Origin of the sequence: Photorhabdus sp. RW14-46, assembly GCF_963887965.1 — a bacterium.
Lineage (GTDB): Bacteria > Pseudomonadota > Gammaproteobacteria > Enterobacterales > Enterobacteriaceae > Photorhabdus > Photorhabdus laumondii.
The window spans coordinates 57,672-115,342 of record NZ_CAWPHH010000012.1 but is presented as its reverse complement, the minus strand read 5'-3'; the positions used below and the strand labels follow the sequence as shown (position 1 = coordinate 115,342).

The window sequence follows — 57,671 nt, the reverse complement described above, 5'->3', positions numbered from 1 at the left end:
TGCTTGCGGTTCATGAACGCTGTAACCGAATACCACTTGGGCATATTGTCGGTACTGTGGATTTTGATGGATTGCCTCTGACAGTGGGGACCGGGGTATTTATTCCGCGCCTTCATAGTCAAGTTATTCATAAATGGCTGGAGAATGAATATCAAGCGCCTCATGGGGCTGTGGTGCTGGACTTATGCTCCGGTAGTGGTGCCATCGGTTTAGCTATTGCTAAACGTCGCCCGGATTTAAAGGTCACTTGTGTCGAATATGATGATGTGGCTTTTCAATACCTGACGCGCAATATCTATCGGTTGGCGAATTGGGCAATTAAAGCCGATGCATTAAAAGCAGATTTACGGGATTGGCAAGCATTTTCTCAATTTAACGGATCGGTAGCGTTGATTGTAGCTAATCCACCTTATGTGCCAGAACAGCAGGAAATATTACCGGAATGGGAGGAACATCATCCTTATGCATCGGTGTATTCGGGGGATGATGGGCTTGACTTAGCACGGTTGATTATCAAACAAGCTAAACAGCTACTGCAATCAGAAGGTTGGTTAGTTATTGAACATGGTGAAAGTCAGGGAGAGAGTGTCAGAGCATTATTTTCAGATGCTGGCTTCTCCTCGGTACGAACTATTATCGATGAAGATATTTCTGACACAACGGGCAGTTCGGTAATCACTGTTGGTTGTAAGCGCATTTGAACTTAGACAGTTGGAGTCTAGATAATGGATGTAAAACATAAGCAGGACTGGATGACAATTCGTCGGTCACGGACAACCGGTGCCTTAGCGCAAGCTATCGACGAAGGTTTGACCAGTTTCACGGTGGTTGAACGTCAAGGTAAGCAAATGACTACGGAGGAAGGCAAAGTCTTTACTGAATTTGTTTCCTGCTCTTATTTGGGATTAGAACATCATCCTGCGTTAATTGAAGCGGCAAATCAGGCAATGGCTAAAACAGGGATACATTTGTCATCATCCCGTGGAGCGATGCGCCCGCAATATTTGGGGCAATTGGAGAAACTGCTGGAAGAGATTTATCAAGGTGGTGCCGTTGCGGTGTTTACTTCCACCAGTAATGTTCATCTTGGTGTATTGCCGTTATTGGGGAGTGGCTCTCTACCTAACTATCCTCTTTCTCGGCCTGTACATTGGTTGATGGATAAAACTGCTCATGCCTCTATGCAGGTTTTACGCGGTATTCTCGAACAGTTCGGACCGGTATCACGGGTTGATAGTGCTGATGCGCAGTCAGTACAGCAAGCTTTGCAGAACTGTAAGGAGAATCAGCGGACACCTATCCTGCTGATTGATGGTATTGGTTCAATGAATGGTTTAATTCCGGTTGCAGAATTAACGCGACAGTTGGCTGCTGCTGGAGGCTATGTCTATGTAGATGATGCTCATGGTATTTCCATTATGGGGCGTCATGGTGCGGGTTATGCTTTTGCTGCACTTGACCATATTTTGCCATCCAACCTCATACTTGCAGGTTCATTATCCAAAGCATTTGGTGGTGCCGGGGGTTTTGTGGTGGTTGCAGGTGCCGATGATGTCGAAGTGATCAGTACCTTAGCGAATCCTCTGGTTTTTGGTCATTCGATCATGGTGCCGATGTTGGCCGCTAACGTTGCCTCAGCAAGACTTCATCTCAGCCTTGAGATAGACATCCGGCAAGAGCAGTTATGGAACAACATCAATCTGTTTGATTCTCTGATGGAGAACAGTTTGATGAATGCGGGTGTACAATCTCCCGTTCGCGGCGCTTTATTCGAAAATGAAGCGGAAGGGCTTGAAGCTGCTCGTTTGCTGCGTGATAACGGCATCTTATTATTCCCGGTATTTTATCCACTGGTCCCGGATGGCAATGCAATGTTACGCTTTGCTTTCTCTAGTGAGCATCAGGCAGGTGAAATCAAGCAGCTAGCAAATACCTTATTTGAAATAAGGGAAAAAGGGCTGAATTGGGTTGAGCCACAGGCTGTGGTTCCACAGGTGTAAATGACACCCGCTTATCGATAAAGAAGATAATTGAAATGAATCAGTGATTAAGATCAAACATATGACTCAAGCAATAATAAATAAACAGGAAATATTACAACCTTACAGGGAATCTTTGGATGTTATTAATATGCAGATTTTGGCACTGCTTTCTGAACGTATGAAAGTTTGTATGAAAATCGCTGAGGTAAAAGCGGGGCAGGATATTCCGATAATGCAGCCACAACGTATTACCTCGTTATTGAATATGTTGCGGGATAAATCAACCGATTTTGGGTTACGGCCTGAATATACTGAATCAATATTTCAACTGGTTATTGAAGAGACTTGCCGTCGAGAAGAAGAGCTGATTGACCAGTTGTTACACGAGAAAGTAAAGAATAATGAAAATACTGCTCATTGATAATTATGATTCCTTTACGCAAAACATTGCTCAATATCTGTATGAAGTGACGGGCAGTGTGCCGTCCGTAGTCACCAATTCTTTGACTTATGAAGAGTTAACGATAGACGAATATGATGCGGTAGTCCTTTCTCCGGGGCCAGGACATCCGGCTGAAAGCAGTGATTTTGGGGTCTGTGCTGAAGTTATTGCACATGCCAAAGTGCCACTGTTGGGTATTTGTCTCGGTCATCAGGGGATTAACCTGGCATTTGGCGGCGTTGTAGAACATGCCCCCAATCCGGTACATGGCTATCGTAGTCGCATCAGCAACACCGGAGAAGGATTGTTCCTCGGTTTGCCTGAACAGTTTGAAGTGGTCAGATATCACTCGTTGGTATGTACCCGGTTGCCCGACAATCTGAAATGTACTGCCTGGACTGATGATGGCTTAATCATGGCAATTGAGCACACCGAAAGGCCGATCTGGGGGGTTCAATTTCATCCTGAATCGATTGATTCTGAATATGGGCGTGAGCTACTCAGTAATTTCGTGCGGATAGCGGAGACGTATAAAGAGAATAATGAACAGGAAGTTACCGCTCAGAATATATGTACTGATATCAATGAGGCTTATCTTGCAGTAGGTGGAAGACAAGATCTCAACCTGAATTATCGTGAATGTAAGGAGATAGTCGATCCTGAATCCTTGTTTATTCAACGTTATGGCAATGATACGCATGCTTTCTGGCTTGATAGTGAAAATTCTGATAGACCCAATGCCCGCTTCTCAATGATGGGCAGCGGTAATGAACAAGGTGCTGTCAGACTTGAATACAGTGTACAGACTGAGAATTTGCGTTTGATCGGTCCTGATGGCGAGAGGATTGTTCAGGGAGATTTTTTCTCGTTGATGTCTCAGTTGCTTGATGTGGTGGCAATTTCGACACCAAAATCGATGCCATTGGTATTTAAAGGCGGGTTTGTTGGTTATTTAGGATATGAATTAAAGGCGCTGACAATTGGCAGCAACAAATATCGTTCAGAACATCCTGATGCCAGCTTAATATTTACTCCGCATTTTTTTGTCTTCGATCATCAGCAGAGTAAACTTTATGAATGTTTTATCACACCAATAGGGCAGCCACATCATTGGTCACCGGAACTTTTCGTTACCAATACAAAAAATACCGGTGAAGTGATACCTGACTTTATTCCTGGCGCTGTTGATCAAAATAAGATTTGTCTGGAATATGGCGCTGAGAAATATATGGATGGAATCCATAAATCACTCCAATACATCACAGATGGTGAGTCCTATGAAATCTGTCTGACGAATAGGGCCAAGATGACTTATTCAGGACATCCATTGGACGCTTATCGGCGTATGCGTCATGCCAGTCCTGTACCTTATGGCGCTTATCTGGCCTGTGGGGATTTTTCTGTACTCAGTGCATCACCAGAAACGTTTTTACGTATTGATGACGCCAGAAATATTGAATCCAGACCGATTAAGGGGACCCGGCCACGCGGAAAAACGGCAGCCGATGATCAGCATTTGCAGATGGAATTGAGTCAGTCTACTAAGGATAGGGCAGAAAATCTGATGATAGTGGACTTAGTGCGCCATGATCTTAATCAGGTATGTCGTCCAGGTAGTGTGCATGTACCTGAATTATTTAAAGTTGAGAGCTTCTCTTCTGTACATCAATTGGTTTCGACCATACGCGGTCAATTATGTGAAGAAACGTCATCCATAGAGGCTATCCGGGCATGTTTTCCAGGAGGATCAATGACCGGCGCACCGAAGAAGCGCACGATGGAGATTATTGATGCTTTAGAGTCATCGGCTCGTGGTGTTTACTCCGGTGCGCTTGGATGGTTATCTTTCAGTGGTGAAGTGGAATTGAGCATTGTGATACGCACCGCGGTGTTACATCAAGAGTGTGCTGAATTCGGCATTGGGGGGGCAATTGTTGCTCATTCTGATCCTTATGGCGAATTTGAAGAGACATTGGTCAAAGCGAGTGTGCCATATTTCAGTTTTAGTCATATGGCGGAGGAAGTGTGTGAGTAACCATAAAGTGGTCATTCTTGGTGGGCAAGGCGCTATTGGTTCTTTATTAGAGCGCCTTTTTACTCAATGTGGTCATATTGTATACAGTGTTGACAAACGAACGCAGGGAGTGCGTTCTCATTACTATCATTCTCATTACTGTCAGATTGATATCTTAAACCCGGCTGCTGATGCTGGAGCGGTTTTGAGTGGGGCAAAGGCGGTCGTCTTTGCCTTACCGGAAGCCGTCGCCATACAAGCGTTGCCTTGGGTGTTATCTGCTATTGGTGATGATGTACAGATCGTGTCAACCTGTTCAGTTCAGGCCCCTTTTTATTCTGCATTAAGAGCTGCCGCCCCCGGGCAGCCTTTCATTGGTGTTAACCCGATGTTCTCGCCATCTTTGCCGGAGCAAAAAAGGCCAGTTGCAGTCATTCTCGATAACTGTCATGTTAGTGAACATTGGATTGAGCGGGTATTGATGCAGGCTGATATGCGTATCAGTAGGATGACGCCGGAGGAACACGATCAGGTTATGGCGCTTTGTCAGGCTTTGCCCCATGCCGCGATACTGATTTTTGGCTTGGTGTTGGCGAAAAGTCCGTTAGATATTCGTACCTTGGCAACTATTGCGCCACCGCCCATGCGTACCATGCTGGCGTTATTATCAAGGATCTTACGCAATCCAATAGAAGTGTACTGGGACGTTCAATATGAAAATCCGATGGCTGCCGAACCGCGTCAGGCGTTGCTGCATGCCATACAACAGTTAGATTCGATAGTACAGGCTGGCGATCAAACTGAATTTGGCAATAACCTCAGAGATATTGCGCAACAACTGGGGGAACAGCTTGATATCAGTGCTGCTGATTGCCAGCATATTTTTTCAACGCTTGAATGAGATAGGATAGGAGTTGAGGGGATGTCGTTAAATAGAGTTGCTGAGGCTAACGGGCGGGCAGGACTCAGAAATTGGCTAGGATTACTGATATTGATGTTACCAGTATTGCTAGTGACTGTGGACAATACGATCTTAAGTTTTGCTTTACCAAAAATAGCTGAAGCTCTGGGACCCAGTGCAAGCCAGCAATTATGGATAATTGATGCTTATTCATTGGCATTGGCTGGTTTGCTGGTATCAATGGGAAGTATTGGCGATCGTGTGGGTCATCGTTCATTACTGTTATTTGGATCTTTGGGGTTCACGGTTATTTCGGTGTTCACAGCACTGTCAACTTCACCTGAACAATTGATTTTAGGGCGAGCCGTACTTGGATTTTTTGGTGCGATGCTGATGCCTTCAACTTTGGCTTTGATCAGCGTTCTTTTTGAGGATCGTGAACAGCGTCGATTGGCTGTTGCTATCTGGGCGACAACATTAACTATCGGTTCGGCCGTAGGTCCTGTAGTGGGTGGTGTTCTATTACAATTCTTCGATTGGAGTTCAATTTTTCTATTGGCAGTACCGGTATTAGTGCCATTGTTGATCTTCGGACCGATGTTATTGCCAGAGTCCGATAAAAAACAGACGGGCATTATCGATGTGTATAGTGTTCTGTTATCGATCGTTGCTATGGTTGGTATTGTTTACGCGATTAAACACCTTGCTAGTGATGGGTTTGAAATAAGTGTAATACTCGAACTGTCGGTTGGTCTTATTGCTGGTGTGCTATTTGTTCGCCGACAACAGCGTCTGCCTGTGCCGTTGATGGATCTTTCTCTGTTCCGCAATGGTATGTTCACGGGTTCGATTATTGTTAACTTACTGAGTTTGGCATTGCTGGTTGGTTTTGTCTTTTTTGCCACACAGGTCTTGCAAATTGTGCTCGGTATGAAGCCGATTTTGGCTAGCCTGGCATTGGTTCCTGGACAAATAATGGCAATTGTTATGGGTATGGCGATAGTGCCTATTGCTCAACGGGTTCCGGCTCATTATCTGGTGCCAATTTTGCTGAGTATTGCAGGTATTGCATTTCTTCTGGTCGCGAGTATCGGCAGTGATTTAGTCACTCTGATTGTTGCTTTCGCATTATTAGATATTAGTGTGGGGGCAATTGCTTCGGTGTCTAACGATTTGGTGCTTTCGTCAGTACCCTCCTCTAAAGCAGGGGCGGCATCATCAATAAGCGAAACTGCTTATGAAGTGGGTGTTGTACTTGGTACGACTATTCTGGGGGGATTGGTTACTGCTTTCTATCGTATGACATTGCAATTACCAAATGAGATCTCTCAGGAACAGACGGGATTAGCTTTAGAGACTTTAGCGGGGGCTTACGTTGTCGCGAATTCATTAGCTGAATCAGAGGGGCAGAAGCTGATGACAGCAGCGGCGGAATCATTCACCAGCGCTATTCATATGATGAGCTGGATGACAGTGGTATTGACCGCAGGAGTGGTATTGCTCGCTTGGCGTTTGCTGAAAGCTCCGCAGAAAGAACAAGTGCTTGAGTATTGATAGTTTGACGTGCAGCCATTGTAAATGGCTGCACTGCATTATGATAATTATTGATTTGGTTCTATACCTTATGGATTTCAAGATGCATCGCGACGGCAAGGGAGCGAATCCCCGGGAGCATAGAGAACTATGTGACCGGGGTGAGTGAGTGCAGCCAACAAAGAGGCAACTTGAAAGACGACGGGTATATTGTTTGATTCAGTTATTTTGATGTATTGCCTATTACTAAGGTTATTTTATTTACTTTTTTATCGGTCATTTAAGCGTTTATTTTCTTATTTTCTTATTTTCTTATTTTCATTTAAATTACATTCATAATTTTATTATTTAATAATATCTATAGTTTTCTATTTTTCTGGGGTTTTTTAAAAATATAATTATATTTATTGTTTTTATTTGTGTTTTCTAATAATACTCAATAAGATAAATATATACCCTATGGATTTCGAGGTGCATCGCGACGGCAAGGGAGCGAATCCCCGGGCGCATAGATAACTATGTGACTGGGGTGAGTGAGTGCAGCCAACAAAGAGGCAACTTGAAAGATAACGGGTATAGAATTGAAATTTTTAATTGGCTACTATTGAAAGATAGTGATGTATCACAGAAATATTTCCCATAATTAATGGAAAAAGTGGGAATTTATATTAATATTTTAAATTGCATATACCCTATGGATTTCAAGATGCATCGCGGCGGCAAGGGAGCGAATCCCCGGGAGCATAGATAACTATGTGACCGGGGTGAGTGAGTGCAGCCAACAAAGAAGCAACTTGAAAGATAACGGGTATAATTTCAATATTGCGTCTAATTGCTCACTGTAAAGTGAATAAATACTTACCTAATTAATTCTCATCGTAATTATTTTTCTGGCCTACCTGTTGTTGAAGTAGCTGTATATTTTGCTAGAAAAATCGGTGTCTTCGTTATGGCTAATTTGGTGATTAGCCAGAGGCAAAACTTTGACTATCAGCAAGTTAGTGACATAACCGGTAGTGATAATAGTAGAAACTTTGGAACTTGGTTAGATAGATAATTAATATATGAAGTTATTCTAAATGTATAAATTTAAACTCAGGAGAATTCACATGGATAAAATAAGAACGGTTGCTGAGACTTTGGCAATATTATATCAGTATCATTATCCGTTTGGTCTGGAACGACAGCCGAAGCAACTAAAGACCTCGGATTTTGACGGTAAGGTAATATTCTCCAACGATCCAGAAACAGCGACTGTGCCACCGGCATTTTTTACGGTACAAACCATACAAGAGTTGAAAGCGCTTGGCGGTGTACCTGACAGTGAGTATGGTCCTGGAAAAATGGAACCCCATCATCCGTTACCGGAGCCGTTTTCTGCTGAACGACTGGCAAATGTCACTGGTAATCATATTGATCTGTGCAAAGCTTTTAGGGCCTATATCTATAGTGATTCTGCTTTAGTCAAAGATTATGAAGAAATACTTAATGCTAAGCGCTTCCCGATGAAGGTTGCGTTATACAGTGGCGAGAAAATGACTATCTCCTCCGATAATCCATTGGTTGTTGAAGATAAAGATGATTATGGTGAACCGGTTGTCTTGGTGTATGAGCAGATAATCATTGAACCGGGAGGTCAAATTATTTACCGCACTAATGGTCGAATCGAAGCTAACACTATTGTAGGGAATGAAAATACTGGAAAGGAGAATGTTGTCAATAGAGGCAGTAATGGCGCCGATGGTCTTGATGGTGCGCCAGGAAATCAAGGGGCTAATGGCAGTGATGGTAAAGATGGTAAAGATAGTAAAAATGGCTGCTTAATTAGCGCCACATCAGGTACTGATGGAGCCAGCGGTTCTGTCGGAGGATTAGGGGGGGATGGTGCAGCAGCTGGAAATGCGAATGACCTGACTGTTACTACTAGTCAATCTTTTACTGGAACAGTAAATGCGGCAACGATAGGTGGTAACGGTGGTAACGGTGGAAGAGGCGGTCTTGGGGGGCGTGGGGGTAATGGGGGTAATGGGGGTAATTGGGGCAATGGAACAATCAAGTGGTGTCCTGCTGGGGCGGCAGGGAATGGGGGCACTGGAGGAAATGGAGGCAATGGAGGCAGGGGGGGTAAAGGTGGGGACAGTGGTAACATATATATTAATTACTCTGACGGTAGTCCAGTACTTCAGGTTGTGTCAATTAATGGTCTTGGTGGGGAAGGTGGGAAGGCCGGTTGGGGAGGAATAGGGGGTGAACCTGGAAATAGTACCAGAGTACTCGGTGTACATGGTTTGCAGGGGGACTATGGTAAAGATGGTCTTAAAGGAGAATTTGGAGATGACGGTAACACCGGCAAGATATATGTCAACGGTCATGAACGGGAATCTGATCGGAAACTTAATCGCTAGTGGTGCCGCAATCAGACGGGTCTGAACGACGATAAATAAGGGGAAATGGGGGCAGATCTTGGTTTTGCTTATGTTCAAGTGGTTTACATTATGAATTACTGAATACTTATTGGGGCTGGCCTTGCTGGTTGGCTTCGTTTTTTGCCACTCAGGTTTTACAAGTGTGCTGAGTATGAAGCCGATTTTGCATTGGTTCCTGGGTAAATTAATGGCGATTGTTATCGGCATGGCAATAGTGCCTGTTGCTCAATGTGATTTTTGAAGAATATAATCATGATTATATTCTTTTATTTGTATTTTCTAATAATACCTAATGAGACAAATATAAAATTGAAGCATTTAGTCAGTACTTATTAAAAGGTTGTGATGTATCACGGAAATATTCTCCTTAATTAATGAAAAAAGTGGGAAATTACATTAATATTTTAAATTGTGTCATTTAAATATCGCATTCAATCGCTTTCTGTAACGTGGATAAATACTTGCCTAATTGATTCTTATAGAAATTATTTTTCTGGCATACCCGTTGTTGAAATGCGTATATACCCTATGGATTTCAAAATGCATCGCGACGGCAAGGGAGTGAATCCCCGGCAGCATAGCAAACTATGTGACCGGGGTGAGAGAGTGCAGCCAACTGAAAGATGACGGGTATAAATTTAAATTCTGGAGAATATCTATGGATAAAATAAGAACGGTTGCTGAAACTTTGGCAATATTACATCAGAATCATCATCTGATTGGTGTAGAACGGCAGCCAAAGCAACTTAAGACCTCGGATTTTGACGGTAAGGTAATATTCTCTAACGATCCGAAGACAGCGACTGTGCCACCTGCATTTTTTACGGTACAAACCATACAAGAGTTGAAGGCACTCGGCGGTATACCTGACAGTGAGTATGGCCCTGGCAAAATGGAACCTCATCATCCGTTACCTGAACCATTTTCTGCTGAACGACTGGCAAATGTCACGGGTTATCATATTGATTTGTGTAAAGCTTTTAGGGCCTATATGTATAGTAATTCTGCTTTAGTCAAAGATTATGAGGAAATGCTTAATGCTAAGCGTTTCCCAATAAAGATTGCGTTATACATTGGCGAAAGAATCACTGTTACCGCAGATGCACCATTGCTTGTTGAAGATAAAGATGATTATGGCGAACCCGTTGTCTTGGTATATGACCAGATAATCATTGAACCGGGAGGTCAAATTATTTACCGCACTAATGGTAAGATCGAAGCTAATACTATTGTAGGGAACAGCAATAATGATAAAAAGCAGAGCATTATCAGTAAAGGCTCTGATGGAGGCGATGGTTTTGAGGGTGAACAGGGAAGTAATGGGGTTAATGGCAGCAATGGTAATATTGGTTCAGAGAATAAACATGGTTGCTCTGTTAAATCCACATCAGGTACTGATGCAACTGGCGGTTCTTCGGGAGCACCAGGGATGGATGGCAAAAGAGGTGGCAGTGCAAATGACGTAATTATTAATGTTGACATTTTTACTGGAGTAGTCAATGCGGCATCGATAGGTGGTAAGGGTGGAAAGGGTGGATATGGCGGTAATGGAGGGAATGGAGGGAATGGTGGAAATGGAGGAGCTGCAACAAACAAATGTAGTGCTGGATATGGAGGAAGGGGAGGGGATGGCGGTAATGGAGGAGATGGCGGTAATGGGGGTAACGGTGGGGACAGTGGTAACATATATATTAATTTCACTCAGGGTCAGCCAGTAATTAATGCTCTGTCATATAGAGGAGATGGCGGTAATGGAGGGGGCGGTGGTAAGGGAGGAATAGGCGGAGTAGGTGGTGTTGGTAGTAGAGGATTAAATGCTAATAGTTATCTTGGAGTGTCTGGTGAAGCGGGTAATGATGGAGAATCCGGCAATGCAGGGACTTCTGGCAAGATATATGTTAACGGTAATGCACGGCAGCATAGTGATAATCAGACTTTAGACTGGCTTGAAGACTATAAATAAGCTGAAGTATAGCAACTGACCGCCTCTCCTGAAAAATTCACTTATTAGTTGAATCCAGCTTGCATAATTGGTGGTCTTATTTTTCTGTGCCAGCAATATTTAATTGTATACCCGTTATCCTTCAAGTTGCCTCTTTGTTGGCTGCGCTCGCTCACCCCGGTCACATCGTTATCTATGCTCCCGGGGATTCACTCCCTTGCCGTCGCGATGCATCTTGAAATCCATAGGGTATATACCCGTACTCATTGAAGATGCTTGATTTTACCCGAAATGGAGATCATTATTCTCGCCATGAAAATATTTATTATATCAGAACAAAAAATCAAATTTGAACGTCTTCACGACATAACTCGTGATGGTCAAGAATGTAGCGTATTTAAAGGTTGAGTTTATTCGTGGAAAAATCCTCTTCTGGTAAAGAGAGTTATTTTCTACTTTTAATTTAAATTATATTCATAATTTCATTATTCAATAATATCTATGGGTTTATATCTTATGGTGATTTTTGAAAATACAATTATACTTGTTGTTTTTATTTGTATTTTATAATAATACTTCATGAGATAAGTATAAAATTGAAATTTAATTAGTATCTATTAAAAGGTAGTGACGTATCACAGAAATATTTTCCATAATTAATGGAAAAAATGAGAAATGACGGGTATAGATGGAGGGATAGGAAGCCCAGGAGAGCGAACAGGAAATGTAGGGCAGATATATGTTAACGGCGAATTGCAAGAGTGCGATTAAAGAAAGTCTATTTCTATTTCCTAAACACAAACTATTTGGAAACGAGTAGATTAAGAATAGTGAGATTATCGGGGTGAAATCTAAGGTTTTTCATCAAAACGACTGTCGTTCTGTCGTTAATTCAGTGCACCATAGGGTTAATGTGTGCACTGAATTTGTAGTGTAAAATTTTCGAGAAAAATTATTTCAGCCAACCTTTCTTCTGTGCAGTTTCCAATTGTGGCAGCAGATATTGCCACAATTCAGGATAGGTATTGGCAATAAATTTATTGCGGTTAATCACCTGCTCAAAACGAATATTATTTTCTACCCAACTCTGTCCTTTATTATGCAGATTCATCAGAATCGGCATTAGTCTATCCAGTGTAATGGCGAAACGGGCGTCTTGGCTTTCTCCTGCTTCATACTCTTGCCAAAGTGACATAAAATGATTTTTCTGTGGTTCGGGGAGTAAACCAAAAAGACGGTTGGCGGCTTTAACTTCTTGTTCATGAATAGCTTCACGAGCCGTCAAATCGTAAACCATCACATCACCAGCATCAATTTCTACGATATCGTGAATTAATGCCATCTGGATAACTCGTTGGATATCTACTTCTTGTGCATATGGCGCAAAACTCATTGCGGCGATAGCTAAATGCCAGCTATGTTCGGCTGAATTTTCCTGACGATGGTTATCCAGTAACTTAATTCGCCGCTGAACTTTCTTTAACTTATCCAACTCCATTAAAAAACCGACGATATTGGTAAAGGGGCCAAAATCAACGACAGATACTGCTAACGACATACAAACCTCATCTATTTTTCTTCGTTGAGAGAATAAGGCAGAGGCTGAATAGTGAGGGAATGCCCTTCATCGTCACGGACGCGGAATACACTATGACTTTCCATATCATTATTCATGACGACTTGTATCCAGACATTATCATTATTCAACTTAACGGCAGCCAAAACGGTACCCGTTCTCCGCCACTTATCTCCTAATTGCCATTCTAAATCATCTCCGGCCATCGGAATTTTAGAGGCACTGCCAGCCAGCCAGTACATGCCACGTTTATTTGCTCCGCGGTATTTAGCTCGGGCTACCATTTCCTGACCGGTATAACACCCTTTTTTAAAGCATACCCCTCCCGCCAATGCCTGAAGGTTAGTTGCTTGGGGAATAAATTGTGTACTATTTGCGGCATCAATGATTGGGAAGCCAGCTTCAATATCCAGAGCTAACCACTGTTCACTGTTATTAAGCTGAGCTTGAAGTTTTTCTGTTAACTGTTCAGCGGTTACGGTGTTTGTTACCAGAAGGAAACGTTCAGACGGCAAGGAAAAATGGAGTAGTGTGGTGGCTTCATGTGCAACGACAGCGTTATCCGCATCCGGCAAGGTTGGGAAGAAGCTGCTTAATGCTTGCCGGCAGTTTTTACCTGCAACACCGAGCAGTAGCGCGTTCTCATCCTGAGCAAGAGCAATTTTGGAGAATACGGCATATTTTTTTAATTCTGTAAGCTGATTTTCCAGCACACTGCGACGTTCAATATAAGCAAAGCTTTCACCACGATGGAAGAGGCGCAGATTACTCCACATTTTGCCTTTTGCGTCACAATGCGCACTAAGCACATGCTGATTCGTTGCAAGTGCGGAAATATCTGCTGTAACCTGACCTTGTAGATATTTTTCTGTATCCGGTCCAGTTGCGGTTACCAGGCCCCAGTCATCTAGTGATATTAATGTCAGGGGAAGGGTCGATGAAGACAATGGAAATTGTGAAGAGAACGGAGTTTTATAAGCCATGACACATCCTGCCAGTCAGATATTTGAGCCAATGATGCATAATGGTAAAAGAGCTGAAGCACAATGCAAGTAGTTATTATTGCTATTAGCTGGCATGATGCATGAGTTTGCCGGGCGACTTAAATGGCTAATAGCGTTAAAACTAACAATGAGAATTAAAAAGGGGATTTTTTGAACATGGATATTGATAATAAAGCGCGTATTCATTGGGCATGTCGGCGTGGAATGCGTGAGCTGGATATTTCAATTATGCCGTTTTTTAAGTATGAATATGATTCACTCAGTGATGATGATAAACGACTTTTTATTCGCTTACTTGCATGTGCTGATCCTGATCTATTCAACTGGCTAATGAATCATGGGCGTCCAGAAGATGAAGAGTTATTTCGCATGATTAAACTTATTCAGAATAGAAATAAAGATCGTGGTCCTGTGGAAGTGTGATCTCAGGGTATCTTGGCATACCCAGCTAATTTCTACCTGTGTTCATGGTGCAATAGCGCTTATCGTACTACTTGCTCCGTGGCCTGCGGATGACGCTATTTTCTGGATTTTCTGGCTTCCTTTGGTACTGTTGATTATTGCCAGTTGGGGGCGTAGCCAGAAAAATATCCGTAAATCTCAAGGGCTTTTAGTTCTTCTCAGTGATAATAAGTTGCAATGGAAGAAGCATGAGTGGCAAATTATCCGGCGGCCGTGGTTGTGTCGTTATGGCGTATTAATTACGGCTCAATCTTTTTATAACCAGAAAAAAATCCGTTTATGGGTCGCATCCGATGGTATGCCACAGGATGAATGGAGGAATATTAATCAACTGTTGTTGCAATATCCTGATATCTGATTGAGCTGGAATTTTCCTGAGTTAAAGTAGAGGCTCCATTTCTTGCAGGATTTGCATACACCATTGCGATAAACGATCATCAGTTTGTTCATACTGGTTTACGTCATCTAAAGCCAGCCCGACAAATTGTGAGCCATTATCCGTTAATGGTTTCGGGCTGGTAAACTCATAGCCTTCAGTTGGCCAGAAGCCAATAAAATGCACGCCTGAAGGGCGTAAATGGTGATATAGCATACCGAGAGCGTCGAGGAACCAATCGCTGTAATCAATTTGATCCCCCATACCATACATGGCGACAATTTTCCCTTGTAAATTGAGGGAAGGGATTTGATCCCAAATAACCAGCCAATCTTCCTGCAATTCGCCAAAATCCCATGTTGGGATGCCGAGAATCAGGACAGAATACGTTTCCATTAATTCAGGTGCTGTCTCTTTGATATTGTGAAGATCAATTAAATCTTCGCCAAGGATATCGCGGATTTTCTCTGCTACCATCTCGGTGTAGCAGGTGCTTGAGCCGTAAAAAAGACCAATCTTCATCATTAATCATTATGGTTTTTGAATATCTGGATTGGCATTGTAACAGAATAATTGCTTTTTCAGGCATAATAGCCGGCAGAGATGTACAGATTTAAGGAAAGTAATTCATGTCAAAACAACCAACTCAGTTGACTAATCCACTGATAGAACAATTTCTTGATGCTATCTGGTTAGAACATGATCTTGCGGAAAATACGCTTGCTTCTTATCGGTTGGATTTGCAGGCATTGGATAACTGGTTGATACATCATGGTCATAATTTATTATCTGTCCAGACGATAGATTTGCACTCTTTTCTGGCAGAACGCGTGGATGGAGGATATAAAGCCAGTAGTTCGGCGCGTTTACTCAGTGCCATGCGCCAATTGTTTCTCTATTTTTATCGGGAAAAAATGCGGGAAGATGATCCGACAGCACTTTTGTCTGCACCGAAATTACCAAAGCGATTGCCCAAAGATTTAAGTGAAAAGCAGGTAGAAGATCTACTCAATGCGCCCTGTACAGATCAGCCAGTGGAGTTAAGGGATAAAGCCATGCTTGAAGTGCTTTATGCCTGTGGTTTGCGGGTATCTGAGTTAGTGGGATTGACACTTTCCGATGTCAGTTTGCGTCAAGGCGTGGTGAGAGTGATTGGTAAAGGGAATAAAGAACGGCTAGTGCCTTTAGGGGAAGAAGCAATTTATTGGCTAGAGAATTATCTGGAATATGGGAGAGTTGGGCTGCTAAATGGTGCAACGTTGGATGTCCTTTTTCCTAGCAACCGAGGGCGACAAATGACCCGACAGACATTTTGGTATCGTATTAAACATTATGCGCTGTTGGCTGGAATCGATACTGGACGGTTATCTCCTCATGTTTTACGTCATGCATTTGCCACGCATTTGCTAAATCATGGCGCTGATTTGCGAGTTGTGCAGATGTTATTGGGGCATAGTGATCTATCTACAACACAAATATATACTCATGTAGCAACAGAACGGCTCAAATTGCTACATCAACAACATCATCCGCGAGGGTGAGCACGGATTTAAAGGAACTGAAAATGAAAAAAAGCGTGTTATGTTTCCCTCTTTTGCTGGCCTGGTTTAGTGGAAATGCGCTTGCTGATGATGGTGCTGTCCATAGAATAATGCAAAAACTAGGGATAAAAGCAGAAAGCATCCAGCCATCACCTATCGTTGGTTTAAATACGGTAGTGACTGAGCAAGGTATCATTTATCTATCTGATGACGGGAAATATTTATTACAAGGGCCAATTTATGATGTTAGTGGTAGCGCTCCTGTGAATGTCAGTAATCAATTATTGATGAAAAAGCTGGAAGCAATGAGAGATCAAATGATCATCTACAAAGCGCCAGAAGAGAAGCATGTCGTTACCGTTTTCACGGATATTACCTGTGGTTACTGCCATAAATTGCATGAAAACATGAAAGAGTACAATAAACTGGGTATTACTGTGCGCTATTTGGCATTCCCTCGTCAGGGTATGCAGCACCAATCTGCTAAAGATATGCAATCTATCTGGTGTAGTGCAACACCGCAGAAATCATTAGATGCTGCGTTTAAAAATGAAGATGTTTCGCCAATTAAGAGCTGTAAGGTGGATATTGCTAACCAGTACAAATTAGGTCTCCAGTTTGGTGTGCAGGGAACGCCGGCAATTGTCCTTAAGGATGGCAGCCTGTTAGGTGGATATATGCCACCAGAGGCTTTGGCAGCGGCACTGGCGCAACGTGGTAAATAAGTTTAGTGAATATTGAAACACAACTTCGCCGCCGCTTGGCGGTGAATGACAGTCACCTTCCACAACAGATTCATCCACTACTGCGTCGCTTATATGCCATTCGTGGTATCCAGCAAGCTAATGAATTGGAGCGTGGTGTTCAAGGATTATTGAATTATCAGCATCTAAGTGGTGTGGAACAGGCGGTGGCACTCTTGTTGACTGCACTTCATGAACACTGGCGTATCGTTATTGTCGGTGATTTTGATGCTGATGGGGCCACCAGCACGGCATTGGCGATCCGATCATTACGCTCGATGGGATATCGCCATCTGGATTATCTGGTACCAAATCGTTTTGACAATGGTTATGGTTTAAGCTCACAGGTGGTAGAAGAGGTCGTTAAAAAAGGCGCTGACCTGATTATTACCGTGGATAATGGTATCTCTTCCCATGAAGGGGTTGCGGCTGCCCATCAGCACCGTATGAAAGTGATTGTCACGGATCATCACTTGCCGGGTGACGTTTTGCCGGCGGCTGATGCCATTATTAATCCTAATCTTGCCGATTGTTCGTTCCCGTCTAAATCATTGGCCGGGGTGGGTGTCACATTTTATCTGATGTCTGCCTTAAGGGCGGCACTGAGAAAAGATCAATGGTTTGAAAAGCAAGGAATAGCGCTGCCGAATCTGGCCGAAATGTTGGATTTGGTTGCGTTAGGAACTGTTGCCGATGTTGTACCTTTAGATACCAATAACCGGATTCTGGTTTATCAGGGCTTGAACCGGATTCGTGCAGGACGCTGTTGTGCGGGGATACGTGCATTATTGGAAGTTTCCAGCCGTGATGCTTATAAGCTGACAGCCAGCGATTTGGGGTTTTTTCTGGGACCAAGACTGAATGCCGCTGGTCGCCTTGATGATATGTCCATTGGCGTCACGTTATTGCTCACTGACGACATAGCAAAGGCGCGTCAGATAGCTTGTGAATTGGACAGTCTTAACCAGACTCGGCGTGAAATAGAGCAGGGAATGCAGCAGGAAGCACTGCAAATCTGTGACAAACTTGAACGTACCAGCACTGAACTGCCTTATGGGCTAGCGCTCTATCATCCAGAATGGCATCAAGGGGTAGTCGGAATTTTGGCTTCCCGGATTAAAGAGCGTTTTCATCGGCCTGTTATCGCATTTGCACCGGCCGGTGACGGTATTTTGAAAGGTTCTGGTCGTTCAGTGCAGGGATTGCATATGCGGGATGCGCTTGAGCGGCTTGATACTTTGCATCCGGGTTTGATACTTAAATTTGGTGGTCATGCAATGGCGGCCGGTTTGTCACTTGAACAGGATAAATTCGAACAATTTCAGTATCACTTTTCTACGTTAATGGCGGATTGGTTAGATATTTCGCAACTTGAAGGTGTTATCTGGAGTGATGGTGAATTAGCAATTAATGAACTGTCATTGGACATTGCAGAAATGTTGCGTGATGGCGGTCCTTGGGGTCAGGCATTCCCGGAACCAATTTTTGACGGTAAATTCAAACTACTGCAACAGCGCATTGTTGGAGAGCGCCATTTAAAAGTGATAGTAGAGCCATTAAACGGTGGGCCGATGCTGGATGGTATTGCGTTCAATATCGATCCTACCCGCTGGCCCGATAACAGTGTCCGCGAAGTAGAACTTGCCTATAAACTGGATGTTAATGAATTTCGTGGCAACCGTAATGTACAGCTTTTGATCCAACATCTCTGGCCCTATTAACCGTTTGATCGGCAGGTAGTCAGTCATTGTCACGTACTCTCGTATGAATACGTGACAAATCTGTTGAAGTGCTATAAACCCTGTGCCGAATCCGTTACAATACGCGGTTCGAAAATTATCCATTTATCTACGACTACATAACGTAAGACACGAAAATATGTTTGAAATTAATCCGGTAAAAAACCACATTCAGGACCTGTCTGAGCGGACAACGGTTCTGAGGGGGTATCTTTGACTACGATGTCAAAAAAGAGCGCTTAGAAGAAGTTAATGCTGAATTAGAACAGCCTGATGTTTGGAATGAACCGGAGCGGGCACAGGCTTTGGGTAAAGAACGCTCCTCATTGGAAGAGATTGTCGAAACAATTGATCAGCTTGAGCAGGGACTGGAAGATGTACAAGGTTTACTGGAACTGGCAGTAGAAGCTGACGATGAAGAGACTTTTAATGAAGCTGTGGTAGAGCTGGAGCAGCTTGAAGAAAAATTGGGTCAGTTAGAATTTCGCCGTATGTTTTCTGGTGAGTACGACAGTGCTGACTGTTATCTTGATTTGCAGGCAGGCTCTGGTGGCACCGAGGCTCAAGATTGGGCAAGTATGCTGATGCGTATGTATCTGCGTTGGGCTGAATCCAAAGGCTTTAAAACGGAAATCATTGAAGAATCAGATGGTGAAGTTGCTGGCTTGAAATCAGCGACCATTAAGATCATGGGCGATTATGCTTATGGTTGGTTGCGTACTGAAACCGGTGTTCACCGCTTGGTACGTAAAAGCCCATTTGATTCTGGTGGTCGTCGCCATACTTCATTCAGTTCTGCTTTCATCTATCCCGAAGTGGATGATGATATTGATATTGAAATTAATCCGGCAGACTTACGTATTGATGTTTATCGCGCGTCTGGTGCGGGTGGTCAGCACGTTAACAAAACAGAATCTGCGGTGCGTATTACCCATATTCCAACCAACATTGTGACTCAGTGTCAGAATGATCGTTCTCAGCATAAAAACAAAGACCAGGCGATGAAACAGCTAAAAGCGAAGCTGTATGAACTGGAAATGCAGAAAAAGAACGCCAATAAACAGGAAATGGAAGAGAATAAATCCGATATTGGTTGGGGTAGTCAAATTCGCTCTTATGTTCTGGATGACTCACGCATCAAAGACTTGCGCACCGGCGTTGAAACTCGCAATACACAATCGGTGCTGGATGGTGATCTCGATAAATTCATTGAAGCAAGCCTGAAAGCTGGCTTATGAGGAACTAAAATGTCACAACAACAACAGGGTGCGGAACAGGCCCCCGATTTAAATAATGAGCTGCAAACTCGCCGCGAAAAACTTGCCGCTTTACGGGAGAATGGAATTGCATTCCCGAATGATTTCCGTCGTGAAAATATTTCAGAAGATTTGCACGCGAAATACGACGACAAAACTCAGGAAGAGCTGGAAGCACTGAATATTGACGTGACGGTTGGCGGTCGTATGATGACGCGTCGCATTATGGGTAAGGCTTCTTTCGTAACGCTACAGGATATGGGCGGTCGTATTCAGTTATATGTTGCTCGTGACGATCTGCCGGAAGGTATTTATAACGAACAGTTTAAAAAATGGGATCTGGGAGACATTCTGGGGGCTCGTGGCAAACTGTTTAAAACCAAAACCGGTGAACTTTCCATTCACTGTACTGAACTGCGCCTGCTGACAAAAGCGCTGCGTCCATTGCCGGATAAATTCCACGGCTTGGCTGATCAGGAAACTCGCTATCGTCAGCGTTATCTGGATCTGATCGCCAACGAAGAATCGCGCAAAACTTTCCAAATTCGCTCTCAAGTCTTATTGGCTCTGCGTAGCTTTATGGTCAGTAAAGGCTTTATGGAAGTGGAAACACCCATGATGCAGGTAATCCCTGGTGGTGCGGCGGCTCGTCCATTTATTACTCACCATAATGCGCTGGATATTGATATGTATCTGCGTATTGCGCCGGAACTTTACCTGAAACGTCTGGTTGTTGGTGGTTTTGAACGTGTCTTTGAAATTAACCGCAATTTCCGTAACGAAGGCGTATCTCCGCGCCATAACCCTGAGTTCACCATGATGGAACTCTACATGGCCTATGCGGATTACAAAGATCTGATTGTCCTGATAGAAGAGCTATTCCGTACACTGACGCAGAATATTTTGGGGAATACTCTGGTTAAATATGGTGAGCAGGAATTCGATTTCGGTAAACCATTTGCCCAAATGACCATGAAAGAGGCCATTTGCAAATATCGTCCTGAAACCAACATAGCTGATTTGGATGATATGGATAAGGTGGTGGCTATCGCTGAATCTCTTGGTATTGAAGTGGAAAAAGGTTGGGGCCTTGGTCGTGTTCAGTGTGAAATTTTTGAAGAAACGGCGGAAAGCCACCTGATTCAACCGACATTTATCACTGAATATCCGGCAGAAGTTTCTCCGCTAGCGCGTCGTAATGATGCAAATCCGTTTATCACTGACCGTTTTGAATTCTTTATTGGTGGACGTGAGATTGGTAATGGCTTCTCGGAATTGAATGATGCCGAAGATCAGGCGGAACGTTTTGCTGAGCAGGTTCGTCAGAAAGACGAAGGTGATGACGAAGCCATGTTCTACGATGAAGATTATGTAACGGCTTTGGAACACGGTATGCCGCCAACCGCCGGTTTGGGCATTGGTATTGACCGTATGATAATGTTGTTGACAGATAGCCATACCATCCGTGATGTTATTCTGTTCCCGGCAATGCGCCCGCAGAAATAACCGTTTGAATTAAATTTCAAATTCCAACTCCTCTATAGCATAGCTGTCAGGGGAGTTTTTATTTTCAACTGCCTGAAATATAGACAACTTAAGCAGATAATGGCTTGCTGATGCTAACGAAGTCGCTATAATAATTTATGTTATCCTTAAGCGAGCGTAGTTCAATGGCAGAACGAGAGCTTCCCAAGCTCTATACGAGGGTTCGATTCCCTTCGCTCGCTCCAGTTTTGTATTCTTTCTAGAAAATGCTGTCGCATTGAAAATATACCTTTTGATATGATGTAAATTAAATCAAAAGAATTTGCGTATAATAATCGATATAAATTAATAACTAACTCATTGTCTAATATGAAAAGAATCCCGTTATTAAATCAACCCCGAATCAGCTAGGCGTGATGTATTTTTGAATGTGGATACATCACCATAGAAAGCATTCTATGGTAAATGAATAATTAATAGAGACAGACTATTTACCATGAAAGAAAAACATTGGTCAAAAATTCAATTCCTACATGAAGCTGTAACTAATCAGAGTATTGTCATCAAAGGAACCCATAGCTATTATAGCGATTGCTGGAGTGGCGGTTTTGAAGAATCTGTCGTTCGCTATTTATACGGTGATAAAATCAGTCTTCAATGGGAGTCTAAGTGGCCAATTGATAAATTGTATATTGGCGATTATGTTTGCATAGGTGCTGAAACTGTCATTCTTATGGGTGGAAATAATACGCACAGAGCGGATTGGTTCTGTTTATATCCATTCATGGAATATATCGAAGAGGCATATGTAGGCAAAGGTGACACGCATATTCATGATGGCGTATGGCTTGGCATGCGTTCAATGATTATGCCTGGCGTTACTATTGGTGAAGGCGCTATCGTTGCTGCTAATAGCGTTGTCACTAAAGATGTTGAGCCATATAGTATTGTTGCTGGAACGCCTGCTAAATTAGTTAAATATCGCTTTGCGCCGCACATTATCAATGAGCTACTTGCGTTAAAAATATATGATTGGTCAGAAGAGAAATTTAATGCTTTAAAACCCTATCTCTGTGCTTCGGATATTAGGGCATTAAAATCTGCTGTAAGATCATATTAAGAGAAACAGTTAATTAATTCCGTAAAATAATTAATTAGGCTTGATTTGATTAATTAAGTGTATTTTTTAAAAATGTTCTATTGCTGAATTATTTAACCGAAGTCCATTAATTGTTAGCTTAAATACCGTTTCGGCATTGAAGCCGCAAACGGTATTTATTTAATATTCCTTCAATATAAAAGAAAATATGCTACTATCCTCTTATGAAAAGAAAAAATACACCGACGCCACATGATGCTATTTTTAAAAAGTTTTTAAGTCATATTGATACTGCCAGGGATTTTCTAGAGATACACTTACCTGCCACATTACGGGCAGTTTGTGATCTTGATACACTGCGACTGGAATCGGGGTCATTTATTGAGGACAATCTGCGGGTACATTATTCCGACATCTTGTATTCACTAAAAACTACGCAGGGTGAGGGCTATGTGTATTGCGTGATTGAACATCAGAGTTCCCCGGATAAGATGATGGCATTCCGGCTGATGCGTTACAGTATTTCAGCCATGCAATGGCATCTGGAGCAGGGACATAAAAAATTGCCGCTGGTCATTCCAGTGTTGTTTTATCACGGAAAAATACGGCCATATCCGTGGAGTACCAACTGGTTCGATTGCTTCGATGCTTCGGCTCTGGCAGAAGAGATCTATTCCAGCGCGTTTCCGTTGGTAGATGTGACGGTAATCCCGGATGATGAAATCCTGACGCACAAACGAGTTGCACTACTGGAAATAGTACAAAAACATATCCGGCAACGTGATATGGCGGAGTTACAGCAAGAGCTGACCATGTTGTTTGCGTATGATTACTATACAGATGAGCAGCTAAGAAGCATGCTAAACTACATATTACTGGTGGGAGATACCGCCGATCCAGAAGGTTTTATCCGGCAACTGGCAGAACAGTTCCCGAAGTATGAGGAGGTACTGATGACAATAGCGCAGAAGTTGCAACATAAAGGACATCAAGAAGGGCTTAAGGAAGGGCTTCAAAAATGTCAAGAAGCACGCGAAGAAGGGCTTCAAGAAGGATTACAGAAAGGTGAAAAAAAAGGTGAAAAGAAAGGTGAAAAGAAAGGTGAAGAGAAAGGTGAAAAACGGGCGAGTCTGAAAATCGCGCGTGCATTGATGGATAATGGTATCGATCGTGAAACGATAATGAAAAGTACAGGGTTGAGCCAGAACGAACTTGAACAAATACATCACTGATTCGTGCTGAGAGCCGTAATCGGTATTTAAAGATTCGTGTTAGAAGAGGGGCTTGTCCAGCGAGTAACGGGACCGCCCCCTAGAAATATGAGGAGGTAATTGGTGACAATAGCGCAAAAACTGGAGCAGAAAGCGTTCCAAGAAGGATATCAAGAAGCATGCCGAAAAGCATGCCGAAAAGCATATCGAGAAGCATATCGAGAAGCATATCGAGAAGGATACAGAAAAGGATTACAGATAGGTAGAAAACTGGCGCTTGTGAAAATCGTGTATGCAATGATAGACAATGGTATCGACCATGAAACGATAATTAAAATCATTGTGATGAGCCGGAATAAGATTGAACAAATAGCCGATTAACTTATGCTGACACTTTATTGGCATGACAGTTCGTGTAAATAAGTGGGCAAAACTTTACATATAAGCGGTATATTATTTGGATAAATTTGAAATCATACTTTTTCTGTCGGGTATTAAGCTTTTTAATTGAAATAGTATTTTAATAATTAAATAATATTCCTCAAATAGAATATTCGAAACATCGTAATCCGATAAATTTTCTCTTGGAAGCGGCAACCGGATTGGTTGCCGATATCTTTTAATCTAAAAAATAAATCTGAATCTATGTACCTCTGAGTTAGACGTTCTTATAATAGGAAATATTTTCGTTATTGGTAAATAATCGAATGTTGAAACAGGTTGAATTAAGCCATCATACGAAAATAGATTCAGTAGATATCTGATATTCTTTTGGCGCTTTTAATTAAGATTTCTTTGTAATCAGGCGTCTGTTTTTCCACATTGGAAAATATAGCTTGAAGCATGGCATGAGTTATTTCGTTGTCGGCGAATTCTGGCATGCCGCTATTGAACGGTGGTTCTGGGCTATATTGCATCGCTAGTTGGACTGCTTGGGCATATTCTTCACCTTTGATTTCAGCAAGCAATGTTAAACCGAAATCAATACCTGCGGTGACTCCACCTCCTGTGACCCGGTTTCTATCGATAACGACTCTTTTATTAACCGGTATTGCATCGAATTTGTTGAGATCGTCTATCATCGACCAATGAGTCGCCGCTTGATACCCTTTTAGCAAGCCTGCGGCCCCTAACAGGATAGATCCTGTACACACGCTGGTGACCCAAGATGCTTTACTTCCCACTTTATGTATCCAATCAAGCATGTCTAATTCGGCAAGCAAAGCATAAGGATTTCCTGTACCGGGAACACACAAAATATCCACTTTATTTAATTGCTCAAATGTAGTGCTCGGTGAAAATGATATATGTGCCAGCTCAGTGCGCACCGGAAGTAAATCGCGCCAGACATATTCAATATTTAACCATCCTCCCACTCCAAGAACTGTCGCGGGACCAATCATATCAAGTGGTGTCATGCTTGGGAAAATGACAAAAGCGAGAGTGGGTTTTTCTCCAGATGATGCATTCATTAACGAAGATAATGCCGCAGGATGTTCCTTAGATATGTTTTTCATGGAGAAGTTTTCCTTATTGAGATTGAAAAGTGAATTGAAATTCATATGCCGCTATTTTTAGCGATCGCTGAACATCTGTATTCCCGGTAGTAAATTGATATACCCGTCATCTTTCAAGTTGCCTCTTTGTTGGCTGCACTCGCTCACCCCGATCACATAGTTTGCTATGCTCCCGGGGATTCACTCCTTTGCCGTCGCGATGCATCTTGAAATCCATAGGGTATGGAATAACTGTAACCGTTAACTAATTGGCGTATATGCCAATATTGCGACGATTTACGCCAAGTGCCATAATTGCCTTATGAACATTAAAACTCTCTATTTTCTGATCTTCCCCAATGTCAATTTGCTGGACCTTTCAGGGCCATTGCAGGTCTTTACCACAGCTAATGAGCTAGCAGAGAAGTTTGGTCACAGACGGCCCTACGCTATAAAAGTTGTGGCTTGTGAGCCCGGACAGGTAATGACGCAGGCTGGAATAACTGTGCAGGCAGAACCTCTACCTAAGTTGGATTCTCCCGCCGATACTCTGATTGTTGCAGGGGGCATTGGCGTTGAGTCAGCGGCGAACCATCCGCCATTGCGTAATTGGTTAAAGGGACATGCGTCGCTGGCTAGGCGTATTGTGTCTGTATGCAGTGGGGCATTCATTCTGGCTGCTTGCGGGTTGCTTGATGGCCGCAGAGTCGTTACACACTGGAGTAGCTGTGCCGAACTGGCCCGGCGTTACAGTAAATTGCGGGTAGAATGTGATCCTATCTTTATTCAGGATGGTCCGGTGTGGACTTCTGCTGGTGTCACCGCCGGAATCGACTTGGCTCTAGCATTGCTGGAGGAAGATTTCGGTCATAAACTGGCGCTGGATGTTGCGCGGGATCTCGTTATGTTTCTCAAACGTCCCGGTGGACAGGAACAGTTTAGTGCTCCACTGGCATTGCAAAGCAGTACGAGTAAATTTGCAGATCTGCACGCTTGGATGACTAACAATTTGGCGGGAGATCTTTCAGTGGCAACTTTGGCCACTCGTGCCAATATGAGTGAGCGTAGCTTCGTACGTCACTACAGCCAACATGCAGGGATTACGCCAGCCAAAGCGGTGGAGCGATTCCGCTTAGAAGCGGCGCGTCATCTTTTGGTTGAATCTACTCTGTCGCTCAAGTGCATAGCCTCCCGTTGCGGTTTCGGCTGTGAAGATACTTTACGCCGTAGTTTCTTCCGGGCGTTCAGTAGCACTCCACAGGACTACCGTAAGCACTTCAAGACGACATTTTAGCTATTTATTCTCTTTATTCTCTTTCTCTTGCTATCTCCTTCTTCAATCGTCGCCATAACGTAGTACGGCTAATCCCCAGATATTCCGCGGTTGCATGGTGATTGCCAGAAAACCGTTTCAAGGTTTCATGAACTGAAAGTGGTACAACAAGTGAAGATTGTTGAATTGAAGAAGGGGAAGACTTCATACTTTGTTCTGCCTGCTTGAGTATAGATTGGCGTTCCGGTGAAAGCGCCAATATCAATTCTGGTGTTAAGATATGCTCTGGATGAGCACTGAGGTATAACGTGAGCCGTTCCATAAGATTACGTAGTTCCCGGACATTGCCTGGCCAATGATAGGCTTGCAATGCCTCCTGACAGGTAGCAAGCTCTTGCACTCTTGATTGTGATACCGGCAAATTTAATGCAGCAAATGCTCGTCGCAGATATTCCAGCGCTAATATACCAATATCGTGACCTCTTTCTCTGAGGGCTGGAATGTTGATCCGCAATACACTCAGACGATAGAACAAGTCTGTTCGAAAACGCCCGTCTTGAACCCAGGTATCCAAATCGCAATGTGTGGCGCAAATTATCCGAACATCAACGGCAATAGGGCGGTGTCCTCCTACTCTGACAACGGATTTTTCTTCCAATACCCGCAATAGCCGTGTTTGAAGGGGCAGTGGCATCTCACCAATTTCATCCAAAAATAGCGTGCCTCGATGTGCAACTTCAAAAAGACCCGCACGCCCTCCACGTCGTGAACCGGTGAAAGCCCCTTCCTCATAACCAAACAATTCAGCTTCCAATAGGGATTCAGCAATGGCACCGCAGTTAACGGCGACAAACGGACGTTGATGTTTACCCGCAACCTGACCATACCGCAGGGCATATTCATGGTGAATGGCTTGTGCTACTAGCTCCTTCCCTGTGCCACTTTCCCCCTGTATCAGCACTGTGGCAGGCGAACGGGCATATAGCATAATAGTGTTGCGCACATGTTCCATCACCGCTGAATCTCCCCGGATATCATTGAGAGTATGGCGGGTACGTAAATTATTCTCGGTTGGATAGGCAGAAATTGAAGCTTGGCTGAGCGTGGTCATTCTGGCGATATCCAGTGCATCATGGAATGCCTGGCGAATAGAATCAGCAGAGTAGACAAAAACACCTACCAATTCAGCCTCATAGGCGAGGTCGGTAATTAACCCGGCACCGACAATCACTTTAATGCCAATGGCTTTTAGTGCATTGACTTGGGCCCGTGCATCTTCTTCCGTTACGTAACTGCGTTGTTCAATACGCAGGTTGAACCGTTGTTGAAATTCTTCTAGCGCAGGTAATGTATTTTGATAGGTGATAACACCAATACGGGAGCTGATTTGTCGTGCACGGGCCAATGCTTGCATAAAATCAAATCCACTGGCTTTGGCAATAATAACGGGCACTGACAAACGACTTTTAAGATAAGCTCCGTTGGAACCGGCACAGAGCACGGCATCACAACATTCAGTTGTTAACCGTTGACGAATATGCTGAACTGCATTTTCAAACCCAAGTTGGATAGGTGTGATATTGGCCTGATGATCGAACTCTGGTGTGATATCACGGAAGAGATCAAAAAGACGGGAAACAGAGACTGTCCAAATGACCGGTTTATCACGGTTATCACGTTCTGCTGATGGTGTTTCTGCCATGCTATTCCCCTATCTGTACGCTTTGTACGCTGTTTTCGTTTTTCTTAGCTGAACTTTATTCGCTTTTCCCACCACAATAATTCAATGTTTCGCAATTGTTTCATTCATGTTTCATGAAACGTAATTGATTCATTATGGAACAGATGAGTTTTTCTATCAATGGTACTTTCCTACAAGCTAATAAATATTTTTAGTGCTATTTTTTAATTTAAAAACAATCATGTATATTTTTATTGTGTTTGTTTTTTAAAATCATCAGCTATTTTTTACTTTATTGGTATGTATATTGCTAGGTAACAAGTGTGTTTCATTATAATAACAATGAGGTCTTATATGACTCTTTCCTCTGCCGGTTTGGCATTTCGTCAGGCTATAGACGCTGAGTCCCCGTTACAGGTTGTCGGTACCATTAATGCGAATCATGCGTTGCTGGCAAAACGGGCGGGCTATAAAGCTATCTATCTTTCTGGTGGCGGTGTATCGGCGGGTTCATTGGGTATGCCTGATCTGGGAATTTCAACGCTGGATGATGTGTTAACAGATATTCATCGTATTACGGACGTATGCGATTTGCCATTGTTGGTGGATGCGGATATCGGTTTTGGTTCTTCTGCCTTTAATGTGGCTCGCACTGTGCGTTCCATGATTAAAGCGGGAGCGGCGGGGCTGCATATTGAAGATCAGGTTGGTGCGAAGCGCTGCGGTCATCGTCCGAATAAAGAGATTGTATCCAAAGAGGAAATGGTTGATCGCATCAAGGCTGCTGTCGATGCCCGTACTGATAAGCATTTTATCATTATGGCTCGTACTGATGCTTTGGCTGTTGAAGGATTTGCAGCGGCCCTTGATCGGGCAAAAGCCTATATCGAAGCTGGGGCAGACATGCTGTTTCCTGAGGCGATCACCGAATTACATATGTATAAAGCATTTGCGTCAACAACCGGGGTTCCTGTATTAGCCAATATAACTGAATTTGGGGCGACTCCACTTTTCACAACTGAAGAGTTGAAAAGTGCGGATGTCTCTATTGCGCTTTATCCACTTTCTGCTTTCCGTGCGATGAATAAGGCCGCCGAGCAGGTTTACATCACACTTCGCCGCGAAGGGACACAGAAGAGTGTGATCAGCATGATGCAGACTCGCAACGAGTTATACGAAAGCATCAACTACTACGATTTTGAACAAAAACTGGATCTGCTTTTCTCCCAGAAAAAATCTCAATGACGGACATCCCCACCTAATTTCGTCGTTTTATATGGCATAAAAACCGTAGAGGTGATACCCATGAGCGAACAGAACACGATGACTGAGTTAACCACTTTCAAGCCTAAAAAATCTGTAGCCCTTTCTGGCGTCAGTGCGGGTAACACGGCACTTTGTACCGTTGGAAAAACCGGTAATGATCTCCACTACCGTGGTTACGATATTCTTGATCTTGCAACCCAGTGTGAATTCGAAGAAGTTGCATACCTATTGGTCCACGAAAAATTGCCTTCTCGTGCTGAATTGGCTGCCTATAAAGCGAAATTAACCGCACTGCGAGGTCTGCCGGGTAGCGTAAAGGCAGCACTGGAAACATTACCCGCCGCCGCCCATCCTATGGATGTTATGCGTACTGGAGTCTCCGTTCTGGGTTGTACATTGCCTGAGAAAGACGATCACAACCTCGCGGGAGCGCGTGATATTGCTGACAGATTACTAGCCTCTCTCAGCTCCATATTGCTCTATTGGTATCACTATAGCCACAATGGGCGCCGCATTGAGGTGGAAACTGATGATGTGTCGATAGGCGGGCATTTTCTGCACCTCCTGCATGGTAAAAAAACCTGTGAATCGTGGGAAAAGGCCATGCATACTTCCCTAATCCTTTATGCGGAACACGAATTTAATGCCTCGACATTTACCAGTCGGGTTATTGCAGGAACGGGTACGGATATCTACTCCGCCATCATCGGGGCGATTGGTGCACTGAGAGGGCCAAAACACGGTGGAGCAAACGAAGTCTCTTTTGAAATTCAACAGCGCTATGAAAATCCTGATGAAGCAGAGCGTGATATTCTGGCGCGTTTGGCGAGAAAAGAGGTCATTATTGGCTTTGGTCATCCGGTTTACACTATTTCTGATCCCCGTCACAAAGTGATTAAAGATGTGGCCCTGCAACTTTCTAAAGAGGCAGGAACCACCAAAATGTTTAATATTGCGGATCGACTAGAAGCGGTGATGTGGGCCAACAAAAAAATGTTCCCGAATCTTGATTGGTTCTCAGCGGTTTCCTATCACATGATGGGCGTGCCAACGGCGATGTTTACACCGTTGTTTGTGATTGCCCGCACAGCGGGGTGGGCTGCTCACATCATTGAACAGCGTATTGATAACAAAATTATTCGCCCCTCAGCCGACTATACCGGGCCAGAAAATCGAGTATTTACGCCAATAGGTAAACGTGGGTAACGCTATTTTTGATGCAGAGATTCCTGCATGAGTGTTTTTTAACAAGGAATTATTATGTCTACCTCTGTTGCAAGCAATCATCCTGAATATGATCAGGTTATTGCGGATATTGTGGATTATGTTATGGAATACGCCATCACATCATCCGTCGCCTATGAAACGGCTTATTACTGTTTTCTGGATACGTTGGGTTGTGGGTTAGAGGCACTGGAATACCCGGCCTGCAAGAAATTACTAGGGCCGATTGTGCCGGGGACAGTGGTCCCTAATGGCGTGCGGGTGCCGGGAACCCAGTTTCAACTCGATCCGGTACAGGCGGCATTTAACATTGGTACGATGATCCGCTGGCTAGATTTTAATGACACATGGCTTGCCGCTGAATGGGGGCATCCATCCGATAACCTCGGTGGCATCTTAGCAGTGGCTGACTGGCTATCAAGAAATGCCGTTGCTGGTGGGAAAAAGCCGCTTACGATCAAAGATGTTTTGACGGGGATGGTTAAAGCGCATGAAATTCAGGGATGTCTTGCACTGGAGAATGCATTCAATAAAGTCGGTTTAGATCATGTCGTGCTGGTAAAAGTGGCTTCGACCGCTGTTGTTGCTGAAATGTTGGGATTGAATCGGGAAGAGATCTTGAGCGCGGTATCGCTAGCTTGGGTTGATGGTCAATCATTGCGAACTTACCGTCATGCTCCCAATACTGGCTCACGTAAATCTTGGGCTGCCGGTGATGCAACATCCCGCGCGGTTCGCTTGGCTTTGATGGCGCAAAAGGGTGAAATGGGATATCCCTCGGTATTAACTGCAAAAACGTGGGGATTCTATGATGTCCTGTTCAATGGTCAGCCTTTTAAATTCCAGCGTGCCTATGGCGCTTATGTGATGGAAAACGTGCTGTTCAAGATCGCTTTCCCGGCAGAATTTCATGCGCAAACTGCGGTGGAAGCTGCAATGAGCCTGCATCAACAATTGAAAGACGCCGGTAAGACTATCAATGACATTACAAAAATCACTATTCGTACCCATGAAGCTTGTATACGGATTATCGATAAACAAAGCCCGTTAAATAATCCTGCGGACCGAGACCACTGTATTCAGTACATGGTGGCGATTCCTTTAATCTTTGGTCGTCTTACTGCGGCGGATTATGAAGATAGCGTTGCGGCAGATCCTCGCATTGATGCACTGCGGGAAAAGATAGTATGTATTGAAGATCTGGATTTTACCCGTGATTATCACGATCCGGAAAAACGTTCTATTGCTAACGCATTAACTGTTACGTTTACAGATGGCAGCCAGCTCAATGAAGTCAAAGTTGAATTCCCCATCGGCCATGCTCGTCGCCGTAAGGAAGGCATTCCATTATTGCTGAAAAAATTTAGAACCAACCTGGCACGTCAGTTCCCTGAAACGCAACAGAGGAGAATCCTGTCTGTTTCCCTTGACTGCTCGTTGTTAGAAAACATGCCGGTAAACGAATACCTCGACTTATACGTTATCTGAATTTCCAATATTATCGGCGGCTGCTCTCCCAAAGTGCCGCTCTATCATCTACGGCAGAACATAGGAGAGATTATGTCATTCAACGCTTTTTATCAGCAGTCCATTGATGATCCCAACGCTTTCTGGGCTGAGCAGGCGCAACGTATTTTCTGGCAACATCCTTTTGAGCAAGTGCTGGATTATAGCAATCCTCCTTTTGCTCGTTGGTTTTGCGGGGGAAAAACCAACCTATGCTACAACGCGTTGGATCGCTGGCTGGAAAGCCAGCCTGATGCTAAGGCGCTCATCACTATCTCAACAGAAACCAATAGTGAGAAAGTATTTACTTTCAAAGAATTACATCAGGAAGTGAATCGAACGGCTGCCATGATGCTCTCTCTGGGCGTTAAAAAAGGCGACAGAGTTTTGGTTTATATGCCGATGATTGCCGAAGCATTGTTTGTTTTGCTCGCTTGTGCCCGTATTGGTGCCGTTCACTCTGTTGTCTTTGGTGGTTTTGCTTCTCAGAGCCTTGCCACACGGTTGGATAATGCTGAACCGGTGTTGGTGGTATCTGCTGATGGGGGAGCGCGTGGTGGAAAAATTATTCCTTACAAGCCATTGTTAGATGAAGCCATCGAACTGGCGAACCACAAACCCCGCCATGTATTGATGGTTAATCGTGGATTGGCAGAAATGGTTTGGGTACCGGGGAGAGATATCGATTTCGCGACATTGCGGCAGAAGTACTTTGATGCTGACATTCCCGTAACCTGGCTTGAATCAAATGAAACCTCCTGTGTGCTCTATACTTCCGGTACGACGGGCACGCCAAAGGGCGTGCAGCGTGATGTTGGCGGTTATGCTGTCGCATTGGCAACATCTATGGATATCATTTTTGGTGGTAAAGCGGGTGAGGTATTTTTTAGCACCTCAGATATTGGCTGGATCGTCGGGCATTCTTATATTGCCTATGCTCCTTTAATTGCAGGAATGGCGACGATTATGTATGAGGGGCTGCCGATACGGCCAGATGCGGGTATTTGGTGGAAAATAGTGGAGAAATATCAAGTAACGCGGATGTTTTCAGCGCCTACAGCTATTCGTGTACTGAAAAAATATCCAATTGAATGTATTGGTAAATACGATATTTCATCACTTAAAACATTGTATTTGGCGGGAGAACCGCTTGATGAACATACCGCCCGCTGGATTGCTGAGGCTATCAACGTCCCTGTCATTGATAATTATTGGCAGACTGAGACCGGTTGGCCAATTATGGCTATCGCCCGTATGCTGGATGACCGGCCGAGTCGATTTGGCAGTACCGGCTTCCCGATGTATGGCTTTCATGTCAAGCTCATCAATGAACTGACTGGAGAGGCGTGTGGTGATAACGAAAAAGGTATGCTCGTGATTGAAGGACCTTTGCCACCGGGTTGTATTCAAACTATCTATGGTGATGATACCCGTTTTATCAATACCTATTGGCGACACTTTGAGCATGCTGTTTATTCCACATTCGATTGGGGTATCCGTGATAGTGACGGCTATTATTTTATTTTGGGGCGTTCGGATGATGTGATTAATGTGGCCGGGCATCGTCTGGGAACGCGGGAGATAGAAGAGTGTATTGCCAGCCATGAAGATGTTGCCGAAGTGGCTGTGATTGGTATTAAGGATGCCATCAAGGGGCAAGTCGCGGTTGCTTTTGCTGTCCTCAAGGATGGGAAGGAGATCCAGAATGCCGAGCATTTTGCTGCTTTGGAAAAGGTTTTGATGGGGTTGGTAAATAAACAGATTGGTAGTGTGGGCCGCCCGGCACGGATTTATTTTGTCTCTCAGCTTCCCAAGACGTGTTCAGGAAAAATGCTACGTCGAACCATGCAGGCAATATGTGAAGGGCGTGAACCTGGCGATCTTTCCTTGATTGAAAATCCTGCCTCATTAGACGTCATTCGAGAAGCTGTTTTTTGCTAACTGATTAATATTTATTATGTTTAATGAGGGGGTGATAAGAAAATCCGAACTCTTACTGTCGCTAAATGCATAATAGACTCTGTTGTGGTTGGCGTGTATATACCCGTCCCATAGGGTATATAACGTCTGCTAATTAACTCCCAAGGATAAATAAGAGCAATGCTTGTATGAGTTCTCTGTTTATTTCTGGAGGGCAAATAACGGTAGCCAACTTGTTCTATATATGGTTTAAGTTCTGTACCAGCAGAAATAGTTTTATCAATTGATGTTGACAGGTAAAAGCGATTGTTGTTTAGAGGTTCCTGAGATCGAAAGCAGGTAAGGTTTCTTTATAATATATTAAATTTTTCTATTTATTTGATTGGTGTTTGACTTTTATCTGTGTTAATGTTCAGTTTATGTTAACGTTCATTTTATTATCTAAACATAAAAAATTGTTATAAGCTATGTTTTGCTTTCACATGGGTTGGCTAGTTATTATTTTTCAGCAGTATATTGAAGCAGAGAATTAAATATTACGACGTTAACTGCCTGTAATTTAATCAAGTGTATAACTGTAGTAGATTTAGCTATATTACTATTGAAAAAAATAGATATTAGGAATATACAGAACTCTGTGATTAGAAAAACATTATACCAATAGATTTCAAGATGCATCGCGACGGCAAGGGAGCGAATCCCCGGGAGCATAGGTAACTATGTGACTGGGGTGAGGGAGTGCAGCCAACAAAGAGGCAACTTGAAAGATGACGGATATATATTAATGCAAATCTTTGCGACCTGTTATGAAATAAAAAATACCGGCAACAATTTCGAATTATAGGTAATAATTACTAGTAACAATTGTAGGTAATTATTACGGATAACAATTATAGGTAGTGGAAATAGATTTTTTTAGAAAAATAGATGAGTGAATAAAATAGTGATGTGATGAAGTGTGCTTCAAACCTGTATGTATCGGGAGAGGCTTTAGGGTTGTATGGTATATACCTTATGGATTTCAAGATGCATCGCGACGGCAAGGGAGCGAATCCCCGGGAGCATAGATAACGATGTGACCGGGGTGAGAGAGTGCAGCCAACAAAGAGGCAACTTGAAAGATAACGGGTATATTATGATTAACTCAATATAAACAGGTTGCTCCGACTTAAATCAATCTGGCTTTTATCTGGATTACTGTGGAGTTATTATGGAAATAGATGAAATATTTAATAATTATGAGTCTAAAGCTCGCTCATATTGCCGTAGATTTCCCGTAATATTTAGAAATGGTATAGGTTCTACCTTAATCGATATAGATGGTAAAAGTTACATTGATTTTTTATGTGGCGCTGGTGCGTTGAACTATGGACATAATAATACAATCATAAAACAACAGATTTTCAAGTATATTCAAGATGATGGTATTATTATGGGGCTTGATTTGTACTCGGAAGCAAAGATGGAGTTTATATCGACATTTGTTGATAAGATTTTGAAACCGAGACAGCTTGAATATCGTTTACAATTTACCAGTCCTACGGGCACGAGTGTCATTGAATCTGCGGTAAAATTAGCAAGAAAGTATACAAAAAGAGAAAATATTGTTTGTTTTACCAACGCCTTTCACGGTATGACCGGAGTGTCGCTGAGTTTAACCGGTAGTCAACATCACCGCCAACCTGGATTATATTCTCAAATTACGCGCTTACCATTTGATGGCTATATCGACGGAGAATTTGATTATATAGGGTATTTTAGAAAGCTACTTACCGATTCCAGTTCAGGGGTTGATCTTCCCGCTGCGGTAATTCTTGAGACTGTACAAGGAGAAGGCGGATTAAATGTTGCTTCTGTTGAATGGTTGAGGGCGTTGAGAAAACTCACCGAAGAGTTCAACATTCTATTAATCGTTGATGATATTCAATCTGGCTGTGGTCGTACCGGGACATTCTTTAGTTTTGAGCGTGCAAGTATTAAACCTGACTTAGTTTGTCTTTCTAAATCTATTGGCGGTATTGGGCTACCTATGTCTTTATTGCTTATTTCTCCCGATATCGATGTGTGGAAACCGGCGGAAGACAACGGCACATTTCGAGGTAATAACTTAGCATTTGTTGCTTCAAAAGCGATGTTAAATGAATATTGGGGCGATAGCTCTTTTCAGAAGATAATTGAGCATAAGGCTGAATTAATTCGAGCGTACTTGGACTCTTTGGCTAAAGAGTACCATGAATTTGTACTGCGAGTTAAGGGGATTGGATTCATGCAAGGTATAGAAATGGTTGATTCCTCATTAACACAATATTTGGTGAAGCATTGCTTTGAAAATGGTTTGATTGTGGAGTTGTGTGGCCCCAATGATGAAGTGTTGAAATTGATGCCTGCCTTGACTATTGATGAAGACACACTTGTAAAAGGATTGAAGATTATAGAACAGGCTCTCGCCAGTTTAAAATCGAGAAATAGTAATAACTGCGAAAGTGAATTCCAAAGGGTATCGGCTAGCAGCAATTATTAGCTAGGAGTGTAGAATTATGAGCCGTGTAGTAGAACTTACTAAGTTTAATCAGCTTGAATTTCATCACACACTTGCTCGGGGATACGCAATTGTTTACCGAGGTTTATTGCAAGACTGGCCAGCGATAAGGCAATGGAATTCTGAATACTTTCAAGATAAGTTTCCTCAAATTGATGTTGTGATCAAATTTTTTGATGCAAATGGGGTGCGTTTTGAGCAAGCCAAGATGTATCGTTATTTAGAAATTCTGCATGCATATAAAAAAGGAGAGATGGGTAATAATATTCCCTATTGTCATGACATCCCTATCTTTTTACAAGCTCAGCAGTTACTTAATGACGTTAGTGATTTTCCGCTAACTATTTTGCCAAAGCTTTATCGAAATGAATGGTGGAAATTTGTTCAGTTTTTTATGTCTCCAGCCGGCGCTATAACGCCACTGCATTTTGATACTTTAAGAACAAACAATCTATTTTTTCAGATAAAAGGAAGTAAAAGATTCTCTTTTATTCCTTGGGAAGAAAGAGCAGCCTGTTCTCGTCGAGGGTGGCGCTGGTTTGAGTATAATCCAGAGATTCAGGATGTTGGTGAGATAGCTAACATAAACAAATCCACGATTGAGGTGCATCAAGGCGATATATTAATCATGCCGGCGGGTATGCTTCATCATGTAAGAACGTTGACTGATAGCATTTCTTTTAATATCGATTTTCATACTCGATCTTCAGCCCTTGTAAGTTTTAAGAGCATTAAAGAAAAAATGCCGCGTGAAAATTTGTATTACAATTGGCTAAGTTTATGTGGGCTTTTGGGATTAATGAAGCGCGAAAGTTTTTTCGAGAAGTACCGCCCGTATCTTAATTATATTTCTTAAAAAGTAAGTAGGTTAATTATGAAAGTATCGTTGATTGATGTCGATAAAGACAACTATGAGGATGTGATGTCTCTTGAAGTCGAACCTGGACAAGAAGGTTTCGTCGCGCCAAATTCAGAGTCAATTGTCGAATCACATTTTAATGAATATTGTAGGCCAAGAGTGATCTGTTTTGGCGAGGAAATAGTTGGTTTTGCAATGTATGAGCGTTGCGTTAATGAAGGAAAACCCAACGAATATAATCTGTATCGAATGATGATTGATAAATCTTACCAAAACAGAGGTATTGGAAGTTCGGCGATGCAGTTATTACTGGATGAAATGAAACAGCAGCCTGATTGTTACAGGATTACTGTCTGTTATGACGAAACTAGTGAACGCCATAAATCATTTTATCAACGTTTTGGTTTTGTAGAAGTCGGTTATTATGAAGAGTATGAGGAAATGCTGGCTGAAATTATTGTCAGGGGATGATTTTAATGAGCTTGTAAATAATAAAAACTAAAAATGACATCTTTCAAAGGGATTGTAGTATGCTTCTAGATAAAGTTGAACCGCTTGTTATTCCACTAAATCAACAGCAAAAGGAAATTTATCTTGATCATATAAATAGAGAGGATACCGCAGCGTTCAATATAGGTGGTTATGTTGAGATTAAGCAATCTATTAATATAAAGAATCTCGAATGCGCCATAAAACACACTATCCAAGAACATGCTGTGCTTCGATGTTCAATAGTAGATAAGTACTCAATGCCGCATCATATTGATTCGGATGCGTTAAAAGGTACAGTTGAGTTTGCTCATATTGTTCAAGACCATCACTTTGAACTGTCTCATTTAGATCTTTCGGGTGAAGAAGAGGCGGAATCTAAAGCCTTGGCTATTGTTCAACGGATATTCTCTGAGCCATTTAGATTAGCACAGGATGTGCTTTATCGAGTCGGCTTAATTCAATTGGCGACAAATCGTTTCTGGTTATACTTTATTTCTCACCACATCATCATTGATGGTGTCGGTTATGCTAACTGGTTTCGAAGTATTTTCGACGCCTACCAGCAATTGAGTTTGGGAAATGCGCCTAAAGAAAACACGGGAGTGCGGTTTCTTGATCTTGCTGCGCAACCGTTACCGGAGAATTATAGTCAGCAATTCGCAAAGGCAGCTAAATACTGGAAAGAGTTGCTCCATCATTTGCCTGATGTGCCTTTCCAATGTCGGAAAGAAGGCCTTGGAACTGCCGACTCAAGGAAAAATAGCAGGCTTGTACACTTTATCAAACCTGATAGATATAAATCATTTTTAACCAAGGCGAGTCAATGCAATTTACTCATATCGCCACTTTTTATTACAGCTATTGCTTCTTTAGTCAACCGTATCAACCAAAGTGATGGGGTTCTTATCGGGACGCCTTTACATAATCGTACTACATCAGCTCAACGCAATATGGTTGGTTCGTTTATATCGATGCTACCGGTAATGTGCGTACAAAATGAGCAGATGTCGGTGGCTGAATCAGTGGCAATGACAGCACGTACTATAAAAAGTGGCTATCGTTATCGCTCTTATCCTTCGAGTGCCTTATATAAAGATTTGTCTTTACGTGCTCAAGGTCGTGAACGTCTTTTTGATATTGTTTTTAACTATCAACAGATTGATTTTGATTTCAGTGCTAGTGGCTTGGATACGGAGACTCATTACCTTAGCCATGGACGTGAAGATATTCCGCTCACCGTTATATTATGTGATTACGGTGATAAGCAAAGCACTCAGCTCCAACTCGATTATCGTCATGATTATTTCTCGTCACATCAGGCTGAACATTTATTGCAAAGCATTATGACTTTGGTTGAACAAATGGTTGCACAGCCTGAAGCGTTATTAACTTCACTTGATCTGGTGAGTAAAGACGTTGAACAGGCGTTATGGAATCTAAGTCAATCTGCTGTGGCAGGAGAAAAATTTGCCTGTCCGACCATCACATTAGTGCATGAGCAAATTGAGCAATATGCTGAACGGCATCCTGATGCTATTGCTATCGTGGATGGCGAGCGACAAATGTCTTATTCCACATTGAGCAATAAATCTAATCAGTTAGCTAACTATTTAATTGAGCAGGGTGTTCGGCCTGATAGTCGTGTTGCGATTTGCTTGCCGCGTTCGGGTGAGATGGTCGTGGCGATGTTGGCAACGCTGAAAGCTGGAGCTGCTTATGTACCGATGGACCCTGATTATCCCGATGGTCGTTTGCAGTTTATGCTGACCGATGCCGAACCTGTTGTTTGCATCACAGTGTCTTCCATTGCACATCGATTCGCAGCATGCGAGATCACAACACTATTGCTTGATGATGCTCAGCTTAATGAATATTTGGCTCTGCGTTCCGTGGCAAACATATCCGCAAGCAATATTGGCTTACAGTTGGAACATTTGGCTTATGTGATTTATACCTCCGGCACCACGGGGCAGCCTAAAGGGGTGATGGTTGAACATAAGCAGTTGAGTCATTTTGTTGCCCATATTTCAAAGGTTTATAGACTGACCGAACATGATAAGTTTTTGCAATTTTCTTCGGTCAGCTTCGATATTTCTGTGGAAGAATGTTTCGGTTCCTTATGTAACGGCGGCACTCTGGTGTTACGAGCTGATGATATTCATTACGATTTTGATGCATTTTGGGCATTTTGCCGACACCATGAAATTTCGGTGACTAGTTTACCTACCGCTTTTTGGCATCAACTGGTGAATTACAGTCGTCAACCTATTGAGTCTTCACTACGTTTAGTGATCTTAGGTGGCGAAATGGTTAAATCCGTTAGTGCTCGTGAATGGTTCGAACGTGGCCCGGCTATCGAACTGATCAACACATATGGTCCGACCGAAACAACAGTAACCGCGTCTGCTTACTGCATGACATCTTTGGCTGATGTAACGACGATGATTCCCATCGGTAAAGCCAATTATGGTACCCAACTTTATATATTAGATACGAATTTAAAAAGTGTTCCCGCAGGGTTTCAAGGGGAGCTATATATTGGTGGAACAGGTGTAACGCGTGGTTATCTTAATCGTGAACAAGATAGCGCGAAGTATTTTGTGGCTAATCCTTTTGGCCCGGGACGACTTTATCGCACTGGAGATATTGTACGTCAGTTATCCAATGGTAATTTAGAGTTTATTGGGCGTAATGATAACCAAGTAAAAATAAACGGTTTTCGTGTTGAGCCAGAAGAAATCAGCAATCAATTAATGGATTATCCCGGCATTCATGAAGCAGTTGTCTATCCCCGACAACTTGGCTCTGATGATCGACTACAATTAATTGCTTATATTGTTGCTGAAGGAACCATCAATATTAATGCTATTCGTCTGGCGATGAAGAGCAAACTGGCTGATTACATGTTGCCTGTTGCCGTTGTGCAGTTAGAGAAATTACCACTGACACAAAACGGCAAGTTAGATTTCAAGCAATTACCACTACCACAAAAACAAGATTATAGTCAGCAGGAATTTGTTGCCCCTGAAGGCGAAGCCGAACGGGTATTAGCGCAACTATGGCAGTCGCTATTAGCCTTGAATAAAGTTAGCCGCCACGATAATTTTTTTGCTTTGGGTGGTCACTCTTTATTAATTATGTCATTGCGAGCAGAGTTGGCTCAGCGTGGTTATGAGCTGCCTATGCGCGCGATTTACCGAACTAATACGCTGGCAGAATTGGCATTACATTTATCTTGTGTCCGTAAGGATGAGGATACGTTAACTTACCGAGAGGTCGCTGTTAACAAGCTTGCAGAGCATGTTGAACACATCACGCCTGATATGTTGGATATGGTGACTTTGAGTGAAAAAGAGATCGCAGTTATTTGCCAGCAAGTTGAGGGTGGTGCCGGTAACATACAAGATATTTATCCATTATCACCTTTGCAGGAAGGTATTTTCTTTCACCATCGAATGAATGGAGAGCACGATCCTTATATTATTCCGATTCTGATAAAGTTTTCTGATGAGCAAAAGTTGACAGCTTTTCTCCATGCGCTTGATAAGATCGTAGCGCGTCATGATGTTTTCCGTACTTCTATTCATTGGCAGGATTTAACCACATCGGTTCAAGTGGTCCATCGAACAGCTTCTATTCCCCTTCATTGGCAAGCGGTTATTCCAGGTCTTTCGGCGTTGGAAACTGTGCAACAGGCGGCCTTTGAACGCCATTATATGAAGCTGGATCGCGCTCCTATGATGCAGGCGATTGTGGCTAAAGGGACAGAGAGTGGTGAATGTTTTCTACTATTAAAGCAACATCACTTACTAAGTGATCATATTTCTGTCTTATTGCAAATTGAAGAAATGCAAGCGTTGCTTGAAGATCCAAATGTGGTATTGCCAACACCGGTTCAATACCGTGAGTTTGTTGCTCATTCATTAAGGATTAACCAATCTGACAAAGGTGTTGATTACTTTAAAGCTAAATTGTCTGATGTTGTGGAAACTACGGCTCCTTTTGGGTTGTTGAATGTTTACCATGACGGGTTGGAAGTAAACTCTGCCGGAGAATTAGTTGGCCCGCATTTAGCGCAACAGATTATTGGTCTGGCAACTCAGCAACGTATTAGTACTGCGAATATTTTTCATTTGGCTTGGGCATTGGTTGTTGCTAAATGCAGTGGTAAAGACGATGTTGTTTTTGGTTCCATGATGTCAGGGCGAATGCAGGCTATTCATGGAAGTGATCGTATTTTGGGTATGTTGATTAATTTGCTGCCTATACGCATAAATCTGACAAATCTGTCGGTAAGCGAAGCATTAACCCAGATTAGTGATGAACTCATTGAATTGGCCGACTACGAACATTTTCCGCTTTCCGAGGCATTACGTTATAGCTCCTTACCAGGCGGTACACCTTTATTTACCAGCCTGTTGAATTTACGCCATAAAAATAAATTGGCGATTGCCAACCAAAGTCATCATTTTGAAATCATAGAGGCTAGAGAATATACCAACTATCCGTTAGAGATGGGAGTTGATCAGCTTGATAATGATTTCATGATGCAAGTTCATGTTGAGCCGCAAGTCGGAGCGGCTAATGTTCTGACATATATGAGAACAGCATTGGTGGCTATTATTAATGCGTTTAACCAGGCTCCGCAAACACCCTTGCTGGCATTATCCATAACGCCTATTAGCGAACAGCAGCGGATTATTAACGAATTTAACAGCCCTGTCGCTGCTTATGATAAAACCGTGACGATTCATCAACGTTTTGAACATCAGGTAGTAAAAACACCTGCGGCCATTGCTGCTGTATGTAATACAAATTACATCACTTATGCTGAACTTAATCAGCGCGCTAATCAGCTCGCTCACTACTTGATAGAACAAGGTGTGGCACGAAATCATATTGTTGCCATCTATGCCGAACGTTCCATTGAATTTGTCGTTGCCATACTTGGCATTATGAAAGCCGGTGCTGCTTATGTTCCTTTGGACCCCACCAATCCACTTGAACGTTTGTCATATATGTTGGCTGACTCTGGGGTTAATGTGGTTTTAACTCAACACCATTTAAATGGATTAACCTTCAATGGTCAGAAGTATTTTCTGTTGGATACGGACTGGTCCTCATTAGGGGATTATCCAAACACTAACCCAGAGGTTGAGTGTTATCCTAATGACCTTGCCTATATGATTTATACTTCCGGCTCTACTGGCAAACCTAAAGGTGCTTTGGTGCACCATGCCGGGGCGTTGAATCATATTGATGCTGAATTTGATGTTCTTGGTTTTATGGATAGTGATAATCAGCTATTACCACGTAACTTTTTACAAAGTGCAGCCTCTTCTTCCGATGTCTCTGTATGGCAATTTCTAGCACCTTTGATGAGTGGTGGGAAAACAGTCATTCTGCCTAATGCTATGGATTTGCCAGAATATGTGCGTGTATTGCAAAACGAACAGATTCATCTGATTCAAACCGCACCTTCGGTATTGAAAATATTATTGGAACACTTTCTTAATAAAGGCGGAATATCAATACCATTACCAGATCTGAAATGGTTAATGATTATAGCTGAACCTTGCCCGGTGCCTTTGGTTAACCGCTGGTTGCAAAATTATCCTCAAATTCCGGTGATGAATGGCTACGGGCCCAGTGAGGCATCTGATGATATTACCTATTTTATTATTGATGAGCCGTTAACAGAGCAGGTTAAAAATATTCCTGTAGGTAAGCCATTGCCGAATTTAACCATGTATGTTTTGGATCAACGTATGCAGATTCTGCCTACCAATGTTGTTGGTGAATTGTGCGTATCTGGTATCGGTGTAGGAAAAGGTTATTGGAATAATCCTGAAAAAACGGCAGAAAGTTTTAAAGATAATCCTTTTCACACAATGGGAGGGCATGGAACCAGACTTTATCGTACTGGGGATTTAGGCTACTGGCGGGCGGATGGGAATCTGGAACTCGTCGGGCGTATTGATAATCAAGTAAAAATTCGGGGTTTCCGTGTTGAGCTGGGAGAAGTCGAATCGGCTTTGGTGAAATTACCTCAGGTTATGGAAGCGGCGGTTCTCGTCCATAAAGACAGAGTGGGGGAAAATTGTCTGGTAGCTTATTTGGTATTAGCTGCCAATGTCGTTCAGATACAGCAATCCATTAACGATATCAAACAGGGGTTAAGTTATCATTTACCCGATTATATGATCCCCGGCTACTATGAAATTTTAACCAGGATGCCATTGAATGCTGCGGATAAAATTAATCGCCATGAATTGCCTAAGCCTTGTTTCGTTAATCATCATTCTAAGTGGATTGGGCCGGCTAACGCGCTTGAACAATCGTTAGCTGAAATCTGGCAATCAGTGCTCAATGTTGACCAAATCGATCGTAACGACAACTTTTTCCATCTCGGAGGCCACTCTTTGTTGGTTATCCGGGTTATTTCTAAAATACGCGCAGAACTTGGGCATGATATTGCTGTTAAAGCGATTTTCGATCATCCAACATTGATCGAACTTGCAGCAATGCTTAAACAACAGACGACTAAAACTGTTGTTGATTCAATTCAGAAACAGCCCAGGACCGATGAGTTACTGCCTTTGTCATTTGCTCAAGAACGTTTGTGGATCCTTAGCCAAATTGATCAAAGTAGTGCGGAATACAATATGCCCATTGCATTTGCTGTTAAGGGCAAATTTGACGTTAGTGCAGCCGAACGGGCATTGAATCAAATCATCGAACGCCATGAAATATTACGTACGGTTTACATTAAGAAAGAGGGCAACCCATTCCAGAAAGTTTTATCAGGCAGGAAACTGACACTCAATTATATCGACTTAATCTATATGTCCAAAGAGCAACAGGATCGGCATGTTGCTGAATTAATGATAGAAGATGTCAACCGGATCTTTGACTTAAGTAGCGATTTAATGATCCGCGCTACTTTTATTCAGTGTCAAGTCAATAACGGAGTATTACTGTTTAATGCTCATCATATTGCGTCTGACGGCTGGTCTGAGGATATTCTTATCCGTGAGTTTGTTGCCCGTTATGAGGCTATACGCAACGGGAACCATTTCGAAATAGAAGAACTTGATATTCAATATGCTGATTTTGCAATTTGGCAGCGTAACAGATTGCAAGGTGAATATTTAGAGTCCCAAATCTGCTATTGGAAACAGCAATTGAGTGAACTCCCGCCGGTACATGGTGTACCGCTGGACAAGCCAAGACCTAAGGTCAGGCAGTATCAAGGGGCCGTGGTAACAAGCATATTGCCGGAAGAGACTACGCGTGCGCTTGTTAGTTTGGCTAGACGGCACCAAATGACGCCGTTCATGCTATTCCACGCCGCATTGGCATTAGTGCTGTCTCGTCATAGTAGTAGCCATGATATTGTGATAGGTACACCGGTAGCGAACCGTTTGCAGGCAGAACTGGAGACGCTTATTGGCTTCTTTGTCAATACCTTGATACTACGGGTAGATACCAGACATAGTGCATTGAGTGATTATCTTACCCACGTCAAGCAAGTGCATCTGGATGCTCAGGATAATCAGGATGTGCCATTTGAGCAGTTGGTTGAGCGGTTGTTGGTAACCAGAAGCACGGCGTATACGCCATTGTTCCAAATCATGTTGACGATGAATACGGACTATGGTCTGAATCATGACATTAGTACAACAGCTTTTAACCTGCCAGAAGTAGAACTGAGTGCAATAGCACCAAACCATATCCTGGCTCAGTTTGATCTCGATCTTGAGCTGAGTATCAGTGATCAAGGGTTGCTTATGCACTGGACTTATGACACCAGTTTATTTAGCCATGGACATATTGAACAGCTAAATGACCATTTGTCGCGTTTACTGAGTGGACTGGTTAATGTGGCGGAGAATGTGGCGGAGACGGATGATTTTACCTCTATCTCACTTGCTAATCTGCCCATATTGTCAGACACAGAAACCGAATACTTGCTGCATACCCTCAATGATACTCATGCAAATTATCCTAAGAACAAGTGTATCCACGAATTGTTTGAACAGCAGGCCGAGGAAAACCCCAATAACATTGCGTTAGAATTTGGCGACAGCCAGTTGACCTACCAGCAGCTCAATGAAAAAGCCAATCAGTTGGCGTATTACTTGCTGGAGCACCATGCTATCCAGCCTGATACACCCGTGGGGCTATGTGTGGAACGTTCTTTGGAGATGGTTATAGGTATGCTGGCGATTCTTAAGGCTGGTGGTGCTTATGTGCCGTTGTCTCCAGAATGTCTTGAAGAACGTCTGGTCTGCATTTTGGAGGATACACAGCTTAATGTGGTTCTGCTCCAGTCATGTTTGCAGCAAGTACTGCCAGATTTCAGCGGTCAACGGGTCATATTGGATAATCTCAGCAATATAGACGGTCAAACCAGCACGGTATACAGCCACTATCCTATTGCCAATCCGAATAGACATTCACTGGGATTGACTGCCAACCATTTGGCTTATGTGATTTACACCGCGGGATCGAAGGGTAGACCTAAAGGGGTAATGATTGAGCATGGTAATACAGTTGCCATGCTCAGTTGGGCTCAATCACAATACACAAAAGAAGACATAGCCTGTGTTCTCGCGTCGACCTCCCTTAACTTTGATTTATCAGTATTTGAACTATTTTTACCTTTAGTTTCGGGTACACGTGTATGTATTGTTGAGAACATAATCGCTTTATATGAAGGAATTGACCATGAAGTCACTTTAATAAATACAGTACCTTCAACAATGAGCTATCTGGTTGATCAAAATGCGATACCGAGTAGCACCCGGGTAATTAATTTGGTGGGTGAAGCTTTATCTGCAAATCTGGTCAATGAAATATATGAAAAAAATAAAGATGTAGTGGTCTATAACTTATATGGACTACCAGAGGATACGACTTATTCTACTTGGGCGAAGTTGGATTCCTCCATAAATGCTACACCGACTATTGGTCGAATAATTAATAATAGCCAGGCTTATATTCTGGACAAAGAGCATCAACTGGTACCTTATGGTTCAATTGGGGAGCTTTATGTCGGCGGTGCTAGTCTAGCTCGCGGTTATTTCAATCGCATAGAATTGACAAAGGAACGCTTTGTTACAAACCCATTTCATGATCCCAACACCCCCAACAGTAGTGAGCGGTTATTCAGAACCGGCGATTTAGTGCGTTATCTGCCAGACGGCAATCTGGAGTTTATTGGCCGTATTGATGTTCAGGTGAAAATTCGTGGTTTCAGGATAGAACTGGGTGAAATTGAGTATCAACTCAACCGACAAACAGGGGTGAGTTCGTCTCTGGTATTGGCTGAGGCAACATCGACGGGTGATAAGCAATTAGTTGCCTATGTCAAACCGGTGTTGGGAAAATTAAAATTGATGTCTGAAATGAATGATGCGGAAAAGCAGCGGGCTCAAACCCAATTTATTCAGGACATCAAATCCACACTGGCTAAATCTTTGCCGGACTACATGATGCCGTCAGTCATTGTTATGGCTGAAGAATGGTCTCTGCCCTCCAATGGTAAGATCGATCGCAAGGTATTGTCTGAACTTAATATTGAACATGGTAAGAATGATGATTTTGTTGAACCGATTGGTGAAACAGAAACCTTATTAGCTGAAATTTGGCAGGAAGTACTGAACATTAGCCAGGTATCGCGTAACGATAACTTTTTCGCAATAGGCGGTCATTCATTATTGGCAATCAAATTAATCTCTGAAATCAATAGTGTATTCGTCATTGAACTCAGTGTTATGCAGGTTTTTCATACACCCAGCCTGTGTGAGCTTGCAGAATTAATCTGCAACCAGCAATTACAAGAAAAAATCAAAAGAGAGTTAGTCACAGCAGGAGAAGAGGGGTGGTTATGATGGATATGCTGAAATTAGTCCAAGATGCTTACGAGCAGGGAGTATTGCTGTTTAGTAAAGATGGTAAGTTAGGGTTCAAACTTAAGGGCACTCACTTCCCAGAGGAACTGAAAGCCAAGATTCAGGCACATAAAGCGGAACTGATTACGTTTCTCGATGAAGGTAAGGTGGATGCTTCTGGCAATAAAATCGCGATTAAACCAGCGCCTAGAACCCAACCATTACCTTTAAGTTCCTCTCAGCAGCGTATTTGGTTTATCGACCAGTTTGGTGGTGACAGCACTGCCTACAACATGGTGTCAGCTTATACGGTAAGCGGCAAATTTGAACTGGCGGCAGCGAATCTGGCTCTGCAAACCATTATCGATCGACACGAAGTGCTGCGTACAGTTTACCTCAGCGATGAAAATGGAACCCGGCAGGTTATCAAACCGGAGTGGTCGTTCGAGATAGTCCAATCAGATATCAGTGATATAGAGCAAGCCCAGCAGGAAGCGTGGATTGAGCAGGCCATTCAGGATGAAATGGCCTGCCAGTTTGATTTGTCAAAAGATATGATGGTGCGTTGCCGTTACATCAGCATCTCGGCGGAGCAGGGGGTGCTGTTATTTAACATGCATCATATCGCCTCGGATGGTTGGTCGATAGGGGTATTGGTTAAGGAATTTGTAAGCTTGTATCAGGCTTATCGTCAGGGGCAGTCTAACCCATTATCGGCTTTGGAGATTCAGTATGCCGATTATGCGGTCTGGCAGAGTAGCCCAGAGAGGCAGGCTCAGCTAGCGGCAGGGTTAGCCTATTGGCAGCAACAGTTGTCGGATTTACCCCCGGTACACGGCTTGCCTCTGGATTACGGGCGACCAGCTAGCCAAACCAGTCATGGCCGCAGTTATGAATTTAGTCTGAACAATGAGGTTAGTAAGAGGTTGCAGCAACTGGCACTGACGCAGGGCTGTACTCTTTTTATGGTGTTACATGCGGCGTTTACGGTGTTACTCAGTCGTCATAGCGGGCAACGAGATATTGTGGTGGGAACCCCGGTAGCTAACCGTTTGCAGATATCATTAACGCCGTTGATAGGCTGTTTCATGAATACGCTGGTGTTGCGCAGCGAGTGTGGGCTGGAGCAATCGTTTATTGATTACTTGAGCTCGGTTCGGGAGATAAATCTGGCTGCCCAGCGGCATCAAAATGTCCCGTTTGAGTTGTTGGTGGAGCGGTTGCAGCCGGAACGCAGCACCCGTTATTCACCGTTATTCCAAATCATGTTTTCTATGAATACGAATGACAGCGTGGAGTTGCAACTGGAAGGGATAAGTTTGCGGCCACGGCCGGAACAGACCCGCAATGCGATGTATGAATTGACGTTAGAGGCCCAGCAGACAGAGGAAGGTCTGATTTTTAGTTTCGAGTACAACACGGATTTGTTTGCAGAGGAGACAATAAAGCGGCTGGCGGCGCGTTTTACAACCTTGCTGATGGGCATAGTGGCCTCTCCGTCTGAAAAGCTTGGCGATTTGGCCCTGTTGCCGCCGGAAGAGCAGGATTACCTGTTGCACCATTTGAACCAGACAGCGGTAGAGTATGACCGTAGCCGATGTATTCATGAGTGGATAGAGGCGTTTGCTGAACAAACGCCGGATGCTATTGCGTTGGTCTTTGGTGACCAAAAGCTGACTTATGCGCAACTTAATGCCAGAGCCAATCAGTTAGCACATCAATTAAGAGCTCAGGGAGTTTCAACGAGTGGGCGAGTTGCTGTGTTGTTGCAAAGAAGCATCGACATGATCACCGCACTATTGGCCGTGATGAAAGCAGGAGCTGCGTATGTACCGGTTGATCCCAGCTTTCCTGTCGACAGAGTGCAGTACATGCTGAACGATGCAGAGCCACAATGTATTATAAGCAACCGCGAATATGCATCACGATCAGTTGGTTTTGCGGAATTAACCTGCTTACTGGATCACATTGACCTTAGCCAATCACCCACCACAAATATTCCTAAACAGTCGATCGGTTTAGCTGCATCTGCTCTGGCCTACGTGATTTACACTTCGGGTTCTACGGGCAAGCCCAAAGGTGTTATGGTCAGCCACTCGGCGGTTAATAACTTCTTGATCTCAATGCAAGATAACTTGCAGTGTGTGGCACAGGACAATATTTTAGCCATCACGACGATTTCCTTTGATATTGCAGTGTTAGAGCTCTATCTGCCTTGGCTCTCTGGCGCTACCTGCGTCGTAGCAGCGCAGCAGGACGTGACTGATCCCGCCAGGCTAGTTGCACTACTCGAACAACATAGTATTTCGTTGTTACAAGCCACGCCAACGACCTGGAATATGTTGCTTGAATCCGGCTGGCAGGGGCGCTCGTCGTTAAAAATGATCAGTGGTGGCGAGGCGTTGCCATTAGCGACAGCAACGGCATTATTGAGCAAAGGCAGCGCGCTCTGGAATATGTACGGACCGACGGAAACCACGGTTTGGTCAACCATTGCGAAACTGGACGTACAACTGCTTGAGCAGCAACTTGTTACTATTGGGTTACCGTTAAACAACACCACAATTTATTTACTTGATGAACAATTAAAACCGGTGCCTTTTGGGGCAGTGGGAGAGTTATACATCGGCGGTGATGGGCTTGCTGAAGGCTATTTTAAACGAGAAGATCTGACTACTGAGCGATTGATTAACCTGACATTTTCTGACGGTTTAACCGCTAAGGTTTATAAAACGGGCGATCTTGCCCGTTATACTACCGAGGGTTCACTGGTCTATTTGGGCAGAAATGATTACCAAGTGAAATTACGGGGCCATCGAATTGAACTTGGCGAAATTGAACAGGTTATTAACCTGTTTCCACAAATAACCCGTTCTGTGGTGGTTGCGCTAAACGATCAGCAAACACAACAGTATCTAGCGGGTTATGTGGTCGCCGAGCAGCAAATTGATATTGATGCGCTACGTCAACACCTTGAACAGAAGTTACCAGCCTATATGTTGCCTCGGGCAATTATTCAGCTCGAAACATTGCCACTTACACTAAATAACAAGATTGATCGCAAAGCGCTTCCAACACCGCAAGACAGCGATATTGCTGTTAAAGCCAGTACGCCACCTATCGGTGAGACAGAAGCAGCATTGGCAGCTATTTGGTGCGAAATGCTAGATATTGAGCGAATAGGCCGGGATGACAACTTTTTTATGGTTGGCGGCCACTCATTAATTGCGACTAAGGTAATCACAAAGATTAATGAGCAGTTTGAATGCCGTTTACAGGTAAGAGATATCTTTGAAGCTGCAACAGTAGCTTTACTTGCAGAGAGAGTGCCTTATGCGGCATGGGATAAGCGTTATCAGACAATTCCTATTATTGAACGCAAGACCAATTTATTACCGCAATCTTATGCTCAACAACGGATCTGGTTTATCGAGCAGTTTGGCGGTGATAGCACCGCCTACAACATGGTGTCAGCCTATACGGTAAGCGGTAAATTTGAACTGGCGGCAGCGAATCTGGCCCTGCAAACCATCATAGATCGACATGAAGTGCTGCGTACTGTTTACCACAGTGATGAAAATGGAACCTGGCAGGTTATCAAGCCGGAGTGGTCATTTGAGATAGCTCAGTCTGATATCAGTGACATAGGCAAAGCCGGGCAAGAAGCGTGGATTGAACAGGCTATTCAGCATGAAATGACCTACCGATTTGATTTGGCACAGGATGTGATGGTGCGTTGTCACTACATCAGCACTTCGATGGAGCAAGGTGTGCTGTTATTTAACATGCATCATATCGCTTCTGATGGCTGGTCAATGGGGGTACTGGTTAAAGAATTTGTGAGTTTGTACCAGGCTTATCGTCAAGGTCGGACTAACCCGTTACCGGCGCTGGAGATTCAGTATGCCGATTATGCAGTTTGGCAACACAGCGCAGCAGCAGAATCTCAGTTAGCAGCAGGGGTAGCCTATTGGCAGCAACAGTTATCGGATTTACCCCCGGTACACGGGTTGCCTCTGGATTACGCGCGACCAGCCAACCAAACCAGTCATGGCCGCAGTTATGAATTTAGTCTGGACAATGAGGTTAGCAAAGGGTTGCAGCAACTGGCGCTGACACAAGGGTGCACTCTTTTTATGGTGTTGCATGCGGCATTTACGGTACTGCTCAGTCGTCACAGCGGGCAACGAGATATTGTGGTGGGAACCCCGATAGCTAACCGTTTGCAGACATCATTAACGCCGTTGATAGGCTGTTTTATCAATACGCTGGTATTGCGCAGCGAGTGTGAGCTGGAGCAATCGTTTATCGATTATCTGAGATCGGTCCGGGAGGTAAACCTTGCTGCCCAGCGGCATCAAAATGTCCCGTTTGAGTTATTAGTGGAGCGGTTGCAACCGGAACGTAGCACCCGTTATTCACCGTTGTTCCAAATCATGTTTTCTATGAATACGAATGACAGTGTGGAGCTGCAATTAGAAGGGGTAAGTTTGTGGCCGAGGCCAGAACAGACCCGCAATGCGATGTATGAATTGACACTGGATGCCAGCCAAACAGAGGACGGCCTGACTTTTAATTTCGAGTACAACACGGATTTGTTTGCAGAGGAGACGATAAAGCGGCTGGTGGTACGTTTTACCACCTTGTTGATGAGCATAGTGGCTGCTCCGTCCGAAAAGCTTGGCAATTTGGATCTATTGCCGCCGGAAGAGCGGGATTACCTGCTGCACAGCTTGAACCAGACAGCGGTAGAATATGACCGTAGCCAATGTATCCATGAGCGGATAGAAGCGTTTGCTGAACAAACGCCGGATGCCATTGCATTGGTCTTTGGTGACCAGCAGTTGACTTATACGCAACTTAATGCCAAAGCCAATCAGTTGGCACATTATTTAGTTGCTCAGGGCGCCAAACCGGATTCAATGATTGCGATATGTATTGAACGCAGTATTGACATGGTTGTGTCGGTACTTGCCATTTTGAAATCGGGTAGTGCTTATTTGCCTCTCGATCCTGCCTATCCGCAAGAAAGGCTTGCTTATATTATTGATGATGCACAGCCTTTGATGGTGATAACCAATAGCCATAACCAGAAGTTATTGCCTGAAAATAGTCCATTTAGCATTGATGTGACGACAACCTCGTTTGCCGAGCTCTCAACCGATAATATTTCCGCCACTGAATTGGGTTTATGTTCTACCCACTTGGCTTATGTTCTCTATACCTCGGGTTCTACAGGCATGCCGAAAGGTGTGATGATTGAACATCAGGCATTGGTGAATCTGGTAGTGGGGCTTGCAGATGCCTATCTTTATTCAAAACAGGATCGGGTACTGCAATTTGCCGCCCTCAGTTTTGATATGTCTATCGAAGAGATATTTGGTGCCCTTGGCAATGGCAGTACTTTGGTCTTGCGTGGCGAAGATTGGTTGATGGATGTCGCCACTTTCTGGCAAAGGTGCCGGGAATACCAGATCAGTGCGGTAAATTTGCCAACCACGTTCTGGCATGAAGTGGTCAGTGAAGAGACGGTTTTAGTACCTGAGCATATTCGCCAAATCAGTGTCGGAGGCGAGCAGATTAAGCCAGATAAAGTGGTTGCATGGTACCAGCGACCAGGACATTTACCCCGTTTAGTCAATGCCTATGGGCCAACCGAATACACGGTCAATACTTGTATTGCCTACGATCTTCGGGGAGACACCCTCAGTATCGGGCACCCAATCCAAAATACGGCCATCTTCTTGTTGGACAAAAACCAGCAGCTTGTGCCTTTTGGTGCTGTCGGGGAAATTTGTGTCGCGGGTGACGGCGTTGCGCGGGGCTATATCAACAAAGAGCAATTAACCCGTGAGCGATTTATTGATAATCCTTTTGTAAGCCGCTATCCAAAGCTCTACCGAACCGGTGATTTGGGGCGTTACTCACTGGCCGGGGATATTCAATATTACGGGCGTGATGACCATCAGGTTAAGATCCGTGGATTCCGCATTGAGTTAGGGGAGATAGAAACAAGGCTGCGTAGCTTGCCTACAATTCGTGATGCGGTTGTCATTGCTCGGGAAGATGAACCGGCTCACAAGTATCTGGCGGCCTATATCACCCTTGATGGTCAGCAGAAAGTTGCTGAGATTCGACACCTATTAAGTCAGCAATTACCGAGCTATATGGTCCCCGCCGCTTTTGTGGTGCTAGAGGAGATACCGCTTACCGCCAACCGTAAAGTGGATCGTAAAGCGCTCCCTAAACCAGATTTTGTTATTCAGGGGGAAATTGAATATATCGCGCCGGCCACTGAACAGGAGATATTGCTAGCTGAAATTTGGCAAACACTGTTTGGATTGGCGCAAGTCAGTGCTGTTGCCAACTTCTTTGAGTTGGGCGGACACTCATTGTTGAGCATGAAGATGCTATCCCATCTTAAAAAACAGGGTTATCGCTTGGATATTCGGGCCTTGTTTGAGTACCCGAAATTACGGGATATGGCGAAACAACTACAGGCAATCGAACAGGAATCACTGAAACTAACAGCCCATGAAGCCTTGGAAAGTAGGGTTTCCCTGTCGGAAACTGAGCGGGCCTTGATCGTATCTCAGTCGCCGGGAGGTGAGCAAAATATTGCTGGCATTTATCCTTTGGCACCATTACAGGAAGGGATCTTATTCCATCACATGATGTGTGGGCGATCTGATCTTTATGTGACGCCGATGCTGTATTCATTTCCGTCAAATACCGAGATGGAAAGTTTTATTGGCGCATTGGATAAAATAGTACAGAGGCATGATGCGCTGCGAACCGGAATTTTTTGGCAAGGTATTGATGAACCAGTGCAGATTGCCTACAAAGAGGTACCATTACCGGTAGTTGATATCGATTTGAGGGATGATGTTGATATCCAGCAGCAGCTAGCACAGTTTATGGATCCATCACAACAATGGATGGATGTTACTCAGGCACCGTTGATCAGAGTAACCCGGTTTATCGACCGTCAGCAAAAGCAGTTCTATGCAATGGTGCAGGAGCATCACCTGATAAGTGATCATGTGTCATTGGAGATTATTCAAGAAGAGTTGCTGGTTATCTTGGCAGGTGATGAAAAGTCACTGCCGGAGGCGTTGAGTTATCGGGATTTTGTCTTAAACGCCATCAGCAAAACCGATACCAAAGCGGCGCAGCAGTTTTTTACCGAGCAATTGGCCGGGATTGATGAAATCACGGCACCCTTTGGTATTACCAGTGGAATGGTTGACAATAACTTATTCACTGAAATCCAAATTGGCTTGCCTGCGGATTTATCCGCACAGATTCGTCGGTCCTCTTCTGCATGGCGGATAAGCCCAGCGCTTATTTTTCACATGGCATGGGCATTGGTTCTGGCAAAAACCAGCGGCACTAAAGATGTCATATTCGGCACTGTATTATCTGGTCGCTTGCAGGGTATTGATAATGTTGAGCGAGTCGTTGGTTTATTCATCAATACCTTGCCACTGCGTATTGATTTGAGCCAGTTGAGTGTTGCTCAGTTAATGCAGGAAATGCAACAGAAACTGGTTAGCTTGCTGCAATTCGAGCAAGTCCCGACGGCGATTGCTGAACAGTGTAGCAAATTGGCCGGTTCTAGCCGTTTATTCGACAGTATCTTGAATTACCGTCATTCCGAAGTGAGTGGCGAGACAAGTGAGCTTAACCAACGTTGGCAAAAAACCGGCATTGAGTTAGTTGATGTAAAAGAGCGTACCAATTACCCGATTACCCTATCCATTGACGATTTTGGTGATGATTTTGCTGTTGCAGCCCAAATCGACAGCCGATTTGATGCTGAACGCTTGGTGGCGTATCTCATCAATGCTAGCAGGCAACTTGTTGCTGCTTTACAAAGTCAGGAACAGGTTGCCGCACTGTCACTCGACATCCTTGATGCTGAGGAGCGGGCGTTCCTGCTGCATTCGTTAAATCAAACGGAATTTCCGTATGACAACTCACAAACTCTGATTGATAGATTCGAAGCCCAGGTTAAGGCGACTCCTGATGAGATTGCGTTGAATTTTGCTGGCGAGACGATGACGTATCGTGAGTTAAATCAGCGAACCAATCAACTCGCGCAGTATCTCGTGAACCAGGGAGCGAAAGTGAATACTCCCGTCGTGATGTTCATTGAACGCTCCTTTGAGATGGTCATCACTATTATCGCTATCTTAAAAACCGGTGCTGGTTATGTGCCACTGGATACCTCATTACCGACAGAACGCTTAAACATCATTCTGAGTGATCTGTCTGATGAAATCTTAGTAACGACCTGCGCCTTGAATGACAGGATTGCGGTAAAACGCCAGAAAATGGTGTTATTGGATGACCCTTGCACAGCAGAGATCTTGGACAAACAGCCAATCAGTAATTTGGCTATCGAATCCTCTCTGGATAACCTCGGTTACGTGCTCTATACCTCAGGTTCAACGGGTAAGCCTAAGGCGATTGAAATGCCGCAGCGGGCGCTGAGCAATTTATTACAAGGTATTAGCCAGCTTGAGCCAGCGCTTACGGGGCCGAACCGTTGGTTACAATTCTCATCAATTGGTTTTGATCTCAGTTTTGAAGACATATTCATGCCGCTGTTATCTGGGGGTTCAGTACAGCTTATTGATAAATCGACTCAGTTGGATATTCGGCTGTTAGCGAAGCAAATCCAGCAGGCGCAACTTCAAGTGCTGAACTTACCTTATGCTGTATTGCAGAATCTGGCTGAATATAGCGGTGTCAATGGGCTACAGTTCCCCGAATTAAGGGTGATTGTGTCGAGCGCGGAAAGGCTCAAAATCACGGCGGCCATCAGACAGTTTTTCACGACACATCGTCACTGTAAGTTAGTGAACCACTATGGCCCGGCAGAAACTCATGTCGTAACGTCTAAAACATTACAGGGAGAACCTGCTTCATGGCCGGATTTGCCGACAATTGGCCGATCATTGCCCAACGTGGCCGGTTATATTTTGGATGAGTATTTACAGCCTGTTCCGATGGGTGCCATCGGCGAACTGTATTTAGCGGGGGACTGTTTATCAAGAGGCTATTATCAGCAGCCCCAGCTTACCGCAGAGCGTTATCTTGATTGTGATTGGGTTCTTGGGAAACGAGTGTATCGAACCGGGGACTTAGCCAGCTTTCATCAAAACGGTGAAATCAACTACTTTGGCCGCAACGACCATCTGGTCAAGATCCGTGGATTCAGAATTGAACTCGGTGATATCGAAGCCCAATTGAGTAAGTTCGATGGAATAACCGGAACCGTAGTCATTGCTATTGATACAGAAGCCGGTGATAAGCAGCTTATCGCTTATTTTATCGCGGCTAACCCGTTGGATTTATCCGAAATTAAAACCTATTTATCGGCTAGCTTACCTGATTACATGTTGCCATCCGCGTATGTACGGATGGCGGCTTTTCCGCTGAATACCAATGGCAAAGTGGATCGCAGCCGACTTCCACAACCTGAAGTAGATAACTTTGTAAAAGCCAAATACATCGCGCCAGTGACTGAACTGGAACGAAGTGTTGCGAAAATTTGGCAGGGGTTGTTGCAACAAGACAGGGTAAGCATGGCCGACAGCTTTTTTGATTTAGGTGGTCATTCCTTATTAGCTATGAAGCTAATTTCTCGAATTGAACAGGCATTTTCCGTTGGCGTACCGATTGCGATCGTGTTTGAGCGATCAAGATTAGAACAGTTATGTGATTGGCTTGAAAAAGAAATGGTTATTCAACGTAACAAGTCAATTGGGGCTGTAGTGGC

General features: G+C 43.6%; 37 protein-coding genes and 1 tRNA gene (2 of these 38 cut by a window edge). 33 read left to right on the top strand and 5 right to left on the bottom strand.

Features of this window, described 5'->3' with window-relative positions:
• The 10 genes from AACQ38_RS12305 to AACQ38_RS12260 all read left to right on the top strand — a co-directional run.
• Positions 1–701, top strand: the 3' portion of a protein-coding gene (locus tag AACQ38_RS12305; protein WP_165578247.1) for a HemK/PrmC family methyltransferase. Its footprint begins 151 nt before the window's first position; the window shows 701 of its 852 coding nt (coding positions 152–852); its start codon lies beyond the left edge, outside the window; its stop codon occupies positions 699–701.
• A 24-nt stretch (positions 702–725) separates the two neighbouring features.
• The gene (locus tag AACQ38_RS12300; RefSeq protein WP_109791754.1) at positions 726–2,000 is read left to right on the top strand and encodes an 8-amino-7-oxononanoate synthase family protein; all 1,275 of its coding nucleotides are present in this window, start codon (positions 726–728) and stop codon (positions 1,998–2,000) included.
• A 61-nt stretch (positions 2,001–2,061) separates the two neighbouring features.
• On the top strand, positions 2,062–2,403 hold the full coding sequence (locus AACQ38_RS12295) for a chorismate mutase (RefSeq protein ID WP_207631850.1): 342 nt from the start codon (positions 2,062–2,064) through the stop codon (positions 2,401–2,403).
• Complete coding sequence (gene pabB / locus AACQ38_RS12290; protein WP_165578245.1) at positions 2,384–4,459, top strand: aminodeoxychorismate synthase component I; 2,076 nt, start codon at positions 2,384–2,386, stop codon at positions 4,457–4,459. The genes AACQ38_RS12295 and pabB overlap by 20 nt, the downstream gene beginning before the upstream one ends.
• Positions 4,452–5,339 carry a prephenate dehydrogenase dimerization domain-containing protein gene (locus AACQ38_RS12285; protein WP_165578244.1) on the top strand — a complete coding sequence of 296 codons (888 nt, stop codon included), beginning with the start codon at positions 4,452–4,454 and terminating at the stop codon, positions 5,337–5,339. Before pabB ends, AACQ38_RS12285 begins: the two co-directional genes overlap by 8 nt.
• Before the next feature lie 21 nt (positions 5,340–5,360).
• On the top strand, positions 5,361–6,893 hold the full coding sequence (locus tag AACQ38_RS12280) for an MFS transporter (protein ID WP_011147740.1): 1,533 nt from the start codon (positions 5,361–5,363) through the stop codon (positions 6,891–6,893).
• 50 nt (positions 6,894–6,943) lie between these two features.
• A complete protein-coding gene (locus AACQ38_RS12275) occupies positions 6,944–7,090 on the top strand; it encodes a hypothetical protein (RefSeq protein ID WP_165578243.1) in 147 nt (48 codons plus the stop codon).
• 302 nt (positions 7,091–7,392) lie between these two features.
• Positions 7,393–7,515: a hypothetical protein gene (locus AACQ38_RS12270; protein ID WP_278249244.1), complete on the top strand. Its 123-nt coding sequence runs from the start codon at positions 7,393–7,395 to the stop codon at positions 7,513–7,515.
• Positions 7,516–7,981: 466 nt separating this feature from the next.
• Positions 7,982–9,277, top strand: a complete 1,296-nt coding sequence (locus tag AACQ38_RS12265; RefSeq protein ID WP_165578242.1) for a hypothetical protein — start codon at positions 7,982–7,984, stop codon at positions 9,275–9,277.
• A 679-nt stretch (positions 9,278–9,956) separates the two neighbouring features.
• The gene (locus AACQ38_RS12260; RefSeq protein ID WP_165578258.1) at positions 9,957–11,261 is read left to right on the top strand and encodes a hypothetical protein; all 1,305 of its coding nucleotides are present in this window, start codon (positions 9,957–9,959) and stop codon (positions 11,259–11,261) included.
• A 931-nt stretch (positions 11,262–12,192) separates the two neighbouring features.
• Here the strand turns inward: AACQ38_RS12260 and AACQ38_RS12255 are convergent.
• Both AACQ38_RS12255 and ygfZ read right to left on the bottom strand, forming a co-directional pair.
• The gene (locus AACQ38_RS12255) at positions 12,193–12,798 is read right to left on the bottom strand and encodes an HD domain-containing protein (protein ID WP_011147737.1); all 606 of its coding nucleotides are present in this window, start codon (positions 12,796–12,798) and stop codon (positions 12,193–12,195) included.
• Between the two features lie 11 nt (positions 12,799–12,809).
• On the bottom strand, positions 12,810–13,799 hold the full coding sequence (gene ygfZ, locus AACQ38_RS12250) for a tRNA-modifying protein YgfZ (RefSeq protein WP_165578241.1): 990 nt from the start codon (positions 13,797–13,799) through the stop codon (positions 12,810–12,812).
• A 177-nt stretch (positions 13,800–13,976) separates the two neighbouring features.
• Here ygfZ and sdhE point away from each other — a divergent pair, with 177 nt between their 5' ends.
• Positions 13,977–14,243: an FAD assembly factor SdhE gene (gene sdhE / locus AACQ38_RS12245; RefSeq protein WP_011147735.1), complete on the top strand. Its 267-nt coding sequence runs from the start codon at positions 13,977–13,979 to the stop codon at positions 14,241–14,243.
• Positions 14,224–14,640, top strand: a complete 417-nt coding sequence (locus tag AACQ38_RS12240; RefSeq protein ID WP_113025073.1) for a protein YgfX — start codon at positions 14,224–14,226, stop codon at positions 14,638–14,640. Before sdhE ends, AACQ38_RS12240 begins: the two co-directional genes overlap by 20 nt.
• Positions 14,641–14,661: 21 nt before the next feature.
• Here AACQ38_RS12240 and fldB read toward each other — a convergent pair whose 3' ends face one another.
• On the bottom strand, positions 14,662–15,180 hold the full coding sequence (gene fldB, locus AACQ38_RS12235; RefSeq protein WP_165578257.1) for a flavodoxin FldB: 519 nt from the start codon (positions 15,178–15,180) through the stop codon (positions 14,662–14,664).
• Between the two features lie 107 nt (positions 15,181–15,287).
• Between fldB and xerD the strand changes: the two genes are divergently transcribed.
• The 9 genes from xerD to AACQ38_RS12190 all read left to right on the top strand — a co-directional run bounded on the left by xerD (position 15,288) and on the right by AACQ38_RS12190 (position 24,113).
• The gene (gene xerD, locus AACQ38_RS12230; protein ID WP_011147732.1) at positions 15,288–16,199 is read left to right on the top strand and encodes a site-specific tyrosine recombinase XerD; all 912 of its coding nucleotides are present in this window, start codon (positions 15,288–15,290) and stop codon (positions 16,197–16,199) included.
• A 23-nt stretch (positions 16,200–16,222) separates the two neighbouring features.
• The gene (gene dsbC, locus AACQ38_RS12225) at positions 16,223–16,924 is read left to right on the top strand and encodes a bifunctional protein-disulfide isomerase/oxidoreductase DsbC (protein ID WP_165578240.1); all 702 of its coding nucleotides are present in this window, start codon (positions 16,223–16,225) and stop codon (positions 16,922–16,924) included.
• Between the two features lie 5 nt (positions 16,925–16,929).
• Positions 16,930–18,663, top strand: coding sequence for a single-stranded-DNA-specific exonuclease RecJ (gene recJ, locus AACQ38_RS12220; RefSeq protein ID WP_011147730.1), 1,734 nt, complete (start codon positions 16,930–16,932; stop codon positions 18,661–18,663).
• Between the two features lie 157 nt (positions 18,664–18,820).
• Positions 18,821–19,919, top strand: a protein-coding gene (prfB, locus tag AACQ38_RS12215) for a peptide chain release factor 2 (RefSeq protein WP_109791750.1) whose coding sequence is annotated in 2 segments (ribosomal slippage) — positions 18,821–18,895 and positions 18,897–19,919 — 1,098 coding nt in all. Because the reading frame shifts where the segments join, the coding sequence is not laid out codon by codon here.
• Between the two features lie 9 nt (positions 19,920–19,928).
• A complete protein-coding gene (lysS, locus tag AACQ38_RS12210) occupies positions 19,929–21,443 on the top strand; it encodes a lysine--tRNA ligase (protein WP_011147728.1) in 1,515 nt (504 codons plus the stop codon).
• Positions 21,444–21,593: 150 nt separating this feature from the next.
• Positions 21,594–21,667, top strand: a tRNA-Gly gene (locus tag AACQ38_RS12205).
• 251 nt (positions 21,668–21,918) lie between these two features.
• Complete coding sequence (locus AACQ38_RS12200) at positions 21,919–22,542, top strand: CatB-related O-acetyltransferase (protein ID WP_165578239.1); 624 nt, start codon at positions 21,919–21,921, stop codon at positions 22,540–22,542.
• Positions 22,543–22,745: 203 nt separating this feature from the next.
• Entirely contained in the window at positions 22,746–23,753 is a 1,008-nt protein-coding gene (locus tag AACQ38_RS12195) for an ISNCY-like element ISPlu15 family transposase (RefSeq protein WP_165578238.1), read from the top strand.
• 102 nt (positions 23,754–23,855) lie between these two features.
• Positions 23,856–24,113 carry a hypothetical protein gene (locus AACQ38_RS12190; RefSeq protein ID WP_165578237.1) on the top strand — a complete coding sequence of 86 codons (258 nt, stop codon included), beginning with the start codon at positions 23,856–23,858 and terminating at the stop codon, positions 24,111–24,113.
• A gap of 368 nt (positions 24,114–24,481) precedes the next feature.
• Here AACQ38_RS12190 and AACQ38_RS12185 read toward each other — a convergent pair whose 3' ends face one another.
• The gene (locus tag AACQ38_RS12185; protein WP_165578236.1) at positions 24,482–25,249 is read right to left on the bottom strand and encodes a DJ-1/PfpI family protein; all 768 of its coding nucleotides are present in this window, start codon (positions 25,247–25,249) and stop codon (positions 24,482–24,484) included.
• A 301-nt stretch (positions 25,250–25,550) separates the two neighbouring features.
• Between AACQ38_RS12185 and AACQ38_RS12180 the strand changes: the two genes are divergently transcribed.
• Entirely contained in the window at positions 25,551–26,522 is a 972-nt protein-coding gene (locus tag AACQ38_RS12180) for a GlxA family transcriptional regulator (RefSeq protein ID WP_165578235.1), read from the top strand.
• Between the two features lie 13 nt (positions 26,523–26,535).
• Here AACQ38_RS12180 and prpR read toward each other — a convergent pair whose 3' ends face one another.
• Entirely contained in the window at positions 26,536–28,203 is a 1,668-nt protein-coding gene (gene prpR, locus AACQ38_RS12175) for a propionate catabolism operon regulatory protein PrpR (RefSeq protein WP_011147723.1), read from the bottom strand.
• 333 nt (positions 28,204–28,536) lie between these two features.
• On the opposite strand from prpR, the gene prpB reads away from it, so the two are divergent.
• The 11 genes from prpB to AACQ38_RS12120 form a co-directional block, all read left to right on the top strand.
• Positions 28,537–29,427, top strand: coding sequence for a methylisocitrate lyase (prpB, locus tag AACQ38_RS12170; RefSeq protein WP_165578234.1), 891 nt, complete (start codon positions 28,537–28,539; stop codon positions 29,425–29,427).
• Positions 29,428–29,487: 60 nt separating this feature from the next.
• A complete protein-coding gene (gene prpC / locus AACQ38_RS12165) occupies positions 29,488–30,654 on the top strand; it encodes a bifunctional 2-methylcitrate synthase/citrate synthase (protein ID WP_011147721.1) in 1,167 nt (388 codons plus the stop codon).
• Positions 30,655–30,708: 54 nt separating this feature from the next.
• Positions 30,709–32,160 (top strand): bifunctional 2-methylcitrate dehydratase/aconitate hydratase, encoded by a 1,452-nt coding sequence (locus AACQ38_RS12160; protein WP_165578233.1) that lies wholly within the window; start codon positions 30,709–30,711, stop codon positions 32,158–32,160.
• A 72-nt stretch (positions 32,161–32,232) separates the two neighbouring features.
• Positions 32,233–34,119, top strand: coding sequence for a propionate--CoA ligase (locus AACQ38_RS12155; protein ID WP_165578232.1), 1,887 nt, complete (start codon positions 32,233–32,235; stop codon positions 34,117–34,119).
• Positions 34,120–34,819: 700 nt separating this feature from the next.
• The gene (locus AACQ38_RS12150) at positions 34,820–34,942 is read left to right on the top strand and encodes a hypothetical protein (RefSeq protein WP_255562960.1); all 123 of its coding nucleotides are present in this window, start codon (positions 34,820–34,822) and stop codon (positions 34,940–34,942) included.
• Positions 34,943–35,098: 156 nt separating this feature from the next.
• Positions 35,099–35,251 (top strand): hypothetical protein, encoded by a 153-nt coding sequence (locus tag AACQ38_RS12145; protein ID WP_165578231.1) that lies wholly within the window; start codon positions 35,099–35,101, stop codon positions 35,249–35,251.
• Between the two features lie 57 nt (positions 35,252–35,308).
• Positions 35,309–36,619, top strand: a complete 1,311-nt coding sequence (gene ectB / locus AACQ38_RS12140) for a diaminobutyrate--2-oxoglutarate transaminase (RefSeq protein ID WP_207631849.1) — start codon at positions 35,309–35,311, stop codon at positions 36,617–36,619.
• Between the two features lie 16 nt (positions 36,620–36,635).
• Positions 36,636–37,493 (top strand): cupin-like domain-containing protein, encoded by an 858-nt coding sequence (locus tag AACQ38_RS12135; protein ID WP_011147717.1) that lies wholly within the window; start codon positions 36,636–36,638, stop codon positions 37,491–37,493.
• Between the two features lie 18 nt (positions 37,494–37,511).
• Positions 37,512–37,967 carry a GNAT family N-acetyltransferase gene (locus tag AACQ38_RS12130; protein WP_011147716.1) on the top strand — a complete coding sequence of 152 codons (456 nt, stop codon included), beginning with the start codon at positions 37,512–37,514 and terminating at the stop codon, positions 37,965–37,967.
• Between the two features lie 59 nt (positions 37,968–38,026).
• Positions 38,027–47,884, top strand: a complete 9,858-nt coding sequence (locus AACQ38_RS12125) for a non-ribosomal peptide synthetase (RefSeq protein ID WP_165578230.1) — start codon at positions 38,027–38,029, stop codon at positions 47,882–47,884.
• A protein-coding gene (locus AACQ38_RS12120; RefSeq protein WP_242685580.1) for a non-ribosomal peptide synthetase crosses the window boundary here: on the top strand, positions 47,881–57,671 show its 5' portion. Its footprint extends 25 nt past the window's final position; the window shows 9,791 of its 9,816 coding nt (coding positions 1–9,791); it begins with the start codon at positions 47,881–47,883; its stop codon lies off the right edge, out of view. The genes AACQ38_RS12125 and AACQ38_RS12120 overlap by 4 nt, the downstream gene beginning before the upstream one ends.

Bases quoted from the DNA above. Each gene is read 5' to 3' on its own strand.
- AACQ38_RS12130 (WP_011147716.1), top strand. From the start codon at position 37,512: ATGAAAGTATCGTTGATTGATGTCGATAAAGACAACTATGAGGATGTG.
- xerD (WP_011147732.1), top strand. From the start codon at position 15,288: ATGTCAAAACAACCAACTCAGTTGACTAATCCACTGATAGAACAATTT.
- prpB (WP_165578234.1), top strand. From the start codon at position 28,537: ATGACTCTTTCCTCTGCCGGTTTGGCATTTCGTCAGGCTATAGACGCT.
- AACQ38_RS12300 (WP_109791754.1), top strand. From the start codon at position 726: ATGGATGTAAAACATAAGCAGGACTGGATGACAATTCGTCGGTCACGG.
- AACQ38_RS12145 (WP_165578231.1), top strand. From the start codon at position 35,099: ATGGTATATACCTTATGGATTTCAAGATGCATCGCGACGGCAAGGGAG.
- prpR (WP_011147723.1), bottom strand. From the start codon at position 28,203: ATGGCAGAAACACCATCAGCAGAACGTGATAACCGTGATAAACCGGTC.
- ygfZ (WP_165578241.1), bottom strand. From the start codon at position 13,799: ATGGCTTATAAAACTCCGTTCTCTTCACAATTTCCATTGTCTTCATCG.
- ectB (WP_207631849.1), top strand. From the start codon at position 35,309: ATGGAAATAGATGAAATATTTAATAATTATGAGTCTAAAGCTCGCTCA.
- sdhE (WP_011147735.1), top strand. From the start codon at position 13,977: ATGGATATTGATAATAAAGCGCGTATTCATTGGGCATGTCGGCGTGGA.
- AACQ38_RS12280 (WP_011147740.1), top strand. From the start codon at position 5,361: ATGTCGTTAAATAGAGTTGCTGAGGCTAACGGGCGGGCAGGACTCAGA.
- AACQ38_RS12135 (WP_011147717.1), top strand. From the start codon at position 36,636: ATGAGCCGTGTAGTAGAACTTACTAAGTTTAATCAGCTTGAATTTCAT.
- AACQ38_RS12160 (WP_165578233.1), top strand. From the start codon at position 30,709: ATGTCTACCTCTGTTGCAAGCAATCATCCTGAATATGATCAGGTTATT.
- AACQ38_RS12200 (WP_165578239.1), top strand. From the start codon at position 21,919: ATGAAAGAAAAACATTGGTCAAAAATTCAATTCCTACATGAAGCTGTA.
- AACQ38_RS12260 (WP_165578258.1), top strand. From the start codon at position 9,957: ATGGATAAAATAAGAACGGTTGCTGAAACTTTGGCAATATTACATCAG.
- AACQ38_RS12185 (WP_165578236.1), bottom strand. From the start codon at position 25,249: ATGAAAAACATATCTAAGGAACATCCTGCGGCATTATCTTCGTTAATG.
- AACQ38_RS12265 (WP_165578242.1), top strand. From the start codon at position 7,982: ATGGATAAAATAAGAACGGTTGCTGAGACTTTGGCAATATTATATCAG.
- lysS (WP_011147728.1), top strand. From the start codon at position 19,929: ATGTCACAACAACAACAGGGTGCGGAACAGGCCCCCGATTTAAATAAT.
- AACQ38_RS12295 (WP_207631850.1), top strand. From the start codon at position 2,062: ATGACTCAAGCAATAATAAATAAACAGGAAATATTACAACCTTACAGG.
- AACQ38_RS12155 (WP_165578232.1), top strand. From the start codon at position 32,233: ATGTCATTCAACGCTTTTTATCAGCAGTCCATTGATGATCCCAACGCT.
- prpC (WP_011147721.1), top strand. From the start codon at position 29,488: ATGAGCGAACAGAACACGATGACTGAGTTAACCACTTTCAAGCCTAAA.
- pabB (WP_165578245.1), top strand. From the start codon at position 2,384: ATGAAAATACTGCTCATTGATAATTATGATTCCTTTACGCAAAACATT.
- fldB (WP_165578257.1), bottom strand. From the start codon at position 15,180: ATGAAGATTGGTCTTTTTTACGGCTCAAGCACCTGCTACACCGAGATG.
- AACQ38_RS12255 (WP_011147737.1), bottom strand. From the start codon at position 12,798: ATGTCGTTAGCAGTATCTGTCGTTGATTTTGGCCCCTTTACCAATATC.
- AACQ38_RS12125 (WP_165578230.1), top strand. From the start codon at position 38,027: ATGCTTCTAGATAAAGTTGAACCGCTTGTTATTCCACTAAATCAACAG.
- AACQ38_RS12195 (WP_165578238.1), top strand. From the start codon at position 22,746: ATGAAAAGAAAAAATACACCGACGCCACATGATGCTATTTTTAAAAAG.
- AACQ38_RS12180 (WP_165578235.1), top strand. From the start codon at position 25,551: ATGAACATTAAAACTCTCTATTTTCTGATCTTCCCCAATGTCAATTTG.
- dsbC (WP_165578240.1), top strand. From the start codon at position 16,223: ATGAAAAAAAGCGTGTTATGTTTCCCTCTTTTGCTGGCCTGGTTTAGT.